Source organism: Telmatospirillum siberiense, assembly GCF_002845745.1.
Classification (GTDB): domain Bacteria; phylum Pseudomonadota; class Alphaproteobacteria; order Rhodospirillales; family Magnetospirillaceae; genus Telmatospirillum; species Telmatospirillum siberiense.
In genome coordinates this window covers 1-55977 of record NZ_PIUM01000001.1, presented here as the reverse complement: position 1 = coordinate 55977, position 55977 = coordinate 1, and the positions used below count along the sequence as shown (strand labels likewise).

Genomic DNA, 55977 nt, shown 5'->3' with positions numbered 1-55977 from the left:
CCTTTGGTGGCTTCGCGGAGACAAGCGTGCAAATCAGGAGACATCGGAATGCAACACTACAGCCAGAATAATTCAACCATAGAGTTATGACAGAGGGCCTTTGAGGTTTCTATCAAAACTGCATGACGGGACGGCACAATGACCCGGCATTTCCCTGGAGGGCGGACTTGCCCTGCGGGGTGAGCAGGACGGCGATCATTGCCAGATCCTGAGCGTTCTCGTGCGACGTCGGGATAGCGGCCTTGTTACAAAGGCGAAACCATCAGGTCACAAACCGGAAGCAGCCCTGCGTTATCATGGCCGCCAAATTCTCATTCGGCCGTGGACGACCGGAAAGGACTGTGGCATGCGCAATAAATTCAGACTCGTAATGATGTCGACGGCGTTGTCCATGGCATTGGCAGCCGCAACCCTGCCATCCGTGGCCGAGGCTCACGGTCCGGGTGGCCCTCACGGCGGGGGCTGGGGCGGCGGTGACTGGGGATGGGGGCTGGGCGCCGGTCTGGCGACGGGACTGGCGATCGACGCCGCCCTCGGCTGGCCGGGATATTACTATCCCGCCCCCTATTATTACGCGCAGCCGGTAACGGTGGTCCAACCGGCGCCGGTCGTGATCGAACAGCCGGCGGCAAGCGCGGCGGCCTATTATTACTGCAGCAACCCCAGGGGCTATTATCCCTATGTGCAGTCCTGCGGCACCACCTGGCAGATGGTGCCGGCAACGCCCTCCGCGCCGCGAAAATAGCCCTGCGGCACTCCGCGTATCCCCGGGTCAAGCCCGGGGATACCGATAAGATTACGCCGCCACGTCCCGCACGACCTCGCCGTTGACGATCAGCCCGCCGGCATCGGCGGAGACCGCCACCGTTTGACCGTCCTGGATCTTCCCTTCGAGAAGCTGGGTGGCCAGGGGATTCTGCAAGGCGCGCTGGATCACCCGCTTCAGCGGACGCGCGCCATAAGCCGGATCGTAACCGGCATCGGCCAGCCATTGGCGGGCCGCGTCGTCCAGCGCGATGCTGATATTGCGGTCGACCAGCAGCTTCGACAGACGCCCCAGCTGGATATCGACGATCGCGTCCATCTGCGAGCGATTCAGCCGATGGAACAGCAGGATCTCATCCAGGCGGTTCAGGAACTCGGGCCGGAAGGCCGCCCGCACATATTCCATCACCTGGGCGCGCACCGCCCCCGAATCCTCGCCTTCGCTCTGATTGGCCAGCACATCGGCGCCGAGGTTGGAGGTCAGCACGATCACCACATTGCGGAAATCGACGGTCCGCCCCTGGCCGTCGGTCAAGCGGCCGTCGTCCAGGACCTGGAGGAGGACGTTGAAGACGTCGGGATGGGCCTTCTCGACCTCGTCGAACAGAATCACCTGATAGGGCCGACGCCGCACCGCTTCGGTCAGCGCCCCGCCTTCCTCATAGCCGACATAGCCGGGAGGCGCGCCGATCAGGCGGGCCACCGAATGCTTCTCCATATATTCCGACATGTCGACGCGGATCATCGCCCCTTCGTCGTCGAAGAGAAATTCGGCCAAGGCCTTGGTCAGTTCCGTCTTGCCGACGCCGGTCGGCCCGAGGAACAGGAAGCTGCCGATGGGCCGATGGGGATCTTGCAATCCGGCGCGAGCCCGGCGCACCGCGTTGGAGACGGCGATCACCGCCTCCTCCTGGCCGATGACGCGGCGACGCAAGCCCTCTTCCATATGCAGAAGCTTGGCCCGCTCGCCTTCCAGCATCTTGTCGACGGGAATACCCGTCCAGCGGGAGACCACGCCGGCGATATGTTCCGCGGTCACCGCCTCGGTCATCAGATGGTTGGAACTGTCGTCGGCCTGGGCGAGCTTGCGCTCCAGCTCGGGGATCACTCCATAGAGCAATTCGCCGGCGCGCTCGTAACGCCCCATCCGCTGGGCGATCTCCACCTCGGAACGGGCTTGGTCCAGGCGTTCCTTGATCTTGGTCGATTCGGCCAATTCCGCCTTTTCGGCCCGCCATTTCGCCGTCATCTCGGCGGATTGCCCCTCCAGCTCGGCCAGTTCGATTTCCAGACGGCCCAGCCTGTCCTTCGAGGCGGGATCGAGCTCCTTCTTCAGGGCCTCGCGCTCGATCTTCAATTGAACGACGCGGCGATCCAACTCGTCCAGTTCCTCGGGCTTGGAATCGATCTCCATGCGCAGGCGGCTGGCCGCCTCGTCAACCAGATCGATGGCCTTGTCGGGCAGGAAACGGTCGGTAATGTAGCGGTTGGACAAGGTGGCCGCCGCCACCAGCGCGGCATCACCGATGCGCACGCCGTGATGCAGTTCGTATTTCTCCTTGATGCCGCGCAGAATCGAGATGGTGTCCTCGACCGTCGGCTCGTTGACGAAGACCGGCTGGAACCGGCGGGCCAGAGCCGCGTCCTTTTCCACATGCTTGCGGTATTCGTTGAGCGTCGTCGCGCCCACGCAATGCAATTCGCCACGGGCCAGGGCGGGCTTCAAGAGGTTGGAGGCATCCATCGAGCCTTCCGCCGCGCCGGCGCCGACCAATGTGTGCATCTCATCGATGAAAAGGATCACCTCGCCGGCGGCGGCGATAACCTCATTCAGAACGGCCTTCAGCCGCTCCTCGAACTCGCCGCGGAACTTCGCTCCGGCCACCAGGGCGCCCAGATCGAGGCTGAGAAGCTTCTTGTCCTTCAGGGATTCCGGCACATCGCCATTGACGATACGCAAGGCCAGGCCTTCGACGATGGCCGTCTTGCCGACACCCGGCTCGCCGATCAGCACCGGATTGTTCTTGGTCCGACGCGACAGCACCTGGATGGTGCGGCGAATCTCCTCGTCACGACCAATCACCGGGTCGAGCTTGCCGTCGCGCGCCACCTGGGTCAGGTCGCGGGCGTACTTCTTCAAGGCGTCGTAACTGTCCTCGGCGCTGGCGCTATTGGCCTTGCGCCCCTTGCGAATGTCCTCGATGGCCCGGTTGAGCCCTTGCGCCGTGACACCGGCGCCACTCAGAATCTTGGCCGCCGGCGTTCCCGCCGACAAGGCCAGCGCCAGCAACAGGCGCTCGGCGGTGACGAAGGAATCACCGGCCTTCTCGGCAATCTGCTGGGCTTGCTCGAAAAGCCGGGCCGTCGCCGGATCCATATAGACTTGTCCGGCGCCGCCCCCCTCGATGCGGGGGATCTTGGCCAGTTCGACCTCGGTGGCCTGCAGCGCCTTCGCCGGATCGCCGCCGGCCTCGCGGATCAGATTGGCCGCCAAGCCTTCCTTGTCATCGAGCAGAACCTTCAGCAGGTGCTCCGGCGTCAGGCGCTGATGATTGCTGCGCAAGGCCAGGGATTGAGCTGCCTGGACGAATCCCTTGGAGCGCTCGGTGAACTTTTCGAAATCCATGATCGTCGTGCCTCCTTAAGCGACGAGGTCCTCACGGCTCCTCATCGAGGCCGCCGAAAGACCCCTCTCGGATAATCCCTAATATGGATCAAACCGGCTTGTTCGCAAGCGACGCGATCGCGCCATCCTCGGGGATGCGCGGTCACGGACGGAGGCCCTCGCGGGAGAGGGCGGCGAGCAGACCGCCCGCCACCTTCACCGTCACGAAAACAGCCGTCACGCCAAAAACCGAACGGAATTCGGCCTTCAGTCCCCACCTGACCTCAAGAGTCGTGCGGTCGTGAAGAATGTCGATGTTCATCTATCACGGCGGTCATGACGGAGTCTTCCTCGTCATTTACCCGCCACGGCAAGGGATGGATTTTCCCTTGCCGTACGAAACCGCCAACTTTAAGCGCTGGCCGTTTCGACTTGTCCTTCTTCGCCGCCCTCGGATTCTTCCTCCTCGGAAACAGCCTCGCGCTCCTCGGCCTCGTTCTCGCCGGAAAGCATGTCCTGGTCCTGGTCCTGATCCTGGTCGTCGGCAGGCGTCGGCATGGCGCGCAACGGCTGACGACCATTGGACTGGTTCTGGTTGTTGATCACGCGGAAATAGTGCTCCGCATGTTGATAAAAGTTTTCGGCGGACACCCGATCACCCTGGGATGAGGCATCACGCGCCATCGCAAGGTATTTCTCGAGAACCTGATGGGCATTGCCACGAATACGAATATCCGGCCCATTGCTGTCATAAGTTTGATTACGTGGAGGAAGATGTTTCTTTCCCCCGCCATTAATGCTCCGGCCACGCGAACGTTGTTTACCGTTCTGACCGCTCTGTCCTGGTTTCATGGTACCTACATGCATCGAGTTGATAGAATCGACCCTTTATATGCTGGGCTTGCCGACCAATTTCCGCAGGCGCTGAAGTGGCGACAAAGTGGGATAACGGCGAACTAGGAGGGGCGGAGTTCAAGAGACTCGACGCAGCCTCGTTCGTTTGTCGCGCGGACCCAAAAGTAGTCGGGAAGATCCGATATTCCAACACTTTTTTTGAGTTTCCCGACATTTCATTTTATCTATGCCATCTGTCGCTTGACCATGACGCATCTTTCAACGCCGGCCAGGTCCCGCCGCACGGCGAAAAACCCCAATCCGCGATCCAATAAAATGCGGCCGACCGCTTCGGCCTGACCTTTTCCCACCTCAAGCGCCGCCAGCCCCCCGGGCTTCAAAAGGCGGGCGATGTCGGGCGCCAAGGCGCGATAACAACCAAGACCGTCGATTCCTCCCGCCAGGGCGCCACGAGGTTCGTAGAGAGCCACCTCGTCCTCCAGGGCGTCGATCTCCCCGTCGGGAATATAGGGCGGATTGGCCACGATCACATCGTAAGCCGGCTCAACCCCCTGCCCCCAATGCCCCAGAACGAATCCGGCGCGGAACTGCAGCCCCAGCGCCTTCGCGTTTTCCCTGGCCACCGACAAGGCGGCCGGGCTGATGTCGATACCGATGCCCGTCGCCTCGGGCAATTCCCTCAACAACGAAAGAAGAATGCAACCGCTTCCGGTCCCGAAGTCCAGGAGGCGAAGGGGCGCCCGGCGATCGGGCAGCGCCGCCAGTACCGCCTCGACGACCGTTTCGGTATCCGGCCGGGGATCGAGCGTATCGGCCGTGACCTTGAACGAAAGACTCCAGAATTCGCGATGGCCGACAATATGGGACATCGGCTCGCGCTGAAGTCGGCGTTCGGCGACCTGCCGTACCCGGGCCTCCTCCTCGTCGGATATGGGCTTTTCGGGATGGCTGAAAATCGCGGTAACCGGTATTTCCAGAACATGGGCGAGCAGCATCCGCGCGTCAAGTCTGGCCGAGGGGATGCCCGCCTTTTGTAATCGTCCTGTCACTTCGGCCAGGACTGCGCCGACCGTGGTCATTCCATTTCCGCCAGGCGGGCGGCCTGGTCGGCGGCCACCAACGCCTCGACGAGTTCATCCAAGGCCTCGCCCTCCATGACCTTGTCGATCTTGTAGAGGGTCAGATTGATCCGATGGTCGGTGACCCGGCCTTGCGGAAAATTATAGGTCCGGATGCGTTCCGAACGATCGCCCGATCCGACCTGTCCCTTGCGGTTGGCCGACCGTTCGGCATCCTTCGCGGCGCGTTCGGCCTCGTAGAGGCGGGAGCGCAGCACCTTCATGGCCTGCGCCTTGTTCTTGTGCTGGGATTTCTCATCCTGGCACTGGACCACCGTATTGGTCGGCAAATGCGTGATGCGCACCGCCGAATCCGTGGTGTTGACGCTCTGACCCCCTGAGCCTTGCGAACGGAAGACGTCGATGCGCAGATCCTTATCGTCGATCTGGATGTCCACCTCTTCCGCCTCGGGAAGAACGGCAACGGTGGCCGCGGAGGTATGGATCCGTCCCCCCGCCTCGGTCTGCGGCACCCGCTGCACCCGATGCACGCCGGATTCGAATTTCAGACGGGCGAACACGTCGCGACCGGTAATGCCGGCCGTCGCCTCCTTGATGCCGCCGAGGCCGGTGTCATTGCCCCCCAGCACCTCGAAACGCCAGCCCCGCAAGGCGGCGTAACGTTCGTACATGCGGAACAGTTCGGCGGCGAACAGCGCCGCCTCCTCGCCGCCGGTCCCGGCCCGGACTTCCAGGATGGCGTTCTTCTCATCCGCCTCGTCCTTCGGCAGCAAGGCCAACTGGACCTCGCGCTCAAGCTGCGGAAGACGCTCCTTGAGCGCGTAGAACTCCTCCTCGGCCAGGCCGCGCATTTCGGCGTCGGCGGCCGGATCGGTCATCATCTGCGCCGCGTCGGCCATCTCGCTTTGCAATTGGCGAAGCGCCCTGATGCCGGCGACCACCGGATCCAGTTCGGCCATCTCCTTCGACATCTTGACGAAGCTGTGCGCATCGGTCGTCCCCGCCTCGCCGGTCAGCATGGCGGACAGCTCGGCGTGCCGGGAGAGCACCTTGTCGAAAGTCTGATCGAGATTCATCGGCTCACTCCAGCCGGAACAGCCGCCGAAGCAACTGCTCGGCGGCGTCCCATTCGGCCTTCGTCCCATCGCCTCCGGCGGCGATTTCGCGCATCGCTTCGCTGGGCTCATGCAACAGGCGGCTGACCAGCAGATGGGTCGCCTTCTCGGCGTCGCCGCCCGCCTCGGCGAGCGCCTGGTCTCGCACCGCCTCGAAACGGGACCTGAGGGCGACGATCGACGGCACGGCCACCCGCGCCGCCCGGCCACGGGAAAAACTGGTCAGTTCGGCATCGACGATGGTCCATGCCTCGCGCGCCGCCACCTCGCGGGTCGCCCGGCCTTCCATGGCAAGCCGTTCGAGATCGGTCAAATCGTAAAGGAACGCCCCGTCAACCCGGTTGACGGCCGGGTCGATGTCGCCGGGAATGCCGACGTCGACCAAAAAGACCGGCTTGCGGCGCCGTTTGCGAAGGGCCGCCTGGATATGTTCGGCGCCGATCAGATGATGCCGCCCGCTGACGGCGGTCAGCACGATGTCGGCGTCGGGCATGAGTTCCGACAGATTTTCGAATGCCCCAAGGTGGCAGTTCAGACTTTCGGCCAAGGATTCGGCCTGGCTTTGCCTGGGCGCCGCCACCACCAGGCGATGAACGCCGGCCGCCAGCATGCTTTCGGCCACCAGCCCGCCCATTTCGCCGGCCCCCAGCAGCAGCGCCTGGCAGTCGCTCAATTCGCCATGCAAGTCGCGGGCGAACTGCACTGCGGCGGAGGCGATGGACACCGGCCGCTCGGCCACGGCGGTTTCCGAACGCACCCGCTTGGCCACCGCATAGGCGGCGGCCAGCAGGGTTTCCATTTCGGGGCCGCAGAGTCCGGCCTCCCGCGAGATCCGATGACACGCCTTGACCTGGCCCAGCACGTAAGGCTCACCGATGATCAGACTGTCGAGCGAGGCGGTCACGGCGAAGCAATGCTTGACCGCGGCCTCGTCGGCCAGCGTATAGAGCTGTCCGGCCAAGCCGTCTGTGGTCACATGGCCGCGCATGGCGAAAGCCTGGGCGATGATCGCCTCGGCGACGGCGGCGTCGTGATGCATGGTCAGCACCTCGACCCGATCGCAGGTGGACAAGACCACCGCCTGCGCCAGGCCGGCCTGCCTCAGCGCGGCGAGAAAAAAGGGTTGTGCCGCGTCATCGACGAACAGGGCATCGCGGAGCGCCAGGGAACTGGAGCGATGATTGGCGCCAACGATGATCGGTCGCAGAATGAAACGGTTGTCGTTCATGGCTCAGCGAAACCGGGACAGGCGGTCCTCCAGCGCAGCCAGCGGAACCTCCTCCTGCTCGCCCGAGTCGAGGTCGCGCACCGCCACCGCCTGCCGGGCCCATTCCTCCTCGCCGAGGATGATGGCGGCGCGGGCGTTGACTTTGTTGGCCCGGGCCAGACGCTTCTTCATATTCCCCGAATAGCCCGTCTCGACGGTGAAGCCGGCGTGACGCAGCCGTTGGGCCAAGCCGACGGCCGCATCGGCCGTGCCCATGGGAATCAGAACCAGGGGACGGACCACCGGAGCCTCGCCGGCGAACAGCATGGACAGACGCTCGATTCCCGCCGCCCAGCCGATGCCGGGGGTCGCCGGACCGCCCATCTGGCCGATCAATCCGTCGTAACGCCCGCCGGCCAGAACCGTGCCCTGGGCGCCGAGCGCCGTCGTGGTGAATTCGAAGGCCGTGTGGCAATAGTAATCGAGGCCGCGCACCAGCCGGCTGTTGAGAGTGACCGGAACGCCGGCGGCGGCGAGGCCGTTTTGCACCTCGTCGAAGAAACGGCGCGACTCGTCGTTCAAATAATCCTGCATCAGCGGAGCGTCGGCCACCACCTGCCTGTCGCTCTCGTCCTTCGAATCGAGAACGCGCAAGGGGTTGCGCTCCATGCGCTCCAGGCTGTCCTTCGAAAGCTGGTCCTTGCGGCCCGACAGATAGGCGACCAGCGCATCGCGGTAGTTCGCCCGCGATGCCGCGTCGCCCAGGCTGTTCAGTTCCAGGCGGACATTGTCCTTGAGCCCCAGCGCTTCCAGGATATGGGCGGCCAGCGCGATCACCTCGACATCGGCCTGCGATCCCTCGACTCCCAGCAACTCGACGCCCAGTTGGTGGAACTGGCGCAACCGTCCCTTTTGCGGCCGCTCATAGCGGAACATCGGCCCGCGATAGAACAGCTTCAGAGGCAGATGCTGGGATAACCCGCCGGAAATGAAGGCCCGCGCCACGCCCGCCGTACCTTCGGGGCGAAGGGTAAGCCCCTCGCCCGAACGATCGGTGAAGCTGTACATCTCCTTCGAAACCACATCCGTGGTCTCGCCCAGATTGCGCGAGAAGACTTCGGTGAATTCGAAGATCGGGGTGATGATCTCGCCAAAGCCGTAACGCCTGGCGACGTCGAAGGCGATCTCCTCGACCAGACGGTGGCGGCGAGCCTCATCGGGCAACAAATCATGGGTGCCGCGCACCGGCTGTAGGACTGACACGAAAGGAAGACTCACTCAGCTGATAGTTTGACCTTGTCGGCTTCGATCGCCGCGGCCTTCTTCTCCACGAGGGAGACGATGTGTTCGATCATGTCGGCGCTGTCGATCTTATGATCAGGGCTGCCCCCCACATAGACCATATGGCTGCCGCCGCCGCCGCCGGTCACCCCCAGATCGGTTTCCCGCGCTTCGCCGGGACCATTGACCACGCAGCCGATGATGGACAGGGTGAGCGGCGTGGTGATGTGGGCCAGCCGCTCTTCCAGCGTCGCCACAGTGCTGACCACGTCGTAGCCCTGACGGGCACAGGAGGGACAGGAGACGATGCGGACGCCGCGGTTGCGCAGCCCGAGAGACTTCAGCATCTCGTAGCCGACCTTGATCTCCTCGACCGGATCGGCCGACAGAGAAACACGGATGGTATCGCCGATTCCGGCCCACAGCAGGGCACCCATGCCGATCGACGACTTCACCGTTCCGCCACGCAGGCCTCCCGCCTCGGTGATCCCGAGATGCAGCGGATAATCGCAAGCCTCGGCCAGGGCCTGATAGGCCGCCACGGCCAGAAACACGTCGGATGCCTTGACGCTGATCTTGAAGTTGAAGAAGTCGTTGTCTTCCAGAATGCGGGCGTGGTTCAGCCCGCTTTCGACCATCGCTTCGGGACAGGGCTCGCCATAACGTTCGAGCAGTTCCTTCTCAAGGCTGCCGGCGTTGACGCCGATACGCATCGAGCAGCCGTGATCCTTGGCCGCCTGCACCACTTCGCGCACGCGCTCGGCCGATCCGATATTGCCGGGATTGATCCGCAGGCAGGCGGCGCCCGATTCGGCGGCCTCGATGGCGCGACGATAGTGGAAATGGATGTCGGCGACGATCGGGACATGGACCTGACGCACGATGTCCTTGAGCGCAAAGGCCGATTCCTGATCGGGACAGGACACGCGGACGATGTCGGCGCCGGCCTCTTCCAAACGATGGATCTGAGCCACCGTCGCATTGACGTCGGTGGTCAGGGTATTGGTCATCGATTGCACGGCGATGGGCGCATCGCCGCCCACCGGCACGTTGCCGACGAAAATCTGCCGACTGACGCGGCGGTGGATATCACGGTAGGGCCTTACACTCATGGCCGTCTCGCCTGTAAGAAATGGGGGATGGGGTTATAGCGCAAAATCGTATCCGGACAAAGCGGCGTCAAGCCACCTGCCGCACTTCGTGGAACGCAAGTCTCCAGACTTTCCGCCGGTGGCGTTCTTATTCGCCACCAGTGGCCGTCCCGGCCGGCGCTTCCGCCGGTGGGCCGGCCGGTGCGACCGGCTCCGGTGCCGGCTCCAGGCCGTTCTTCAGACGCTCGGGGTCCAGCGGCACATCATGGCGCACCATGCCGGCACGGCCCAGCCCCGAGGTTTCCTTGCCATCGACCTCGACGGCCAGGGCGCCGGCATTGCCGACGGTCATCCGCATCCCGGCGCGGGTGGGCGCGGAATAGCTCTCGCCTTTCCGCAGCAGACGCTTTTGCACAATCTTGCCATTGCGGTCGCGGATTTCAATCCAGCAGTCCTCGGTCGCCTTCAAAACGACCCGCGAGGACGGCGCGGCGGGGATGACGGGTTTGGCCCCCTCGCCGGACGGCGTTTCCGCAGGAACGCCCTCGCCGGTGACCGCCGTGGAGACGGCGTCGGTCTTGGCGCGGGCCTTGTTCCTGGCATCGCGGGCGGGCTTGGCGGCATCGGCCGCCGGGGACGCGGACTCGGTCGCGGCACCAGTCTGCGAACCGTCCGGATAAGCGGAACTCACCGCGGCGTCGGCCGGCGGCTCGGCGGGCTTGGCCGGTTCCGGCGGACGAACGGTCTTGTTCCGGGCATCCCGTCCCGGCTTTCCATCCTGCGAACGCGAAACGGCGGCGTCGCCGACAGGCGCTGCCGCCGGAGCCGGCGCGGGAGAGGCGGAAGGCGCGAGAGGCGCGGGAGCCGAAGACGGCGTCACCGCCGGCACCGGCGTGACCGGCACGCCGGGCGCCGCCTGGGACGACGACGCGCCATCATCCTCGGCCGGGGGAATGACATCCTCGTGCGGGGAGGACGTCGGCACGGAACCCTGCGACGGCGTCACCGTGGGCACAGCCGCCGGAGCGGCTGCGGCCGGCGGCGGCTGCGGCACCTCATTGACCTTGTTGCCGTCGACGGGAACCAGTTCCGAACCGCTTCCCACCGGCTGATGAATCAGGGCGGCCAGCCGCTCGGGCAGCGCCGGCACGGCCGTGGCGACCGACGGATCACGCGATTGATACCAATACCAGGCGCCATAAGCCGCCGCCGCGGCCAGAACGGCGAAGCCGAGCAAGGCTCCTGTCGGGATGCTTCCCTCGGAGACGGCGGACGGAAAGACCAATTCGGCGCGATTGTTGAACTCGCCGTTTTCCTGGCGGAACCGGCGGACGATCTCTTTGCTGTCGAGTCCCAGATATTCGGCGTAGCCCCGCACGAAACCGACCGCATAGGTCGATCCGGGAAGATCGTCCGAACGCCCCGCCTCAATCGCGCGTAGGTAGGGTTGACGGATCCTCAACGCATTGGCAACGAACCCAAGATCCTCGCCGCGTCGCTCCCGGGCCTCGCGCAGGAGGGAACCGACGCTGCCGGTCGCTTCGGCCGGAGCGGTTACGCCCATGTCTTGGTTTTCTGCTGCCACGGTACGACGATCCTTGATTTTCGCTTGTTGTTCCACCAACCGCCGTCAGGAGCTCTTCTTAGCAAAAAAGGCATTCGAAATGCAATGGCGGCCCATCGAAACATGCCGATGACGGCGATGGGGAAGAAAACTTAAAGTTGAACACCGTGATCCAATGCAAAATTACGCAACTTATCACGGACCGAATGGTCCGGAAGATCATAGAGGGTCGACATGTAGTCTTCCAGTCTGGAAAGGGAAAGACTGCGCACCATCGCCTTGACCGGGCCGATGGACGGTGCCGACATCGACAAATTACGGATGCCCAACCCCAGCAGAACCATGGCGTCAAGCGGCCGTCCGGCCATTTCCCCGCACAGGGAAAGCTGCACGCCGGCATCGAGGCAACGGTCGGTGATCGACCGCAGATAGCTCAACATGGGCGGCGAGAGGACGTCGTAACGTTCCGATATCCGCATGTTTCCGCGATCGGCGGCGAACAGGAACTGCGTCAGGTCGTTACTGCCGATGGAAATGAAATCGACATGCTTCAGCAAGGCGGGAAGCTGCCAGGCCAGGGACGGCACCTCGAGCATGGTGCCGACACGCAATTGGGCCGGGGGCTTGCCGCCTTCGGCGCGATGCCGCTCCAATTCCATGTCCAACAGGGCGCGGGCCTTGATGAGTTCGGCGGCCTCGGCGACCATCGGAAACATGATATAGAGATCCCGCTCGGCCCCGGCGCGGACCAGGGCGCGCAACTGATGGCGCAGCACCGCCGGACGATCAAGCGTGATGCGGATCGAACGCCAGCCCATGGCGGGATTGTCCTCGCCGGCGCTGTCCCAATAAGGCAGCAGCTTGTCCGAGCCGACGTCGAGGGTGCGAAACACCACCGGCTTGCCCTGGGCGGCGTCGAGAATTTTCGAATAAAGGCTCGTCTGGGCCCAGACGTCGGGCAATTGCGGACGGGCCATGAAGGGCATTTCGGTGCGGTAAAGACCGATGCCGTGGGCTCCCGTCGCCTCCAACTGCGGCACGTCGGCCAGCAATCCCGCGTTCAGCAGCAGACGCACCGGCTGGTCGCATTGAGTGACGGCCGGCAGGTCGCGCATGGCCGCATAGGTCGCCAACTTGACCGCGCGGGTCTCCAGATTGGCGGCGAAAGCGTCGAGAATATCGTCGGAGGGCCGGACGAATACCTGTCCATTATCGCCATCGACCACCACCGGATCCATGGTATCGATGCGCACAAGGGCGTCCTTCACCCGGCCGACCACGGGAATGTCGAGGGCGCGGGCCAGAATCGCCACATGCATGGTGGGCGAGCCGTCCTCCAGCACCAGACCGCGCAGACGGCGCCGGTCGTAATCCAGGAGCTCGGTCGGCCCCATCGTCCGGCAGACCAGGATGGTATTCTCGGGCAGTTCGGTTCCCGCCGCCGTGCCCCCGCTGCCGCCCGCGCGCACCAGATGCTGCAGCAGGCGGTTGGCGATATCCTCGAGATCGTGCAGACGTTCGCGCAAGTAGGGATCGCTCACCTGGCTCATGCGGATGCGGGTATCCTCATGCACCTTCTGCACGGCGGCCTCTGCGGTCAGGCCCGATTGGATCGCTTCGCTGATGCGCGCGCGCCAGCCGGCGTCCTCGGCGAACATGCGATAGGTCTCCAGAACCTCGCGATGCTCCCCGCCGAACGCCAGATCCTGGGCCTCGAACATTTCGTCGAGGGAATTGCGCATCCGGTTGAGGGCGTCGCGCAGACGGGCCAGCTCCACCTGCGGGTCCTCGGCGACCAGCTTCTGGACGATGATCTTGGGCTCGTGCATGACGGCGACGCCGATGCCGATACCCGCGGTCAGGCGCACCCCCTCCATCCGCACCGGCAGCACGGCATTGCCGTCGATGGGGGCCAGTTCGTCGCGATTGATCAGTTCGCCGGAAGAAACCAGTTCGGCCAGAACCATGGCCACGGTTTCGAGGGTCTCGACTTCCTCTTCCGTATATTGGCGCTGGCTTTTGTTCTGCACCACCAGGACGCCGATGACCCGGCCCCCGCGGATGATCGGCACGCCGACCAGCGAATGGAAGATTTCCTCACCGGTTTCCGGACGATAGGCGAAACGGGGATGGCTCTGCGCGTCGGCCAGCGCCAATGGCCGGGCATGGGCGGCGATGTCGCCGACCAGTCCCTCACCCACCCGCAGGCGCGTTTCATGAACGGCGCTTTTCAGCAAGCCCTCGGTGGCGAACAGCTCAAGCACCTCGCCCGCCCGCATCACATAGCAGGAGCAGACTTCCGCCACCATGTCGGCGGCGATCAGAGTCACCACCTTGTCAAGACGGTCCTGGGCGGACCCCCCGCCCGCCATGACGTCACGCAGTCGGCCCAGCAGTCGTCGCGAGATCGTGCTGGCGCTCGGCAGCATCAGAAGGTCGCCTCCAATGTCTCCCGGGAATCGAGAGCCCTCACCGCCTGATCGACGAGATCGGCGATGATTTCCACCGTCGGCTGTTCGCGGCTGACCATGCCGACGCTCTGGCCCGCCATCAGCGAGCCGTTCTCGATGTCGCCGTCGATCACCGCCTTCCTGAGCGCGCCCGCCCAGTAATGCTCGATTTCGAGCTGGGCCGACTTCTGATCGATCTCGCCCTTGCGGAACCGGCCGATCACGTCGTGCTGAAAGGTGATGAAGCGCTGCGAAGCGGGATTGGTGAGCGCGCGGACGGGAATGACCGGGAAATTGGGGTCGACCTGGGCCGAGGGCACCGCATCGCGCGCGTTGGCCCGAATGAAGGCCTGCTTGAAATTGGGATGCGCGACGCATTCCGTGGCGCAAACGAAACGGGTGCCGAGCTGCACGCCGGCCGCCCCCATTTCGAGATAGGAGACGATCACCTCTCCACGCCCGATGCCACCGGCGACGAAGACCGGCACGTCGCGGACCACGGGCAGGATCTCCTGGGCGAGGACGCTGGTCGAAACCGGCCCGATATGGCCGCCCGCCTCGGTTCCCTCGATGATCAGAGCATCGGCGCCGAGACGAACCAGCTTCTTGCCGAAAAGAGCCGTCGGCGCGAAGCACATCACCTTGGCGCCCAGTTCCTTGGCCCGCGTGATCGAAGAGGCCTGGGGCAGACCGCCGGCCAGCACCACATGCCCGACCCGCAAGCGGCCGCAAACCTCGATCAGTTCGGCCAGCTGCGGATGCATGGTGATCAGATTGACGCCGAACGGCCTGTCGGTCAGCGCCTGGGTCCCCTCGATTTCGGCCGCCAGAAGGGCGGGAGGCATGGACCCGCAGGCCAGCACCCCGAAACCGCCGGCGTTGGAGATCGCCGCCACCAGGTGCCGTTCCGACACCCAGGACATCGCCCCACCCATGATCGCCACTTCCGTGCCGAGAAAGTCCCGGCCACGCCGCCACAACCGATCCAAATGCGTCCGGGCCAAGGACATTCGCGTCTTACTCCTCTCGCGCCTTCGACCATAAAATCGAACCGGAAACCACCTTTGCAATTTCCGGACTAAAAATTCAGTGCGTATCCAGACCGTAGGCCGTATGCAAGGCACGCAGGGCCAGTTCGGTGTATTCCTCGGCGATGAGCACGCTCACCTTGATTTCCGAGGTGGAAATCACCTGGATGTTGATGGATTTTTCGGCCAGGGTCTTGAACATTTTTTGAGCAACGCCCGCATGGCTGCGCATGCCCATGCCGATGACCGAGATCTTCACGACATTGCTGTCCGGCACCAGACGCTCGTAATGCAGCTCGTCCTTTTTCTCGTTCAGCACCTTGATGGCGCGATCGAGATCGGATTTGGCCAGCGTGAAGGTCATATCGGTATGCTTGCCGTCTTCCGACACGTTCTGCACGATCATGTCGACATTGACATTGGCGTCCGTCAACGGGCCGAAAATAGAGGCGGCGACGCCGGGGCGATCGGCCACCCTGACCAAGGTGATCTTGGCCTCGTCGCGGCTATAGGCGATGCCGCTCACCAGTTCCTTTTCCACGATTTCATCCTCATCACAAACCAAAGTTCCGGGAGCATCGACGAAGCTCGACAGCACCTGCACCCGCACACGGTACTTCATCGCCATTTCGACCGAACGGGTCTGCAGCACCTTGGCGCCGAGCGATGCCAGCTCAAGCATTTCCTCGTAAGTGATCTTATCGAGCTTCTTGGCCTTGGCAACGATGCGCGGGTCGGTGGTGTAGACGCCGTCCACATCGGTATAGATGTCGCAACGGTCGGCCTTGACGGCGGCGGCGATCGCCACCGCGCTGGTATCCGACCCGCCACGGCCCAGGGTCGCCACCCGGTTGCCCGGACCGACGCCCTGGAAACCGGCGACCACGGCCACCTCGCCCTCGGCCATGCGCCGTTCCAGCTCGGTGGTGTCGATCGATTCGATGCGCGCCTTGCCATGCGCCCCATCGGTCCGGATCGGAATCTGCCAGCCCATCCAGGACCGCGCCGTCACGCCGATTTCCTGCAGCGCCATGGCAAGAAGGCCGATGGTCACCTGCTCTCCGGTGGCGACCACCGTGTCATATTCCCGGGCGTCATGCAGGGGGGCGATCTGCTTGCAGTAGTCGACGAGTTGATTGGTCACGCCGGACATGGCGGAAACCACGACGGCGACCTCATTTCCCCGATCGACCTCGGCTTTCACCCGGCGAGCCACATTTTTAATGCGTTCGCAATCGCCGACCGATGTGCCGCCGAATTTCATAACGATGCGCGCCATCGTTTTATTTCCTTGAAAGAATCTATAGATAGCCAGGTTGCCGCTTAAGCGAAGGCGCGTATACATACTCTAAGATCGTCAGCCGACGCAAGACCACCCTCCCCTCAAGCCGCGACCTGCAGTAAGGAGCATTCCATGGCGTCCACCACCACCCCCACCACGGCCTCTCCCGAAGAGATCGCCCGTTTCCAGGCGATGGCGGACGCCTGGTGGGATGCCGAAGGCGATTTCAAACCGCTGCACCAGCTCAATCCGCCGAGGTTGGCCTTTTTGCGCGACCATCTAGCGGAACATTTTTCACGCGATGCCACCGCGCCTCGCCCTTTCGAGGGATTGAGCCTGCTCGACGTCGGCTGCGGCGGCGGTCTTCTATCCGAACCGATGGCGCGCCTGGGCTTCGCCGTCACGGCCATCGACGCGGGGGAAAAGAACATCGGCGTGGCGCGCCTGCATGCCGAGCAGGGCGGCCTCGACATCGATTACCGCTGCGCCACGCCGGAAACCCTGGACCGGCAATTCGACGTGGTGATGACGATGGAGGTCATCGAGCATGTGCCGGACGCCGATGCGTTTCTCTCCGCCGTCGGCGACCGCCTGAAGCCGGGCGGCGCCTTTTTCGGGGCAACGCTGAACCGCACCCCGCAATCCTTCGCCCTGGCCATCGTCGGGGCCGAATATATTCTGCGCTGGCTGCCGCGCGGCACCCACGATTGGCGGAAATTCGTCCGTCCCTCCGAATTCGCCGCGGCTCTGCGCCGGGTCGGCATCGCTCCGAAAAGCTTCGAAGGCGTGCGCTACGCGCCCTTGCGCGAGCGCTGGGAGCGTTGCGCCTCGCTCGAGGTCAATTATGCCGTCTATGGCGTTCGCGCCGGCTGATCCGGGAAAGACAAAGGACCCGTTAAACGATAAGTGATCGTCTAACGGGTCCTTAAGAATCATCAGTGTTGAGTTTCCGCATCCGCGGAAACCCTGGCTCGGACGCCGCTCGGGCTTGGGGCCTCCCTCTTTCGAGGCGGCCGGTCGGCTCATCCCTGCAGCCAATAACGCAACAGCGCGCTGACCGCGTGAGGCTGCTCCAAGGGCGCCAGATGTCCGGCATCCTCGATGATGACCAGCCTGGCCCCGGGGATGCCGTCGGAAATCTCCTGCAAGATGACGGGCGGCGTGATGGTGTCCTGGCGCCCGCCGGCGACCAGGGTCGGCACGGAGATGGCGGAGAGGCCGGGAAGACTGTCGGGTCGACCGAGAATGGCCGTCTGCTGGCGGATGAAGGCGTCCGCGCCGATCCGCTCGGCCATCGCCAGCACGGTGCGGGCGATTTCGGGATCCTTCGCATGATCGGGATGCAACTGACCGGCCAGCATCTGGGGGGGAAGCTTCGAAAAGCCGCCCCGCCTGGCGATATCGATCAGTTCACGGCGGCGGATGCGCGAGTCTTCGGGATCGAGCCGGGCCCGGGTATCGAACAAGGCCAGGCGGCTGACGCGCTCCGGCGCCCGGCGCATGATTTCGAAGGAGACATAGCCGCCCATCGACAAGCCGGCCAGGGCGAAGCGCGGCGGCGCCCGGTCGAGAATGGCGCAGGCCAGACCGGCGACACTGTCGGCCACCGTCAGATCGGCCACCGCGATGTCGGCGACATCGGCGAGCGTCTCGCATTGATGTCGCCACAAGGCGGCGTCGTTCAATAATCCCGGGCAGAGGAGAAGCTGTGTCTTCGTCATCTTCCACGCCCGCCCTATTTAACCAGGCCGACCAATTCCTTGAAGGCCGGGGTCCCGGCCGCGCGCAGCCATTCGAACAGGACCATTTCGACGGTCACCGTGGGAATACCCGCCTGACGCAGGCGTTCCCATGCCGCCGTCTCATTCTCCGGGCGGCGCGAGGCGCTGGCGTCGGTGACGACGAAGGGATCGAACCCTTTCTCTTTCAGCCCGAGCGCCGATTGCAGCACGCAGATATGCGCTTCGATTCCGGCCAGGACCACCTGCCGGCGACGGCCGGCGGTCAGACGATCAAGCAGGGCGGGTTCGTCGGCGCAGGAAAAGTGCAGCTTGGCCACGGCTCCTTCCGGCGGCAACCATTCGCGCAAATCGAAGATCGTCGGCCCGATGCCTTGCGGATATTGCTCGCTGGCGATCACCGGCACCTCCAGGCGTTGGGCCGCCCGCATCAGCAGACCGCAGCCGCGGATGACCCGACGGGGATCAGACATCACGGGAGCAAGCCGCTCCTGCACATCGATGATGAGAAGATTGGATTGCTCGGCACGCATCAGCATTTTTCGGCCCTCGAACGATCATTGGCGCCGAAACCCTAACCCAATGGCCCTCTCGAACCAAGCGACAGGCTGTCCATCCGGCCCCCGCGGAGGCAAAAATGGGGCGACGGGAGCAATGATTCCGGAGACCGGAGACAAAATATCGAAGCAGATGTTTGACAGCACCGCGTGAGTCACTATTATCCCGCTGCACATCATTACGATGTCATTTTTAATTTCCGTGGACGCCACGGTTCCATTCCGGACATAGAAGACCCATGACGTTTGCCGATCTAGGCCTAGGCCCCGAAATCCTCAAGGCCGTGGAAGAGGCTGGATACGTAGACCCCACGCCGATTCAAGAACAGGCCATCCCCGTAATTCTGATGGGGCGTGATGTCCTCGGCGTGGCTCAAACCGGAACCGGAAAAACGGCCGGCTTCACCCTCCCGATGATCGAAATCCTGGCCGGCAGCCGGGCCAAGGCGCGCATGCCTCGCTCGCTGATCCTGGCGCCGACGCGGGAATTGGCCGCGCAGGTGGCCGAGAATTTCGAGAAGTATGGGAAATACCACCGCCTGACCATGGCGCGTCTGATCGGCGGGGAAAGCTTCGTTGATCAGGAAAAACTTCTCGATCGCGGCGTCGACGTCCTGATCGCCACCCCCGGGCGGCTGATGGATCTTTTCGATCGCGGGCGCATCTTGCTGAACGACGTCAAGATTTTGGTCATCGACGAAGCCGACCGCATGTTGGACATGGGATTCATCCCGGATGTCGAACGCATCGTTTCGCTGTTGCCGAAAATTCGCCAGACGCTTTTCTTCTCGGCGACCATGGCGCCGGAAATCCGCCGGCTGGCCGACGCCTTCCTGATGAATCCGAAGGAGGTCACGGTCGATGCGCAGGCGTCGACGGCGACCACCGTCGAACAGTTCATGGTGATTTGCGATGATCAGGATAAGCGCGAAGCGCTGCGCCGCCTGATCCGCTCGGAAGACGTCAAGAACGCGCTGATCTTCTGCAACCGCAAGCGCGACGTCGACATTCTCTATAAATCGCTGACCAGGCACGGCTTCGACGCGGCGCAGTTGCACGGCGACATGGCCCAGTCCGCGCGCACCGAAACGCTGGAGCGTTTCAAGAGCGGAACCGTCCGCTTGCTGGTCTGCTCGGACGTGGCGGCGCGCGGCATCGACATTTCCGACCTGTCCCACGTCTTCAACTTCGACGTCCCCAATCACGCCGAGGATTACGTCCACCGCATCGGTCGTACCGGACGTGCCGGCAAATTGGGCCGGTCCTTCACCATCGCGGGCCCGGATGATGGAAAATTCGTCGCCGCCATCCGTCAGCTGATCGGCAAGGAAATCCCGCAGGTCTCCATTGAAGGCGTCGCGGAGGCCTCGCTCGACATGCAAAGCTCCGGTCGCCGACGCGGCAACGGACGCAAGCCGGGTGACCGGAGCAAGGATCGCGACCGCACGCCGCGCCGCGCCTCGTCCGGGACGACTCCGGCCGAGACCGCCAGCCCCATTGCTCCGCCGGTACAGGAAGAACCCCAACAGGCCGATCGGGGCCAACGCGCCCCGCGCGCCGACCGCGACTGGTCGGGACGGTCGCGCAATGAGCGGCCCCGGTCCGGAGATGCGGATCGCAATCGGGGACGGAGTCACGGTGATCGTGACCGCCGGTATCGCGACGATCATGGAATCGGCGAGATGACCCATCCGGACAATGTGATTGGATTTGGCGACGCCTTGCCCGATTTCCTGGCTCGCCCCGTCCCGCTGCCCAAGATCGTGGACAAAAAGAGCGAGCAGGAGGAGGAAACCGCCCCCATCGTAATGATGGAGGAGGCTCCCGCCAAAAAGAAGGCCTCTCCCAGGAAGGCGCCCGCCAAGAAGGCGGCGGCTCCCAGGAAGGCTGCAGCGCCTGCGAAGAGCAAGGTCGAGAAAGACACCGTCGAAGTCGCCGCGCCGATCGAACCGGCCGAACCTCCGGCGGCCATCGAAGCCTCCCCTCTTCCGGAAACGGCGGCTCCGGCCGAGACGGCCGAAAAGAAAAAAAGGCCGGCTCGCAAGCGGGCTCCGGCCAAGACCGCCACTCCCAGAAAACGGGCGCCCGCGGCGAAAAAGGCCGCTCCGGTCGGGGAAGATGCTTAACCCGGCAGCGCCGGTTCCGCCGACACGGATTTTTGTTCGGTTTGCCGGGCGGCGCCCGTTATTCTGAAAAGCGCCGGACGTCAAACCGGCCTTGACCGGATGCCGCGCTGGGAGGGGTATCGCCATGCAGACCATTTTCGTCTTCGTCAAAGCCGAATTGGGCCGAGCCTACGAAGTGGCAGACCGGGCCGTCGAAACCGAACGCGTCTCGGAGGCGCATTCGGTTTCCGGCCAGTATGACTTGCTGCTGAAGTGCTATCTCGACGACGGCCTGGACATCGGTCATTTCGTCACCGAGTCCATCCAGACGCTTCCCGGCGTCAAGGACACCTTCACCTTGATCGCCTTCAAGGCCTTTTCCTGAAAATCCGCGACGACTGCCTCGACATAGAGGATTTGACAGGGTGATCGCGGTTGATTTCCCATCACTGCCTCGCTGGGGCCGTGCGGACAATCGGCAAGATTCTCTCCGTCCTCTTATGGTCCCGGTGCGCTCCGCCTTTTGATGAACCACCAAGGCGCCAAGGTGGCGGATGGACCACCGGCATTTTCCCGTCCGGTCATCGGCTGTCGGCCGAATGCCTGCGGCGCGGATTGGCCGCCGCCGACTGATCCGAAAGACGCCTTGGTGCCTTGGTGGTTCAAAATATCCGGGTTTCCTTTCATGCCATTGGTGTCGCCCCGCCCGTTCATCGCTGGATTTGTCTTTGCCGGCCGAACATGTAATTCTGAAATCATTCAAGAAAGTTCACCGGCAACCGCCGGCCTCATGCCGGACAGTGAAACCACGGCGAGCTTCGCCGATATCGAGAGGAAATTCGCATCATGAACGATGTGGAGATGTTTCTGGCGCACGCCATCGCCCTGGAAGCCGAAGCCGCCGAACGCTACGAGGAGCTGGCCGACGCCATGGAGGTCCACAACAATCCGGATGTCGCCGAGATGTTCCGCAAGCAGGCCCACTTCTCCCGGCTGCATTGGGCCGACGTCAAGGAAACCGCCAAGGGGCACGATCTGCCGAAACTCAAGCCCTGGGAATATCAATGGCAGTCGACGGAAGGTCCGGAATCAGCGGCCATCGAACGAACCCATTACCTGATGACACCCTATCACTGTATCCATTTGGCGCTGCAAAACGAACGGCGCGGGCATCAATATTATGCCGACATCGCCTACAAGACCGGCAATCCCGAAGTCCGGAAGCTGGCCATGCAATTCGCCGAGGAAGAGGCGCAGCATGTGATCATGCTGGAAAAATGGGCCACCAACGTCGCTGAGCCGGAGCCCGACTGGGATCTCGATCTGGATCCGCCCGTGGTATCGGATTGACCGCAGGGGCCGGTGGATGGCCGGTTCTCCGACCATCCACCCATCGGTTTACGAACCGATACCGATCAATTTTCTAAGGGCACCGAGGTTCCACCCGCGTGCCGCCTCCAGCAAGACGTCGTCCTTGGTGATCTCATTGCCTTCTATCTGCAGAAGGGCGCGGTCCCCAATGACCATCACCACCTCGCCGGCCCGCGTCTGCGGATCGAAGCGCAGCACGGCGTCGTCGGTTCCCAACTTGACCTTCGACCAGCCGGGCCGGAGGGACTGCCGCGACGCCTCCTGAACCATCGCCATGGACGAGGCCACCGCGGGATTGTCGATGATCAGCGAGACGTTCAGCGTCGCCTCGCCCTTGCTGTAGGCCTCGGTGACCTCCAACCCGCCTCCCGCCCCGTCCAAAGCCTGCAGTTCCGGAGCCGAGCTCACCCAGCCGCGCGGCGCCACCGGCAACAACTTGCCGAATTGCCCGACCAGATTCTGGTTGAGTTGGAGAGTGGCCGCTTGCAACGCGGCGAGAGCGTGCAACGGGTCCCCCTTGCCGTAAGCGGCACGGGCGGCCTCGATCTGGACCGCGACGTCATCGGCCCGGGCCGGAGAGATCATCCCCAGGATCAGGAACGAGGCTAAACAGAAAAGTGAAGGAAAGCGCATGAACGACCCGTCCCGATAGGATATCTCCGACGACGTCTTAGAGTCTAACAGAGGCAGAGAACTTCACACAACCCAACCGCAGAATGAAAGCGGAGCGGCTTATTGCCACGCCGGTGAGACTGTCATGGAAAGTTGTGTCGCCTCGACGTCAAAGATGTCACAAAATAAGTCTCAAAGGAGTGCTGGCCGCTGGTCGCGAGACAGCCAATATCCATTGACTGACAGCACGAAAGATTCGTTCGACGGCAGAAAGGCTGGGAACTCCATGAAAAGAAGTCGAAACGCCAAAATCCTCGCCACCCTGGGGCCTGCAAGCTCCTCCCCCGAAATGATCGAAGCCCTGTTCAAGGCCGGGGCCGACGCCTTCCGTCTGAATTTCAGCCACGGCACGCATGCCGAGCAGCAACAGCGTTACGACATCATCCGGCAGGTCGAGAAAACCCAAGGCCGCCCCATCGGCATCGTCGCCGATCTGCAAGGACCGAAACTGAGAGTCGGAAACTTCACCGCCGGCAAGGTGCATCTGCCGAGTGGGCAGCATTTCCGCCTGGACCTTGATGACGCTCTGGGAGACGAGCATCGGGTCAGTCTCCCCCATCCCGAGGTCTTCGCCGCCCTGCGCGCCGGCACCGAGCTCCTGCTCGATGACGGACGCATGCGGCTGCGCGTCGAACAGCATGGGGCCGATTTCGCCGAAACCGTGGTCATCACCGGAGGGGATCTCTCCAATCACAAAGGGGTGAACGTTCCCAACGTGGTGCTCCCCCTTTCCCCCCTGACCGACAAGGACAAGGTGGACCTGGCCTACGCCCTCGAAATGGGTGTCGACTGGCTGGCCCTGTCCTTCGTCCAACGGCCGGAAGACGTCCAGGAGATCAAACGCCTGGTCGGAGACCGTGTCCGCATCATCAGCAAGCTGGAAAAACCCGCCGCCATTGATCATCTGGCCGCGATCATCGAATTATCCGACGGCATCATGGTGGCCCGTGGCGACCTGGGCGTCGAATGTCCCCCCGAAACGGTGCCGATCCTCCAGAAGCGGATTATCCGGGCGGCCCGCGAAGCCGGAAAGCCGGTGGTGGTCGCCACGCAGATGCTGGATTCCATGATCCATGCCCCGGCGCCCACCCGGGCGGAAGCCTCCGACGTGGCCACCGCCGTCTATGACGGCGCGGACGCCGTGATGCTGTCGGCGGAAACCGCCGCCGGTGATTATCCGCTGGATGCGGTGACCATCATGGACCGCATCATCGATCGCGTCGAAGGCGACGAGCAATACAAGATCATCCGCGACGCTTCGCGGCCGACGCCGACCGGCACCACCCGCGACGCCATCAGCGCCGCCGCCCGCCAGGTCGCCCATACTCTGGCGGTGGGCGCCGTGGTAACCTATACCTCATCCGGCTCGACGACGCTCCGCGCCGCCCGCGAGCGCCCCGACGTCCCCATCCTCTGCCTGACGACCAATGTCACGGTGGCCCGCCAGATGGCCATCGTCTGGGGCAGCTACGGCGTCGTCGCCCCCGACATCCACAGTTTTGGGGAAATGGTCGCCCTCGCCATCCGTGTCGCCCAGGAGCAGGATTTCGCCCAATGGAAGGAGCAGATCGTTATCACAGCGGGGGTCCCCTTCGGCACGCCGGGGACCACCAACATCCTTCGCGTGGCCGTGGTCGAAGAGCAATGACTCTTCCCCGGGGCAATCGGTGCATCCGATTGCCCCGACGGCTCCACTGGCCTTGGCGAACGCGAAAAAGCGAAGGGCCGCACTGCCATGCGGCCCTTCGCTTATAAAGTCTAACCTAAGACGATTCTGACCGCGCCTTTCGGCGCGAGCCTCGAATCAGCCCTGGCGGGCCTTGAAGCGCGGGTTCGTCTTGTTGATCACATAGACGCGGCCCTTCCGACGGACCACCCGGCAGTTCTTGTCGCGCAGCTTGGCCGACTTCAGGGAGTTGCGAACTTTCATAGCCCTCGTTCCTTAAAGACTCTGGGGGAAGACCACAGCGACTGGGAATAAACCCACACCGCGCCTTCCGGAGGCGGCGAACATACGCAACACCCCGGGTCCTGTCAACGGCCCAATCGCCCGTTTCGCCGATGAATTTTTCACACCGAAGAGGCCGTTCAGCCCGAGCGTCTCCCGAGCCCGCCAATTCGATAATCGCCCGACAGCCCCTTATTTATCACCAGACCCGGGACGGACCTCGGCCGATATTTGGAGATCGAAGTCGACGAAACGGCCCGCGTCGCCGTAATGGCCGGGAAAAGGCCGATTACCGATCCGCGTCATCACGCCATAGGTCATGGAGGACTCGATGTTGAAACGGGTGTCCGGGGAGGCGTCGTCACGGCTCACCGGCTCCTTCGCGCGATCATTCCGGGTGGTTCCCGTCTCGGCCTTGACCGCGCCCTCATCCGGGATCGCGTCGAACAGGTCCGCAGCTCTCGCCGTCACCACGCCAAGAAGGGAAAAAAGGATCAGGCCATAGCCCACGGTCAGCATGACGCGTTTCATGCGAACACCTCCAGCGAGGGAAGGCTACACCCCCACCGCCCGCCGGACAATGCCGGTTAAGCTCCCCTCCCCTCCCCTCTCCCGGCGGCGAGCCCGCTCACTTTTTCCGCCAATGAGGACTCTCGGAGTGACACCCCGTCGCGCCCCGTCATCCGCTTTATCGCCTTGCCGATGGCTTGCCGCACCGGCCCTGTCGCCGCGCGCGCCAAGTGCGACGCCCCCCTGGCTGGATAGGCCAGGGGAATCTGGACCACTTGCCACCCCAGGCGCACCGTTTTCACCGCGACCGTTACGCCACCCCCCGCCATTTCGGCAAGGGCCGCCGTGGCCCCGGTGAAATTTCCGGCCGAAACCCCGCATAACGCCGAGGCCATATCCGCGGCGGCGCGAATCATGAAAAGCGCCATGACTCCCATTCCCAACATCGTCCAATAGGACCGCTGGGCCAGACTTAGTTGCAGACGGCCCGCCTCCAGCGCGGCGATCAATTCCGGCCAACCGGCGGGGGGCACCCCGTCGGAGGTGGGAAGAGTGGCATAGATGCCGGCAAGCCCCTGGACCGCCAATCCGGTGGCCACCGCGGAAAAAACCATGGTCAGCGCCACCTGGATCAAGCCCCACAACGCCTTCTCGGTCATTTTTCGCGTCGGAGAAAACAGCGAAAAGGCCGCGGCGAAGGGCGCCAGGATGGTGATGATCGCGGCCCGTAGCACCGCATCCAGAAAAAAAAGGGGAAACATCAGAAAGCCGAAGGCATAAACCAACGCCATCAGCACGCCGGAGAGCATCTGCAGAATCTGGGCCGGCCACGACCAGAACTTCAAGAAGTCGAGCCAGCTATGCCAGGCCGCCCCCATGATCATGGCGACGCCGGTCAACATTCCCCGGGTGAAAACGTCCTGGATCAGCGAAAGCGGACAGCGCATCCCGTCGAGGGCCGCTTCCGCCCCGGCAATGCCGGGCGCGATGGAGACCACGGGGCATGACTGCCCCGTGGACAGGGAAAGCAGCAAAACCGCCAGGGAGGTTCCGGTCGAAAAAACCGGCATGAACAAATAGTCCCAGAGCAGTTGACTGCTTTGCAGGAAGCCGAGGACCAGGGCCAATGCCGCCAGCTTGCGGGCTCCGCGGTTTCCCAGGGCGGCGGGAGCCTCCCCGGGTCCGAAAGGCAGGAAAATCCGCCCGGCCAGAAAAAGCAGCCAAAGCGCCATCAGCATTCCCAGCAAGGAGGCGAGTTGTCCGGCGACGGCATCGAAGGTCTGCTGCGCGAGGTCGAGGCCAATCGTTCCCGACTGTAAAAGCACGTCGCAGGCCCAGCATCCCCCAGCCAGACGACCGTAAAGATCCTCCACATCGCTCGCCATGGCCGGCGCGGACCACGACAGCACGGCGATCAGCCAACCGACGCTCCGCACCGACGGCCCCGTCATTCAGGCGCCTCCCGCCGTCCCGCCGTCCCCGCTTCCCGACACCTTTCCCGCCATCGTACCGCCGGAAACCCGGCCGCCGCCGCCGAGCCGCATCACCTGCCTGACGGAACTTCCGCCCAGTTGCGCCGCGCCATTGATGCCCTGCGCCACACCGGCGAGCGTTCCGGAAAAATCAGACCCGCCGGCGCCGGTGAATTCCGCCGCCATCCTGTTGGCCTGACGCAACATGAAGATGAGAATGACGCCCACCCCCAGCAATTGGTAGAAGGCCATGGTCCGCAGATCGATGTAGAAGTCGGCGCCCTCCGGGGTTTTCTGATTTTCCAATATTTGAATGAGCGTACTCCAGTCGCGGGCCCCCGCGGCGGCGCCATCGACTTTCAAATTGCTGAAGACGTAAGCCAGCGTCGCCTTGCCGATTCCACCGACGATCGAGGTAAAGACCAAAGTCAGGGCGGCATGCGCGACCTGCCATACGACCTTCTGCGCGAAGGAGCGGGTCGGTTCGAACAGCGAGGCCGCGAGGGCGAGCGGAGCGATGGTGGTCATGATGGTGACCCGCATCAGCACGTCGATCAAAAAAATGGGAAACATGAGAAGACCGTAGAAATAGACCCCGATCAGCAGCAATCCCCCGATGATCGAGGAAAGGGCGGTCAGATAGTGTTCCTGTTTGATCGCGCCGACGACCTGGGCGATGCCGATCAGCATCCCCTTGCCGAACTGGCTTTGAATGGTCGCCAACGGACAGTTCATTTGGGCCATGACGGCAAGGGCCCCGTCGACCCCCTCGCCGCCGCCGGAGCCGTTATCCGAGCAATAGGCTTGAGCCGCCGAAGCGTTCGTGCCGGATGGTCCGGTTTCCGAGGTCCCGCTGGCGACCTCGAAGGCATCGCTCAAGGTCACGATGGTTTTCGAAAAAGCCATGCCCGACGACATCACGGGCAGAAATAAATAACTCCAGAAAGCCTGGCTTCCCTGAAGGAAGGCGAGCACCACGGCGAATTGCAGAAGCTTTTTCGCGCCCTTGTTCCAAAGAGCGCCCGCCCCCCCTTCGATACCGAAGGGCATGAACATCCGGCCGGCGAAGAACAGAAGCCAGATCGCCATCAGAATGCCCAGCAAATTGACCGTCTGGCCGGCCAAGGCGGTGAAGGCCTGTTCCGAAAAGCCCAGGCCGACCTTGACGATCTGCCCGAGACTGTCGCAAGACCAGCAACTCGACATGATGTTGGTGGCCCAGTCGAGGACGTCCCCGGCCCGGGCCGGGGAGGCCGTCGCGACGAGCGGGACGCCGAGCGCCAGGCTGCGGATAGTCGCCCCGCGTCTCCCCATCAACGGCTCCTCCGCCAGTAAGCATAGCCGCCCACGGAAAATCCCACCGCGACCAAGACCCAAAGGAACAGGTGCCAGAACCGGCTGCCGAACAGCAGGCCGTGCCAGAACAATCCGTCGCTGGCGACCAGGATGACCGAGCCGGCAAGGAGGGGCCACCGCCACCTGGAGGCAACGAGGAAGGGCGGGATATCTGCGAAATCCTCGGCGTTTTTGGCGTCCATGGCTCAGGCGCCCAGGATCCGCTCGGCGAACAGCCGCAGCGACTGCTGGGTGACCAGCACATCGCATCGACCGCGCAGCACGGCAACCACCTCGAACTCCCCATGTTCGGACAAATCCGCCGTATGGCGAAGCGCCGCCACATGGGGATCCCCGCTGGCGGCGTCATAGGGGAGCACCGCGATGGTGGTCTCCCCCGTGTCATCGTAGCGCCCGATGATCGTGTAGCAGTCGGAAGCCGTCATATCGTCCCTGTCAGCCAAAACCTCGACCCGACGATATTACCGCGATCCCCATTTTGACGCTAGACCGATTTCTCCATTTTGGATACATTTGTCACATGAACGCCGCAAGCCTCATGCGACAAGCGCCCAACCAGGACGGCCGGACAGGTTCGCCGAAACACGCCACCGGACGGTGGCGTCACGCCCTCTCCGCGGCGCTCCTGATGGCGGCCGCCTGCGCGGCGGGCCTCCCGGCGCGGGCCGCCGTGGTCGGTTGGGAGGAGGGCTGCCTTCCCTTCATTCCGCCGGCTGAACGGTATTACCATCTCCCACCCGGCCTGCTTCAGGCGATCGCCCTCACCGAAAGCGGGCAGGAGGGAGCACCTTATCCGTGGGCTCTCAACATCGCCGGCCAACCGGTCATCGCCCCATCCTACCAGGCGGCGGCCGGCCATCTGCGCGACGCGGAAGGACGGCCGCGACGCGATATCGCCGTCGGCTGCATGCAGATCCACATGCAATATCACCTGGATCGCTTCATCGAGCCCGAATGGGCGCTGCACCCACGTTACAACGTGTGGTACGCGGCCCTTTACCTCGATACGCTGCGTCGCCAATATGGAGACATGGCATCGGCCATCGCCCATTATCACGGGTCCGATCCGATCGCCCAGCGGGACTATTTATGCCGTGTCTCGGCCCATCTTGCCAATACCGCGCCGGCAACCCGAGAATCCCTCGGACTGGCCATCTGCGAGCGGGTGGCCATCCACGAGAGAACCGGAACCAACGGCCTGGCGGTTGCGACGTCCGTCCGCCGGCGCGTGACGGCGGACATGATGGCGGCGCGGCGCGTCGGTCGCATCATTGTACTGGGAAGCGACCGCCCCTGATCCCTTACGGGCACCTTCGGCTCCGGCAGCGTGACCGTCGCCGGAGGACGAGGTCAGCCGTCGACTTCCTCCGGAACCTCTCCCACATAGATCCCAAGACCACGGGCGGTATGAACCACCGGACCGGTGGGATCGACGCTGCGGGCGCTGCCGACCACCTTGGAGATCGGTACGTCGATGACCCCGCGATCCTGCCAGGCGACCATTCTGTTGAACTTGCCCTTGGCCACCAGATCGACGGCGTGCACGCCGAACGTCGAAGCCAGCAGACGATCCTGCATGGAAGGCTGTCCGCCCCGCTGCACATGGCCCAGCACGGTGACCCGCACCTCCGCCTTGACCCGTTCGGCGATACGGCCGGACAGGTAATGGCCGATGCCGCCATAACGGGCCTGATTGCCGCTCCACGCCACGGTGAGCGGCGCCCCGTCCTCCGTCTTGCAGCCTTCGGCGATGACGACCAGCACATGACTGCGCCCCTCGCGGCTGACCGCTTCGATCCGCTTCACGATGCCGTCCATACTGTAAGGAATTTCCGGAATGAGAATGACGTCGGCGCCACCGGCAATTCCTCCGGACAGGGCGATATGACCGGCATCCCGTCCCATCACCTCGAGAATCATCACCCGGTGATGGCTGGCCGCAGTCGGCTGCAACCGATCGAGGGCGTCGACGACGACATTGACCGCCGTCGAGAAGCCGATGGCGAATTCCGTCTGATGAACGTCGTTGTCGATGGTCTTGGGGATACCCACCATGGGCACCCCGCCCTGCTTGCACAGTTTGTCGAGAATCTTCAAGGATCCGTCGCCACCGATGACGATCAGGGCATCGAGACCCAGCATGTGAAATCCCTCGACGAAATCGCCGGAGCGATCCTTGAGCGAACCATCGGGCATCGGAAAGGCGAAGGGATCACCTTTATTCGTGGTACCCAACATGGTTCCACCCATCCGCAGCAGATCGCCCTTGAACAGGTCGGGGGACAATTCCTGGCATTCGATCGGACGGTTCATCAGACCCAGCGTACCGTCCTTGATTCCGTGCACCGTCCAGCCGTAACTATAGACCGCGCGATGAGCAACCGCGCGGATCGCCGCGTTCAACCCGGCGCAATCGCCGCCGCTGGTCAGGATTCCGAGCCGATGAACTTTTGACATGGACAATATCCTATCGGTTTCGTCTGGGCGCCCAAACATGGCATACCGTTTTCCCCGACGTTCTGCTAGTGTCAATCCGGTGTGCGACGGGCAGCGGAAATGATCGACGATAACACGGACGAATTAAGACGCCGATTAGAGGATCTGCGAACCGAGCATCGCGACCTCGATGAGGTCATACAGCGGCTTTCCGCCGGCATGACGGTCAACCAACTGCAGGTCGGGCGGTTGAAGAAGCGGAAACTTCTGCTCAAAGACCAGATCACCCGGCTGGAAAACGCCCTGGTTCCTGACATCATCGCCTGAACGACGCAATTCGGTTCAGATGTTTTCTCCCTCGGCCTCGGTGTCGATGGGCGCTCCATCCGGCTGGGCGACACCCCGCCGGACCGCGTCCGCCAGGTTCAGCGTCTCCTCGGCCGAGCGTTCCGAATGAAAATGGGCCAACCCAAAGGCAACCGGGAAAGAAAACGGCTCGCCCTCCCATTGCACCGGCAGGGCGGCCAGCAAGTCGGCCAGGGCGCGCGCCTTGTCGGCGGCCGCCTGCGGAGCGGCCAGCGCCAGGGCGACGGCAAAATCGCCACCGTCCAAATAGGCCAGGAGATCCGTCTGACGAAGCTCCCCCCGCATGACCTGCGCCACCTGCAGGAGAGCCGCGTCGCTGGCGGCCAGACCATGCCTATCGCGTAATTTCTCGATTCCCCCGACATGGATGTAAAGCAGGGATCCGGAAATTTCCGCCTGTTCGGTGGCGACCAGCATGGGCCCAAGGGCGCGCAGCAACGCGCGACGGTTCAAGACCGGCAGAACCGGATGGCGATCAGCCTCTTCCCCCAAAAAAATCTCATAATGGCGCGCCAGATCCACTTCGTGGCGCAACCGCTCCACTTCGTCGACGAGAGCGGCGATGGACTGTTCGGCCGATTGGGGAAACATTCCATTCGGCGCCCCCAGGACGTCATCCTCCGTACTTCGACGAACCGGCGCCGCCGGCGGTGACCGCCGCCCCGCCGGATAACCGGTCTGGCGGCCGCCGGAATTGCTCCGATCCGCCGGAATGCGTGCCGCTGACCCGATATCATCCATCCGCGCACCTAAACCCGGACAACGAGATTAGCGCGTGAACTTTATCACGCCGAAAGCGATTTTTCCATGAAACGCGCGCCCGACCAGGCTCATCAGAGCTTCACTTGCGTTCGACCGGCCGGCTCCTATAATGCCGCCTTTCCCGCGCACGCTCATGGTTTCTTGAGGACGGATGGAAATGGCAGAGGCTCTTGTCGGCATCATCATGGGCAGCCAGTCGGACTGGCCGACGATGCGGCATGCCGCCGAAACACTCGAGGCCCTGGGCGTCACCTTCGAAACTCGTATCGTTTCAGCCCACCGCACCCCCGACCGCCTTTGCGACTACGCGAAGAGCGCGCGTGATCGCGGCATCAAGGTGATCATCGCCGGAGCCGGCGGCGCCGCCCATCTCCCCGGCATGACCGCCGCCATGACGCCGCTTCCGGTCTTCGGCGTCCCGATCGAGAGCAAGGCGTTGAAGGGAATGGACAGCCTGCTGTCGATCGCCCAGATGCCGGGCGGCATCCCGGTCGGCACGCTGGCCATCGGCAAATCCGGAGCCATCAACGGCGGATTGTTGGCCGCCGCGGTCTTGGCCCTGACCGACCCCGCTCTCGCGCGGCGCCTGGATGCCTGGCGGTCCCGTCAGACAGCGTCGGTGGCCGAAATCCCCAGTGACGACGAGACCCATGTCGGTTGATCGGCCAAGCGTGATCCCCCCGGGAGCGACCATCGGCATCATCGGCGGTGGTCAGCTTGGGCGCATGACGGCCCTGGCCGCCGCCCGCCTGGGCTATCGCTGCCACGTTTTCTGCCCCGAGGCCGACTGCCCGGCATCCCATGTGGCTACGGCCACCGTCGCGGCCTACGAGGACCGCGAGGCATTGGCGCGTTTTGCCGAGCTTGTCGATGTGGTGACTTTCGAATTCGAGAACATTCCGGCGGAAAGCGTGCGCGTGCTTTCACAGAGGGTGACGGTCCGCCCGGGATGGCGCGTGCTGGAAACGGCGCAGGACCGCGTCGTCGAGAAATCGTTCTTCAACGCCATCGGTGTCGAGACGGCCGGCTGGCGCCCGGTCGCCGACCGGACGGATCTTGAGCGTGCCGTCGCGGAGTTGGGACGGCCTTCCGTGCTGAAAACCGCGCGTTTCGGATATGACGGAAAAGGCCAGGTCAAAATCGACGCCACCACGTCGCTCGACGAGGCCTGGGCCGAGATGAAAGGCGTCCCGGCCATCCTGGAAAGTTTCGTCGGTTTCGAACGGGAGGCTTCGGTCATCGTCGCCCGTGGCGCCGATGGAACCGCACGCTGTTTCGACGTCGTCGAAAATCGTCACCGCAATCATATCCTCGATCAGACGATCGCGCCGGCTCCGGTAACGCCCGCCCTCGCCCTCCGGGCCGAGGAGATCGCATTGCGGACAGCCGAGAAATTGGAACTGGTCGGACTGCTCGCCGTCGAACTCTTCGTCACGCCCGATGGGCGGCTGCTGGCCAACGAGATGGCGCCGCGCCCACACAACTCGGGGCATTGGACGATGGACGCCTGCGCCACCGATCAGTTTGAACAACTTGTGCGTGCGGTCTGCGGATTGCCGCTCGGCAGTACGGAGCGCCATTTGGATGCAGTCATGACAAATTTGATTGGAGACGATATCAATCAATGGTTGTCAATTCTAAGTGAACCCGACGCGCATCTGCATCTGTACGGCAAGCGGGAAGCAAGAACCGGCCGAAAAATGGGCCATGTGACACGGGTATTTTCCCGTAACGACGAAGCGGGTGGGAAAAACTGAAAGTTTCGCGCCAAAACCGTCCTCGCTACAAATCTTTCATTGACGCCTGCCTGGGTTTGCGGGGATTTTGTGCCCCACGCTCTTCCGCAGGCTCCAAACTGGGTCATGTCATTGGAACAATGGATCGTTGATTTCGCCAATAATTATGGCCCGCTGATCTACCTTGTGATCCTGGTCTGGACCTTTCTCGAGGGGGAAACGGTCGTTCTGGTCACCGGCGCGCTCATCTCGGGCGGCGCCGTGCATCTGAATGTCTGGCTTTTGGCCCTATTCGCTTTCCTGGGCAGCTTCGGGGGCGATCAGGCGTGGTTCTATATCGGCCGCACCTACGGCACCCCCCTGCTCAAGCGATGGCCGAACATGGCCCGCAAGGTGGAATTCGCCTTCACCCTGCTGCGCCGCCAGGAAAATCTCTTCATTTTGTCTTTCCGGTTCATATACGGCTTGCGCAATATCAGCCCCTTCATCATCGGCATGACCGGGGTGTCCCGGGCGAAATTCTTCACCCTCAATTTGATTGCCGCCGTGGTCTGGGCCAATGCCTTCGCCTGGGGCGGCTATACCCTGGGCAAGGTCCTGGAGACCTATCTCGGAGAATCCTCGCAGGCGGCCCTCGCCGTGCTGGTGGCCGTCATCTTGTGCGTCACCGTGATCAACTGGCTGCGCCAACGGCGCAAGAACAGGGCCCGGGACGCCGCAGCAGACGCGGCCGCCAAAGTCGCCGAGCAGGAAACCGCCGACGGAAAGTGATTTCCGGAAGCCTCAGACCTGACGAATCCCGAAACGGCGTTTTTCACCGGCCCTGGTCAGAAACAGGCGCACCGGATTAGGCAATTGGCCAAGCCGCTTTTCCACCGTCGTCCGTAAACGGGTCACTTTCAGGGCGTCCGCCAGACGACGGTCGAGGAAAGCCCAACTGTCGGCGAAATCCTCGGAATCGTCCTGCAACCAGTAAAGAAGGGTCCCCGTATAGACGGCGGCGACCGTCGCCCGCTTGGTGTAGTAGCTGAAATCGGTCGCGGCATCGCCGGAGGCGTACCAGATCGTATCGGCGGTACGCCAACTCGAACGCGCCGCGATATGCCCGTGCGTCGGCAAGGTCAGGAAGGTCACGGCGCGCCGCACGGATTCGCGATGCCCGGCCCAGGCCTCGATCCTTTGACGGATCAGCCAACGGATCCGTTCGGAACGACGCATTCCCGCCAAGTCGTTCGCGGCCGCAACCTCCAACAATCGGCGATCGGCCAAATCGGTGAAGTGATCGATGGCCTCGAGCGCGCCCCCCGGAAACAACCGCTCGGCGATCGTCGGGTCGAGGGCCAGATCTTTCGCAGCCTCCTGCAAGGCCCGCGGGCTCCAGCCCTCGAAGGGGACTTGGTCCAAAGTCGCCAACACCAGCTGATCCCGAAGATCACGCCACTTTTCCGCGTTGCTCATGCATCCTCTCCCATGGCGCTCGGCGCCGTCTCCGGCTGCTCCACTTCCCGTGCCGCCTCAATCTGCCGCCGCAATTCGTCCGCAAAGGCCAGGCTGCTCATATCGCGCATGCGCGATAGATAAAGCCGCCCCCACAGATGATCGCATTCATGTTGAATGACACGGGCATGAAATCCCGAAACCTCGCGCTCGATCGGTTTTCCGTCGTTCCCCAGGCCACGATAACCGATGGTCCGCCAGCGCGGCACCCGGCCGGTCAAACCCGGCACCGACAAACATCCCTCGTAAGCCTCGTCCGTCGCATCGCCCAATGGCTCGATCTGCGGATTGATGAGAACTGTCGGCGGAAAACCAATTCCATCCGCCGTCCGCTCGGCGGGAACCGAAAAGATGACCAACTGCAAGGACCGCCCCACCTGCGGCGCGGCCAGCCCGACACCGTTGGCGGCGGTCATGGTCTCCAACATATCCGCGACGAGGGCGGCAATGGCAGGATCGCCCGGATCCTCCACCGGAGACGCCAACCTGGCCAGCACGGGGTTTCCCATCAGGGCGATATCGAGTGTAGGCATAAGCGTCAATATGGGCGGAGGCGCTTGCCGGGTAAAGTCCCGCGTAGAAAGCCACCGACGGCAATTTGAAGGGCGGCGCCCGCAGGAACATCGGAAAGCACAAAGAATCACGAGTTCGCGCTTTCCAAGCCAAGTGGCTTATGTTATGTAACCTCCCTTCGCGCGACAAGCTCGTCGTTCGAACCGAATTTTGCCCGGGACGGCTTTCTGCCGTCCCTCGCATTTTAGATCAAAGCTTAGAGGAGCGGTGGCGCAACGTGCAGGTTCTCGTTCGTGACAATAACGTCGATCAAGCCCTGAAGGCCCTCAAGAAGAAGATGCAGCGTGAGGGGGTCTTCCGCGAAATGAAATTGCGGCGCAACTACGAGAAGCCCTCGGAGAAGCGTGCGCGCGAGAAGGCCGAGGCTGTTCGGCGTGCCCGCAAACTGGAGCGCAAGCGTCTGGAGCGTGAAGGCTTCTAAAGCCTCCTCTTCAGAGGAATCGCAAAAAGCGCCGCGCCTTTCTTTCAGGTGCCGGCGCTTTTGGCGTTTATGATTCCTCCCCACTCCCGTTCAAAGACACCAAGGCCCGCCGGGCAAATCGCCCCGGAGTCCCTAGAGCAGTTCGCGCTTCGCTCGAACTGCTCTAGGTTTGCGTGACGCTGAAAAAACTCCGTTTTTTAAATTGCTCAAACGCCGCTCGGGCTAACGAGCGCGCGTCAATCTAAACACAACGCGCTCTGAAGGCCGATTGCGCCGCACCTTCGACTGCCCTATGTCTTTGATCTAAGGAGGTGGACATGACCCTTTCGATTCCGCGCTCCATTTCGCCAGCACCACCGGCATATCGGGCAAAAAGCGTCGTCATCGCCCTGGCGCTAGCCGTCTCCGCCCTTCTCTCCACGCCCGCCCTCGCCCAACATCACGACGGCGGAAGGCATCATGGCGGCGGATGGAACTGGCGGCTGGATTTTGGCCCGTCCTACTGGGGTGGATCGCCCTACTGGGGGCAGCCATACGGATGGGGCGCTCCCTACACCATCTATGAAGCCCCGCCGCCGGTCACTTATGTCTATCCGACGCCACCCGTCGTCGTCGTCCAACCACCCCCGGCACCGGTCGGTTATTGGTATTATTGCGACAATCCGCGCGGCTATTATCCATACGTCCAAAGCTGCGGCGGCACATGGCGACCGGTTCCGATCACGCCTGCGGTCAGATAGGGACCTGGGAATCGGCATCAACCGAGCAGCCACCCGGCCAACCCGAAACGCCAGGCGGCCAAAGCCGCCAGAAGCACGCCCAGCAGGGTGATATAGAGCCCCCAGGGCCTGCGTTTTTCGGCATAGGGGTCGGCCAAAGACCGCTCGGCTCCCTCCGGCAGGCGGGCCATCGAGGTCAGTGATCCGCCGAAGGGAATATTGATGCGCACGCGCGCGTTCACCGCCCATCCGGTGGCGTCGAGGATGGGGGCCAGACTCCGCTGGCGCAATTTCATATAGGCAATGATGACGGAAGGCCCGGAGATCACCAGCAGCAGGCCGGCGGTGGCCAGCGGCATTTGCCACCAGGACATCCGCAGGAAACCGGTGACGACCGTCGCCACGGCGGTACCGATGGCTCCCAGAGCCAAACCGATGGCGGCGAAAATTCCGGCGAAGCGGGCGACGTCGAAAGCCGGCGGTGCCGATGCGGCGGGCGGGGCGACTGAAACCGGCGCCTTGGATGGCGTCGCCGCGGGTGCCGCCGGCGCGGCGGGGGTGACGGCCAACTGCACCACCTGTACGGGGTTCTGAGCCGCGGCGGCGACCTTTCCGATCTGTTCGTTGATCAGCCTCGCCATCTGCTTGTAAGGCGACCAGAAGGCCTGGCGGACGCTGATGGGATGATCGATCAGCTTGACGATGGTGGCATCCCAGTCGCCTCCATCACGGTCATAAAAGACCCCGTTGCGCCCCACCATCAATTGATCGGCGTCGCCGGCGGTGAATGCGGCGGCGATGGATATTTTCTCCCCACCGCCTTTGCGGGTGCAGTCGCAATAAACGAGATAGATCCGCGACAGGCCCGCCAGGACGGCATGACGGCCGGGGTCCTGAACACGAATGCACAAATCGGCGCTGCGCCCGTCGAGGTAAAGCGTGCCCGCCAGAAACACCGCTCCTTTGCGGCGTGTGTAAAAATCCCGGAAGGAAACGAAATTATTGACCAGCCGGTAGAATCCCATCCGCAGCCGGATCAGACGCTCGACCGCATCGATGGCCGCGGCCTCGCCCTCCAAGGCTTCGTCTTCGCCGATCAGCGCGTCGAGAACGGGTTTGGCGCCGGCCGCGCGAATCTCGAGAATGCGGGCGTCACCAAGCACGGCGACCGGTGTCTCCGGTTTTTCCGCCATCCATTCCAACCGCCCGGCATAACGGGAAAGGATGACCTCCCACTCCCCGGCACTCAACCGGTCCCTCTCGCCCAGAAGAGGAAGTACCGCCTCGCGCCGGAAGGCCGATAAAGCATCCGCCCAGGCCGGGTTGACGCCATCTTGCAAAGGCAACATGCCGTCGGCGCTCACCGCCGCCAGCGGCAGCGGTCTCAACATCGCCAAACTGTCGGCCACGCCCTTGTCGGCCAGGGAGGAAAAAGCCTCCGCTCCGGGATTGATCATTACCGCCGCGTCGATGCTGTAGGCGGCCAGGCGGCACCGCAGGAAAAAACCATCAATCTTGTCGCGCACGACCAGCACGGTCTCCGCGGCCGCAGCCGTGCCGTCCAGATCCTTTTCCCGGTCGAGCCAGACCGCATGGCGGACGATGCCGTCATAAAAAACGTCGATTTTCTGCTGATTGATGCCGGGCGCGCCGGAACGGTCGGTTTCCGCCCCCAGACAGACGATGATATCCTTGATCACCGCGCGTGTTCCCGCATCCTCTGCCGTCGCCGCCGGAATCACCCCATCGCCGTTGAACCGGGTGGAAGCAAAAATCCGTTCGGTATCCAAAGTATCGGCGAGAGCGACGGTTTGCGCATCGGGGCGGCCGAGATTGGCCAGGATGCACCGGGCCGAGGCAAGCACACGGGCCCCCTCCGGCGAGGTTCCATCGATGGCCGACAGTCTCAAATCCTCGCCGTCCCGGACCAATTCCTCCGGATCCCCGAGAACGCTCTTCAGCCAGCGAACTTCGGTCAGCAGGTCGGAAGCCCTGACCCGCCCATCATTGTCGCGGTCGAGCATCCGCAAAATCTCGGCATCGAAATAAAGCCCCTCCACCGGACAGGCCAGCGCCACCCAGAGCTTCTGGTCCAGGTCTTCGAGGGCCAGGATGTCGGCCCCGCTTTCGATCCGGGCCTGGTCGAAGCCCCCGGCCCGGAAAAAGCGCCAATGATGCGTGTTCTTGGTCATGTCTCGGCCGGGTCTCCTTCAGCGGTCGAACAATCGACGGAGGACGGGGAAAGGGAAAACCGCGGTCCGCCGAAACGGAACGGGACGGACAATAACAAATCCCGGTGATCGGTTCCGATCACCGAGCCCTCAATCGCCGGGCGGGTTTCTCCGAAACCCTTGGCTTCGCGCCAACGATGGCGCGGGCCCTCAATGGGCCAGACCAAGTCTCGATGAGCATCTCATCGAGACTTGATACAAGTCCGTCCCACCGTCACATGGCGCCACCGCCCCGTCAGCCGAGGGCGCTGACGATCTCCTCGGTGACCTTCTTGGCGTCTCCGAACAACATCATGGTGTTCGGCCGGAAGAACAGCTCGTTGTCGACGCCAGCGTAGCCGGACGCCATCGAGCGCTTGATGAACAATACGGTCTTGGCCTTCTCGACTTCGAGAATCGGCATGCCGTAGATCGGGCTGGTGGGATCGGTCTTGGCGGCCGGATTGGTCACGTCGTTGGCCCCGATAACGAAGGCGACGTCCGCGGTGCCGAATTCGTGATTGATCTCCTCCAGTTCGAAGACTTCGTCATAGGGAACGTTGGCCTCCGCCAGGAGAACGTTCATATGACCCGGCATGCGGCCGGCCACCGGATGGATGGCGTAACGCACGTCGACGCCCTCGGCCTTCAGGAGATCCGCCATTTCACGCAAGGCGTGCTGAGCCTGCGCCACCGCCATGCCATATCCGGGCACGATGATGACCTTGGACGAATTCTTCATGATGAAGGCCGCATCGTCGGCGCTGCCGGCCTTGACCGCACCGCGATCCTGCGCGGCGCCCCCCCCGCCGGCCACGCTCTCTCCACCGAAACCGCCGAGGATGACATTAAAGATCGAGCGGTTCATGCCCTTGCACATGATGTAGGACAGAATGGCGCCCGACGATCCCACCAACGCACCGGTAACGATCAGCAGCGGATTTTGCAGCGTGAAGCCGATACCCGCCGCCGCCCACCCGGAGTAGCTGTTGAGCATCGAAACCACCACCGGCATATCGGCGCCGCCGATCGGCAGAATCAGCAGAAAGCCCAAGGCCAGGGCGATAGCGGTGATCAGAATGAAAACGGTCGAGGATTCGGAGGCGACGAAGACACCGACCAGGGCGACCAGGGCGATCCCCAGGGCCGCGTTCAACGGATGCTGAAGCGGAAAGACCAGGGGATTTCCGGAAACCAGACCCTGCAGCTTGGCAAAAGCCACCAGGGAACCGGTGAAGGTGATGGCGCCGATGGCCAGACCGATGCTCATCTCGACCAGCGACCCGCCATGAATATGACCGGGTATGCCGATGTGATAGGCTTCCGGATTGCCGAAAGCGGCAGCCGCAACGAAGACCGCGGCCAGACCGACCAGGCTGTGAAAGGCCGCCACCAGCTGCGGCAGAGCGGTCATCTGAATGCGCCGGGCCACCACCGTTCCGATGGAACCGCCGATCAGCACACCCAGGATGATCATCGAATAGCTGACGACGCCCGGGGTCAGAAGAGTGGTGACGATCGCCAGCGCCATGCCGGCGATGCCCCACATATTGCCCTGCCGCGACGTTTCCGGCGAGGACAGGCCGCGCAAGGCCATGATGAAGCAGACCGAGGCGACGAGATAGGCAAATGCCGTTAGATTTTCAGTCACAGCGGTCCCCTTATTTCTGCTTCTTCTTGAACATCGACAGCATTCTCTGGGTGACGATGAAGCCGCCGAAGATGTTCACCGAGGCCAGGACGACGGCAAGAAAGCCGAAGATCTTGGACAGGGAGAAGCCGGCCGGACCGGCGGCCAGCAGGGCGCCCACGATGATCACCGAGGAAATGGCGTTGGTCACCGCCATCAACGGCGAATGCAACGCCGGCGTGACCCGCCAGACCACGTAATATCCGACGAAACAGGCCAGGACGAAAACGGTGAGGAATGACATGAAGGTACCGTGCCCGACATCGGCCTGCTGGGCGGCCAGCTGCGCGATCTGCGCCGCGTAGTCCTGGGCATTTTGCGCCAGCGTCTGGGCTTGACCGGCCAGACGGTTGGCGCCGTCGATGACTTGTTGATCCATGAGACTTTTCTCCTTAACCGGCCAACGCCGGATGGACCACCTGGCCATCGCGGGTCAGCGCGGTGCCCTTGATGATCTCGTCATCCCAATTGATGGTCAGTCCCTTGCTTTCCTTGTCGTAGGAAAGGCTCAGGAAGTTCAGCAGATTCTTGGCGAACAGCAGGCTGGTATCGGCGGCCAGGCGAGCCGGGACATTGGCGTGACCGACCAGGATGACGCCATGCTTGACCACCACCTTGCCATATTCGGACAGGGGACAGTTGCCACCGGCCTCGACCGCGAGATCGACGATCACCGAGCCTTTGCGCATGCCCTTGACCATCTCTTCGGTGATAAGGATGGGCGCCGGTTTTCCGGGAATCAGTGCCGTGGAGATGGCGATATCGGTCTTTTTCAGCGTCTCGGCGATTTTGTCCGCCTGTTTGCGCTTGTAATCCTCGTCCATTTCCTTGGCGTAGCCGCCCTTCGTCTCGGCGTCGCGGGCGGCGCTGGCGTCGACTTCAACGAACTTGCCGCCCAACGACTCGACCTGCTCCTTGACCGCGGGACGAACGTCGAAGGCATAGACGACCGCCCCCATGCGCTTGGCCGTGGCGATGGCCTGCAGCCCGGCCACCCCGGCGCCCAGCACCAGGATGCGGGCCGGCGGGACGGTTCCGGCGGCGGTCATCATCATCGGAAAGGCCCGGCCATATTCGGCGGCCGCGTCGAGCACGGACTTGTAACCGGCCAGATTGCTTTGCGACGACAGAATATCCATGTTCTGGGCGCGGCTGATCCGCGGCAACAGTTCGAGGGCGAAGGCGGTCACGCCGGCCTTGGCGTAGGCCTCGGCCTGCGGCTTGTTCTGCAACGCCGCGAGATGGCCGATCAACACGGCCCCCTTCTTGAACAGCGCCAACTCGTCCAGACCTTCCTCCGCCGTCAGCGGGCGCTGGATCTTCAGCACGATATCGGCATCCTTGAGCGCCGCCGCCTCGTCGGCGGCGATGGAGGCCCCCGCCGCAACAAAAGAATCGTCCGCCAGCGATGCTCCTTCGCCGGCCCCGGTCTCGACAACAACGTCAAAACCCATTCCCACAAATTTTTTAATAGTATCCGGTGAGGCTGCCACTCGCGCTTCATTGGCGCGACGCTCCTTCGGGATGGCGATTTTCATCAAGTTGGTCCTCTTCTTGACGTCCTTATTAAGGCACGCCCCAGAATACCTCTTGACGCCATTTTGCCAAGCGCTTTGGCGACTGCCTTATTTCCTTTGAGGAGCTCTCCATTTCCGGAGAGGAAGGAGAACTGTTATTTGACCTTTTGCGAAATCACCGGGACGCCGGCCGGCACGCCGAAGACGATGGCGACGGGAATTCGTCCGGATCGGGCGGACCGGACGGCGACCGTCCCGCCCGCCGTCGACAAACCCGCCGATGGTCCGCCGGCCGTCAAATCGCCCAGGCTGCGGGCAATGGCCAGGGCATCGACTCTGAGACCGGTGGCATAGGTCGTAACAAGTCCCCCCTGCGCCACGCTCTGTACCCAGGCGGCCGCCCCGTAACCCGGCGGCAAGGTCAACCCGGAAGAGGGCACGGCCCCGTCCGGACACGCCGTCCGCAGGCACCAGTCCACGGCGGCCCGCTGATGAGCGAGAAGAACTGCCGCCGCGCCCGCCGCCGCGGGCTCGTCCCGCGCCTGGCCGGTCGCCGGCGGTAAAAGAAACAGATAGTAACCCAGCACCATCAGCATGGTGCCCACCATCATCAGGACGGCCATCCTCGCCCCACTCCATTGAGAATGCGATTAAGCTGGGATTCGATTTCGGTTCCCAGTTGTTCGATACGCCCCGCGCGAATGATCGCCCGCGCCGGATCGGCCAGGCTGGGCCGCGGAAACAGAAACTTCATTTCCAGGCGCCGCGCGCCACCGTCACCCTGCAGCCTTTGATGGATGACGCCGCTCAATCCGGCGGCAAGCGTCGCCTGGACCGCCGCCCGCCCGTCGCCATCAGCGGCCAGATCCAGCAGGCGCTGCACCGCCTCCTCGATACTGCCCGCATGCAACGTCGTCACCACCAGATGACCGTTGATACTCGCCCGCAAGGCTTCCCTCGCCGCCGCTTCCGAGCGGATCTCCCCCAGCAGAATGAAACGCGGCGCATAACGCATGGTGGCTCCGAGGGCCTCCCCGAAGCCACTCTCCTGCACGTCGCGCTGAAAACAGTAGCCTTCTCCGGAGCGTTTCACGCCATGCAGAGGGAATTCCGGCGGATCCTCGATAGTCACCGCGACGCCGCCGAAATATTCCAGCCAAGCCGCCAGCAGGGCGCAGGCCGTCGTCGTCTTTCCATCCCCGGTCTTGCCGGCGACGATGACCATCCCATGATTGTTGGCCCGCCCCAATTCGATCAATTCGGCAGCGACGCGAGGATGAATGCCGAGTTCGCGAATCATCGGCACATGGGCTGGTCCCCGGCGCAGAACGAACCACAGGCCGTCGATGGCGTCGAGCAGGGCGACACGATAGGTCGCCCCGTCATGGGAAATTGAAAACTCCCGGCGATCCGGCCTGGCCGCGGCCCTCTGGGTCAGGCTGCGCACCAGCCCGAGAAGAGCCTCGTTCAGCGACGGAGGCACCACCGACAAAGTGGTCGAGGCGCCGTTTCGGAGATAACCCGATCCCGCGGCATTCACATAAAGATCGGCGAAATCCAGTGTCGCCAGGGTGGGGCGCCCCTGCGAACCCGCCGGATTAAAGCCACTTTCCGATCGCACGTCCATAATCCCCAGGTCCTGATCATCTCTCCATCGCAATCGTCGCAAGGGGCGTCGCGTCACCCGGTGTGGAGGCTCTCCGCACGGACGGTCTCCATTTGCCTCAGCCAGCCCGGGAGATCGGGCAGCGAAGATGACGGCTGGTCCAACCAGGCCACGTCGACACCCGTCCGGCGGCGATCCCGATCGATGACGGCGGCGGCGGCGGCCTCATCGGCAAACCGGCCGCCGCGCAGAATCAACAGACCGGCGCTGGGCCGCCCCTCCCGCCCCGAAGAGCGCAGCAACGCCAGGCGTTGCCACAAGGCGCGGCATGGCGAAGGAACAGCTTGGCCCGACCGGCCTTGCCACGGAGCCAGACTGCCATCGTCCAACCGCCAGTCGTCGCCGGCAAGTTCCGCCACCCGGAGCAACAGGGAAAAGCCGTCTCTTTGCGCCAGATAGTCGCCTTTGTCCCCGGAAGCGCCCCCATTCGCCAAAGGAAGCCGTCGCACCACATATCCAGCCGCTCGCAAGATCTCCTCGACCGGCGGCCCGCCGCCATCCCAGTCGACGGGCCTGGCATGGTCCTCCCCCGCCACGTCGTCCTCATGCGGTGGATCAGATTCCGCGGCGACGCCGGCCGCGAGCGGCTCGCCCTCGTCGGATGGAGGGGGGGCAGCTTTCGCAACGGAACATCCTTCGCCCTCGGGAGCCGGCAGGGCGCGCAACTCCTCACGAAGCCGATCCGTCTGAATGCGTATCCGTCCGGCCCGGTCGGGAAATTGGTCGATGCTCCGCCAATCCTCGTCGGTCATCGCCCGCATGGCGATCTTCAGCCGCTCGCCGGTTTCACGGTAGATCGCCCCCCAGCGATCCTCGAACGAGGGCGACCCACCGGCATCGCCCGCCGCCCGGATCTCTTCCAGCATGACGAAGTTATCAACCATTTCGCCAAGCCAGGCGGCGCTCATGCTCAGACGGGCGCCCCCGGGGGACGGACGGACCTCCGATTCCGCACCGGGTTCCCCGTCCGTGTCATCGGACGAGGCCGCGGTAGCCAACGAGAGAACCCGGTATTCATCCAGCCGGGCGTCGAGCGCCGCGCGGCAGGTCGGATCTTGAGGCAGCACACCGGCCGCCGCCACGGCATCGAGACTCGCCAGCGCCGGTTCGCCGAAATCGGAGAAAAGAGACCAACCCGCCTCGGAAAGGGAATCGAACTCCTCCCGCAGGGCATCCCGCATCCAGTCGGGGGCGGGATCCGCCCAGACCTCGAACAGTGCCATGATCCGCTCGAAGACGACGAGATCCCCGTCGGAGCGGCCCTCCTTATCGGTACTGACGGCGGCCTCGCCATCGGTCGGCAGCGAAATCGAAGCGGGAGGCTCGACGGTCGGCGAAACATCGGGCGGTGCATCGGCGGCGACCTCCGCCGCCGGAGTTTGGATCACCGCGCAGGCCCCCTCGTCGGCACCCTGTGAAGGCTCGGTCATCGCGGCGGCGGCTGGCGTCTGCGTCCGCGTCCGCGTCCGGGCCAATGCCCGTCCCCAGCGGGCCAAGGTCAAGACCAATGGCAGAAGGATCCGGATCGACAATTCCCGGGAAGCGGGCGCGGCCCGCGCTCCGGTCGAACGGAATCGCGCTTTCCCTTGCGGCCGAAGGCGGAACCGAGACGGCACTGGAAGCATCCAGCCGATGTCCGGCCACAAGCCGAGGAGAAAGCCGTGCAGGCGATCGAACCTCACCGTCAGGAGAACACCGCCGGAAAACGCCAGACAAGCCAAGCCCAATGCCGTGGCGACAAAATTGAACGGAATGACCGCGCCATGCAGGTAACGTTGCCGGATTTCGATCCAGTTCAGCCAATCGGCGGCGTCGAAATCATAGACCTTCCAATAGATGGCCCATCCGCCGGCTGCGACGACAATCAGCCAGAGCATCCAGAGAAGCGTCAGGAAGGCGCCGCGCCTCAGCCACTGCATCAAGATCCCCAGCCGCATCAGCGAACCCTTTTGGCCGGACCGGCCCCGGAACAATTTTCGGCCGGCACGTCAGCGCGACGTCTGCACATGAAGGCGGGCGCCGGCATAAACGGTCTGTGGCCCATCCGGTGCCTTGGGGCGGGTCGACACCTCGGGAGCGGGAAGATTGGCATGCTGGACGATACGCCCAGACCCATCCAGCCGGTCATAGACGAAGACCGCCGGCGGCGCCCGGTTGTTCCGCCCCTGCCCGCGCGGCGCGCGCGGCAATTGCTTCACCACCGCCTCGCTCTCCCGGGCACCGATACGGGAAACCTCCTCGACGCCGACGACCGAGGCGCCCGAGGCGCCGATATGCACCACCGCCCCGTTACGCTCCAGCATCAGGGAAGGGATCCCCAGCGATCGGGCCAGGCGCCCATTGGCTTCGACCTGCTTGCCATCGCCATGGATCGGCGCGACGATTTTCCGGGGCTTCAACAGCGTGTAAAGCAGTTTGGCATCCCGTTCGACGGCATGCCCGGATTGATGAATTGGCCCATAGCCGAGCTCCGGCGCGCGCTCCGCGGTGACGACCTTGGCGCCCCGCTCCTCCAGTTTGGCAACCATCGACGCATGCGCCGTCTTAACGGAGGGAATCGCCCTTTGCGGGATGACCACCGTCGTGTTTTCATCGATCGGCAGGGCTCCCGGTTGACGATGGGCCGAGCGCATCAGACCGGCGTTGGACTGGGCGAATGCCCCCGTCGTGACCATCAGCACCGTTTCGGGGGGAAGATCACGGGCTTCCCGCGACGTCAGTATCCGGGTGCCCGCCGCGCCTTCGATGTCGAGGCCGGCCGCCTGCGCCGCCGCGACATTATCGGCCAGACTGCGCCCGCAGACCGCCAGAACCCGTCCGTTGGCATGGGCGGCACGCCCCAGGGACACCAACCGGTCCAGCTGCGAACCGAGAATGCCGGCGACGACGGCCCGCCCCCGGCTGTCGCCGACGATGCGCGTCAAGTTCCGGCAGATCTCGGCTTCGCTGGCCGGGGCACCGTTTGTCGCCACCGACGTCGAATCCGAAACCACCATATCCACCCCTTCGGCCCCGATGGCCCGCAGACGGTGTGGATCGGCGCGCTCTCCCAGCGCCAGCGTTTCGTCGAATTTGTAATCCCCGGTATGGAAGACCGAGGCCTCCTTGGTCCGGATGCGGAGCGCGGTGGCCCCCGGCATATGATCCATGGGAACGAACTCGACCTTGGCCGATCCGATCTCGGCGACGTCTCCGCCGCGGACGATATGGATTTCGGGCCATAGATCGCGGGCGATGCCGGCCTTCACCAGGGAATTATTCAGCATCGCGGCGGTGAAGGCCGTGGCATAGACGGGCGGGCAGGAATATCCCATGTCGATCGCGTGGCGGACAGCCCCCAGATGATCTTCGTGCGCATGGGTAAGCAACAGCGCCTCGGGCGGGCCCCCCCCGCCATCCGGGGCAGACTCGCCACGGCGGACGAAGACGCCTTCCGGCGACGGAAACTCGCAGGAATAGCCACGCCCCCCGCCAAGCTTCAATCCATAGTCGACGAGAAAATGCCGACTGCTGATGGAACCGTCGGCCTCCTCCGCCACCACGTCGTAACGATGCGCGTTGCCGCCAATGCCGTCGGCATTGTTTCCCATGCGGGATTGCCAATAGAGTCCCGCCTCACGCCGGTCGACGTGCGTCATCTCACCCCCCATTCTGGGCTGATTGGAATGCTATTGATCTTAGGGAGGTCCCCTCGGACCTCAGGCCGAGCCGTCGTAAGGACTGCCGTCGTCATCGCCTTCGGCGGCAGCCACCCAGGCAAACCGAACGGCTGTCAGCGACGTCGCGTCCGGACGAATCCGAGCGTCGGCGAACCCGGGCAATGCGCTCACCAGACGCACCAGATCCGCATCGGCGACCGTCAGATGGTTGACATCGGGGTTGGCCTCGTGAAGTGCACGCCCCAATCCTTCATAATCATCCCAGTTCATCCGCGACCACCTTTTTTCAGACCTCGTCGCGACGATCGGCACCGGCGCAACGACGAATCTTGTTTATCCAATTTTTTCCATATTGGCAACAGCATTCTTCCTGTGCTCTCCTGTCGCCCGACTGATCTCCGGCGGATGTCTATTCCTTGCGGGAAGCCCACCATCGCGACCGCGTCATGAAGTACTCCCGCCAGTCAATACCCACACTACGCGTGGTTAGAATGATAATTTTATTCAAAAAAAATATGTCCTGACAAAAAACATCATCGATTATAAATAAATTCCCACCTCAAAACCCGTCAAAACGGTTTTCCGGAATTGCCAGAAATATGAATAAAACAGAAAAAATGGCATCAGCCCAAAAACTTCTCATGATCTCCGACACCGTATTCCTCGATCACCGGCAAGCCCAGCGGGCGGCTTATCTCGGCATGATCGATTACATCGCCGAGCAAAGCGGCTCCGCTCCGGCGCTGATCGCACAAGCGCTGCAACATTCCTCTTCCGCGACGGCGTTAACAAACGCCGGGCCGCAAGAACCGGATGGCGCCGAAGCCGGATCGTTTTATGAGACGGCCAAATCCGCCGTGGCCGCCTATGTCGCGAAGCGTTCGGAAACCACCCGGCCGCCGGAGGGGTTGGCGGAAGCCCTGGCCACGATGCGGCGAAATCTGAAAATGCGGGGGGATGGCAGCGGGGACATCATGGTCGGCGTTTCCGCCTTGCCTCCCGCCGCGCTGGAAAAGTTCGCCGGAAACAGTGAGCTCAGGCAAGGCCTAGACCATGTCTATAGCCTGGGACGATCCCCCGTTGAGGAAAATAACCCGGCCGAGCCGAATGGCGACGGTTGGATCCGGCGGATGCCGGAAGGACCGAAATGGCCGTCACCGGCCGTCATGAAGGCGATCTGCGCCGCGCATCGCGTCCAGCCGAAGGATGCCGTCCTTATCGGCGGCAACCTGGCGGGAGAGGTCGGTCCGGCTTTGGATCTGGGCATGAAGGCGGTTTATGTGCGCCTGGGCATCCTCGACACCGCGCCCCCGGAAAAGGAGAGCATGGCGGCACCCAACGATCGCCGCCCCGACGGCATCGTCACCCGCATCCAGGACCTGCCGAAACTACCCATTTTCCGGCCTCCCGAAGAGCGTGGCGGAAGTACCCTCCGAATCCCCAGAATCGACGAAAGGGGGCGCTGAAAGGCCTGTCGTCAGTTACCGCTCTTCCGGTATCTAGGTTTCGCGATTCAATCAAAAGACGTCATGCCCGGCCTTGAGCCACGGCTGCCCGGCACAGTTTGTGCTTTGCTCGCATTTGAGTGATAGTCGCAACCAAAAACCGTCATTGCCGGACTTGATCCGGCAATCCATGATTGCATTGATCGACCGACGTCATTTGAAGCGGGCACGTGGATGCCCGTGTCAAGCACGGGCATGACGACCTTTGGTGGATAAACTGGGCGTAATTTTTCCTGAATATCGAGGGCAAGATCCGTGCCGGACAGCCGTGTGTCGAGCACGGCCACGACGGTTTCTGAGGCAATCAGCACGATAGCCCGGTAACTGACGACACACCCTAAGATTCCATATGACGCCTACGCTCCGCTTAAGGTGGGCTCAAGCGCCGCTCGGGCTTAAGGAACCGGGCTCAGGGTTTCCAATTCGTCGATGAAACGGATGACGACATCGAGGCCGCGGCGCCAGAAGGCCGGATCGCCGGCATCGAGACCGAAGGGCGCCAGCAGTTCCTTATGGCGCAAGGTTCCGCCAGCCTTCAGCATCTCGATATATTTGGCCTCGAAATCCGCCGCCCCGCCCAGATAGACGTCGTAGAGGGAGTTGACCAGGCAATCTCCGAACGCATAGGCGTAGACATAAAACGGGGAATGGATGAAGTGCGGGATATAGGACCAGTAATACTGATACTCGTCCTCGTAACGCAGGGCGGGCCCCAGACTCTCCCGCTGGATATCCAACCAGATCTCACCGATCCGCTCGGAGGACAGTTCGCCCAGGCGCCGCTCGTCGTGAATGCGGCGTTCGAACTCGTAGAAGGCGATCTGGCGAACCACCGTGTTCAGCATGTCCTCGACCTTCGAGGCCAGCATGATGCGACGCCGCGCCGGAGAGGTTTCGGCGTCCAGCATGGCCCGGAACGTCATCATCTCGCCGAACACGGACGCCGTTTCGGCCAGCGTCAGCGGCGTGTCGGCCAGTAAAACGCCCTGCTTGGCCGCCAGAACCTGATGGACGCCGTGCCCCAGTTCGTGAGCGAGTGTCATCACGTCGCGGGTCTTGCCCTGGTAGTTCAACAGCAGATAAGGATGGGCCGAGGGCACCGTCGGATGGGCGAATGCCCCCGGCGATTTGCCGGGCCGGGCCGGGGCGTCGATCCACCCCCCTTCGAAGAAGCGCCCGCCGATGCGGGCCAGTTCGGGTGAGAAGGCGCCATAGGCGCCCAGCACGATTTCCTTGGCTTCGATCCAGGGGATCTTGCGGTCGTCGTCCTCGGGAAGCGGCGCATTGCGGTCCCAATAGTCGAGCCTGTCCGTGCCGAACCATTTGGCCTTCAGCGCGTAATAACGATGCGAGAGCCGTCCGTAGGACTCCTGGACGGCCGTCGCCAGCGCGTCGACGACGCTGTCCTCGACCTGATTGGACAGATTGCGGGCGGACGACGGCCGGGCGTAGTGCCGCCACTTGTCCTCGATCTCCTTGTCCTTGATCAGGGTGTTGGTGATCAGGGAGAACACCCGGACATTCTCGCCCAGCACAGTCCCGAAGGCTTTCGCCGCCGCCTTGCGGGTCGCCGGCGACGTGTCCGACATCAGATGCAGCGTCTCGGCGGAGGTCAGATTCCGGCCATCGACGGGAAAGCGCAGCTCCGCCATCGTTTCATCGAAAAGCCGCACCCAGGCCGACCGTCCGGCGACCTCCTGCTCGTGCAAAAGCCTCTCCATGTCGTCGGACAACTGATGCTCGCGGAACATCCGAAGATCACGCAGCCAGGGGGCATAGCGGGCCAATCCCGGATCGGCGAGTTTCTCGGCCAGCAGGGCCTCCTCGATCCGGTTGATCTCCAGCGTGAAAAACAGGGTTTGGGTCGAGATTTCCGTCGCCCGTTCCTGCATGCCCTGCTGAAAGCGACCGCGCTCCGGATCGGACAGATTTTGCGCATAGCGAAGCTGCGCATAACTGAGAACGCGATAAAGAATCTCGCTCAGGCGTTCATATTCGGCGACAGCCTCGCCCAACGCCTGGCCGCTCAACCCGGCGAGCTTGCCCTGATAACGCGCATGGAAGGCCCGTGCCGCCACGTCGGCCTTGCGCAGATCCGCTTCGAGTTCGGAACAGTCCGGACCACCATAAAGGGCCGACAGGTCCCATTCCGGCATCACCCCCAAGGCATCGGCCGTTTCGGAAACCGCGGCGGCGGGTGACTTAGACGAATTGCTCATGCGATTACTCCTTGCGCCGGACTGCCATATGGTTATGAAGAAAGCTATAACCATTCCCTCTCGCCTTGGTGGGCTGGGGCGGGAGAATAGCCGAAGGCCGGGCCGGCGTGGCCACAAAATTTAAGGGATGGACCAGGAATGGGCGCGATCGATTACGCTGCTGCGACCAATCTGCCGGCGATGTTTTTCGCCCAAGCGGCGCGCTTCGGCGAAAAACCCTTCCTTTGGCGGAAGAAAAACAAGACATGGATTCCGCTGAGCTGGGCGGAGACAGCCCAGCAGATCGATCTGTTGGCGCGCGGGTTCCTGGCCCTGGGCATGAAGGCGGGCGACCGCGTCCTCCTGATCGCCGAAAACAGACCCGAATGGTTGATCGCCGACATCGCCACCATGGCCGCCGGAGCCATCTGCGTACCGGGCTACACCACCAATACGGTGGCCGACAACCTGCACCTCCTGAACAATTCGCGGGCGCGTTTCGTCATCGTCTCGAACCGCGCCCTGGCGGACCGCGTGATCGCCGCGGCCCTTTCAGCCGACAACGCTCCGATGGTCATCGCCATGGAACAGCTCGGCCTCACCCAGAACCCCGGCATTGAATTCCGCGCCTGGGACGACGTCCTGGCCCTCGGCAGCGCCGCCCCCGATACCCTGGAACAGCAGATCGCGGCGGCCGGACGAGGTGATCCGGCCTGCATCATTTACACATCCGGCACGGGCGGAGCGCCGAAAGGCGTGGTTTTGAGCCATGGCGCCATCTTGTGCAACTGCATGGGCGCCTATCATCTGTTGACCGAGATCGGCCTCGACAACGACGTATTCCTGTCCTTCCTGCCGTTGTCGCATTCTTATGAACATACTGCGGGACAGTTTTTCCCCATCTCGATCGGTGCGCAGATCTATTACGCGGAAGGAATCGAACAACTGGCCGCCAACATGGCGGAGGTCAGCCCCACTTTGATGACGGCGGTTCCCCGCCTCTACGAACTGATGCGGGCCCGTATCCTGAAGGGCATGGCGCGCAGCGGCAAAGTCAAGGCATGGCTGTTCGACAAGACGGTGAGCCTGGGCAGCCGGCATTACGAGGCGCCGCGATCGCTGTCCTGGCTGGAGAGAATTCTCAATCTGCTCCTCGATATCCTGGTCCGCCGCAAGGTCGCCGCCCGTTTCGGCGGCCGGCTCAAGGCGCTGGTATCGGGGGGAGCGCCGCTCAATTACGAGGTTGGCCTGTTTTTCACAGCTCTCGGCGTGCGGATCCTCCAGGGATATGGACAAACCGAGGCGGCCCCGGTGGTCAGCTGCAATCCCCCGGGACGGGTCAAGCTGCATACGGTCGGACCGCCGATGCGGGGCGTCGAGGTGAAAATCGCCGAGGACGGAGAGATTCTCGTCCGCGGAGAACTGGTCATGACGGGCTATTGGGGCGACCCCGACACCACCCGGCAAACCATCCGGGACGGCTGGCTCCACACCGGCGATATCGGACGGATCGACGAGGACGGCTTCATTCAGATCACCGATCGCAAGAAGGATATCATCGTCAATTCAGGCGGCGACAACATCTCGCCGCAACGGGTCGAAGGACTGCTGACATTGCAGCCGGAAATCGCCCAGGCCATGGTTTACGGCGACCGCCGCCCCCATCTGGTCGCGCTGCTGATTCCCGACGCCGAGCAAGCCGTTAGCTGGGCGGCGCAGCATGGCCGGGAAACCGACCTGTCGCTGCTGATCCACGCCCCCGATTTCCGGCGCCATATGGCTGAAGCCGTCGACAGGGTCAATCGCAGCCTGTCGCCAATCGAAAAAATCCGTCGTTTCATCATGATGGACGAACCCTTCACCGTCGCCAACGAAATGAGTACGCCGACCCTGAAGATCAGGCGCCACGTCATTCTCGCCCGCCACGGCAAAGCGTTGGACGACCTCTACGAGGAACGCCGCCCCTAATTCAACGCCCCTCATCCGCCCGAAAAACCGCCAGGATCGGCGAGACACCGGACGATCGCCCCCCGGTTGCCGATATCAATTGCGCGGACAGCATGGCTGCCTTGGCAAATCGACGCGGGCGAAGCCGGGCGATTCGCGTTACCTCGTGAAGGCAGCCCATCGATGACAAAAGGGGCCGACGATGCCGCATCAGCCGGCGACAAACACACTCTACGAAAATCTGCCCCGACCGGGACAAGGGGTCGATAGTTGTACGCGCGAGGCGATTCGCCTATTACCGCCTTTGCGGACGCCACCGGCCATCATCGACCTCGGCTGCGGCCGGGGACACCAGACCGTTGCCCTGGCCAGCCATTTCAAGGCACCCGTCATCGCCGTCGATGACAATCAGACGGCCCTCGACGACCTGATCGACACGGCAAACGCCGCTGGCGTCGAGGCTTTGATCAAGCCTCGCCTGGGGTCACTCACCGACATTCCCGACGCGCCGGAAAGCTTCGATCTGGTGTGGAGCGAGAATGGGGTCCGCACCCTGGGCATGGAACGCGCCCTGGCCTGCTGGGCGCCCCTTTTACGCAAACGCGGCGTCCTGGTGGTCGGCGACTGCTGTTGGGTTCTGCCCAATCCGCCGGCGGAGGCCGTGACTTTCTGGCGGGATCGCTATTATCCGCAGATGACCGATGTCGCCAGCGTCCATGCCATCGCCAAACACGCGGGTCTGCGCGTCTACGACACCTACACCCTGCCCCGCTCGATCTGGCGCAGCGAATATTTCGAACCGCTCAGCCGGCGTATCGCCAAACGGCGCGGCGAAGCGGCCGGCGACCCGCGCCTCGACGCCGACATCCACCAGGCCGAAGCCGAAATCCAGATGTTCGAGCGCTGGGGTGACCGCTTCCAGTACATGTTCTATCTGATGCGTCCAATCTGAGGACGCGGAGCCCAAGCACGCGGATGCGTGCGCTAAAGCCAAGGGCTTGAAAAACAAGCCGGAGCGTGACGCCGATTTAAGGCATCACGCTCTCACCAAACCCCGGAAAGGCACGAAGCGGGGCCGGCGCCCTGACCGCGCCGGCTGTCGTCAGACTTTTCGCGCGGTCACTTCGATCTCGACCTTCATCCGAGGGTCGACCAGCCCGCAGATGACACTGGTATTGGCTGGACGAATGCCCTTGAAATGCTTTCCGCAGATCTTGGCCACCGGTTCGAAGTAAGCGGCATCGCTCAGATAGAGACGCACCCGCACGACGTCGGCCAGGGAGGCCCCCGCCTCGGCCAGGGCACCGGAGATCGTCGCGAAAGCCTGCTCCGCCTGGTCCTCGACCGTCTCGGCGATCTGGCCATTGGCGAAGCCGCTGGTGCCGGCAACGAACACCCAGGCTCCGTCGACGACGGCGCGGGAATAACCGGCGATCTCTTCAAAAGGCGAACCGGAGGAAATCAGGCGACGAGACATGGAGACTCCTTCGAGTTTTTTAGAAAAATCAAGGAGCGCAGAGTGCGGTCTCCTCCCCCTCGGAGCAAGCGTAAAGTATCCGTTCAGCCGGGCAATCGGGTGAACTCGCCTGCCCTGATTCGTTCATCCGGCAAACGCGTGCGGCCCCATGAAAAACTTCCCGTCCCGCTCGATCACCGGAGCCCCGCGCAATTCCGTTCCCGCCAGGGGCAACTCCCAACCATGGCTCGGACATTCGAGTATGCCCGCCGTCTCGTCCAAACGGCCAAGCAACAAAGCGACATCACGGTGCGGGCAACGGTTGCGCACCGCCAGCAGGCCCGATCGCAAGGCAAGGATCAGAATATCGATCGCATTGCCGCCGGGCGGGACGACCTGTCCGGTCCATCGCTGCTCGCCCCGCACAAGATGGCTCCGCACATGCTCGACGGCGAGCCAACCTTCCTCTTCCATAACGGTTCCCCAATATGATGGCGGAGGGGTTCATCCGCCGTCCTCCATATGGTCGGCCGGAGTACGGGAAGGAAGAATTCAGGCAAGAAAAAAGCCTCGCCCTGACAGGCGAGGCCTTTTTTTCGAGATATTGGTGCGGTCGAGAAGACTCGAACTTCCACGGGTTGCCCCACAGCGACCTCAACGCTGCGCGTCTACCAGTTCCGCCACGACCGCATTACCTTGTAGATACCCGGCCTGGTCGCCGGTAAGGTGCGCCTCAATACCAAAACCAGAGACAAGGTTCAAGGGCTGTGTTGGAAATCCCCCATCGAAATGAAGTCGAATGGCGAATCAGCGAAGCGCCGGTTGCATATCCCGATGCCGTTGCCACCATGGAAGAGCGTGTTTCCGCCATTCGCGCTGGTGACGCCCGGGAAATGGTCTGGCTGCTCGAACATCCGCCGCTTTACACGGCGGGCACCTCCGCCAAGCCCGAGGACCTGTTGACCCCGGAGCGATTTCCCGTCTTCCAAACCGGTCGAGGCGGCCAATATACCTATCACGGCCCGGGACAGAGGGTCGCCTATGTGATGCTCGATCTCAGCCGCCGGGGCGCCGATATCCGCCGCTACATCGCGCAATTGGAGGAATGGCTGATCCGCACGCTTTCCCATTTCGGTGTGGAAGGGGGGCTGCGGGAGGGACGCGTCGGCATCTGGGTCGACCGCGGCTCTGGCAGGGAAGACAAGATCGCCGCCATCGGAGTGCGTGTCCGCCGCTGGGTCTCATTCCACGGCATCGCTCTCAACGTTGATCCGGATCTCGGCCATTTCGACGGTATCGTCCCCTGCGGCATCAGGAGCCACGGCGTCACCTCGCTATGGGCGTTGGGGCACACCCCCACCATGGATGAAGTCGACATGGCGCTGCAGGCGGAATTTGAAACGACATTCGGAGGGACGGAAGCGTGTTGAACCGGGATGTCTGGCAGATCGATGGCCGTTCCCGTCAAGCCATCGTCATCCGGACATGGCGCACGATATGATCGGACAGGAGGCGGGCCGCCCCCCCCCCCCCCCCCCCGGCCTCCCCCCACCACTGGGGCCCGCCG

At 63.2% G+C, this 55977-nt stretch carries 57 protein-coding genes and 1 tRNA gene (1 of these 58 only partly in view); 18 read left to right on the top strand and 40 right to left on the bottom strand.

Translation table 11 applies throughout. The annotated features are described in order from the left end of the window. A protein-coding gene (locus CWS72_RS00285; RefSeq protein WP_101248562.1) for a biliverdin-producing heme oxygenase crosses the window boundary here: on the bottom strand, positions 1-44 show its 5' end (the start). Its footprint begins 541 nt before the window's first position; the window shows 44 of its 585 coding nt (coding positions 1-44); the start codon lies at positions 42-44; its stop codon lies off the left edge, out of view. A 302-nt stretch (positions 45-346) separates the two neighbouring features. Here CWS72_RS00285 and CWS72_RS00280 point away from each other — a divergent pair, with 302 nt between their 5' ends. Continuing rightward, positions 347-745 carry a hypothetical protein gene (locus CWS72_RS00280; RefSeq protein WP_199175484.1) on the top strand — a complete coding sequence of 133 codons (399 nt, stop codon included), beginning with the start codon at positions 347-349 and terminating at the stop codon, positions 743-745. 51 nt (positions 746-796) lie between these two features. On the opposite strand, the gene clpB is transcribed toward CWS72_RS00280, so the two are convergent. The 12 genes from clpB to CWS72_RS00225 all read right to left on the bottom strand — a co-directional run bounded on the left by clpB (position 797) and on the right by CWS72_RS00225 (position 16319). Next, a complete protein-coding gene (clpB, locus tag CWS72_RS00275; RefSeq protein ID WP_101248560.1) occupies positions 797-3391 on the bottom strand; it encodes an ATP-dependent chaperone ClpB in 2595 nt (864 codons plus the stop codon). Positions 3392-3533: 142 nt separating this feature from the next. Beyond that, positions 3534-3692, bottom strand: a complete 159-nt coding sequence (locus CWS72_RS27625; RefSeq protein WP_158240442.1) for a hypothetical protein — start codon at positions 3690-3692, stop codon at positions 3534-3536. Between the two features lie 89 nt (positions 3693-3781). Continuing rightward, positions 3782-4222 (bottom strand): DUF4167 domain-containing protein, encoded by a 441-nt coding sequence (locus tag CWS72_RS00270; RefSeq protein ID WP_101248559.1) that lies wholly within the window; start codon positions 4220-4222, stop codon positions 3782-3784. A 227-nt stretch (positions 4223-4449) separates the two neighbouring features. Further along, positions 4450-5304 (bottom strand): peptide chain release factor N(5)-glutamine methyltransferase, encoded by an 855-nt coding sequence (gene prmC, locus CWS72_RS00265; RefSeq protein ID WP_101248558.1) that lies wholly within the window; start codon positions 5302-5304, stop codon positions 4450-4452. Beyond that, the gene (gene prfA, locus CWS72_RS00260; protein ID WP_101248557.1) at positions 5301-6380 is read right to left on the bottom strand and encodes a peptide chain release factor 1; all 1080 of its coding nucleotides are present in this window, start codon (positions 6378-6380) and stop codon (positions 5301-5303) included. Before prfA ends, prmC begins: the two co-directional genes overlap by 4 nt. A 4-nt stretch (positions 6381-6384) precedes the next feature. Next, complete coding sequence (gene hemA / locus CWS72_RS00255; protein WP_101248556.1) at positions 6385-7647, bottom strand: glutamyl-tRNA reductase; 1263 nt, start codon at positions 7645-7647, stop codon at positions 6385-6387. A gap of 3 nt (positions 7648-7650) precedes the next feature. Then, a complete protein-coding gene (gene hisS / locus CWS72_RS00250; RefSeq protein ID WP_101248874.1) occupies positions 7651-8889 on the bottom strand; it encodes a histidine--tRNA ligase in 1239 nt (412 codons plus the stop codon). A gap of 11 nt (positions 8890-8900) precedes the next feature. Beyond that, positions 8901-10019 (bottom strand): flavodoxin-dependent (E)-4-hydroxy-3-methylbut-2-enyl-diphosphate synthase, encoded by a 1119-nt coding sequence (ispG, locus tag CWS72_RS00245; protein WP_101248555.1) that lies wholly within the window; start codon positions 10017-10019, stop codon positions 8901-8903. Positions 10020-10146: 127 nt separating this feature from the next. Then, the gene (locus CWS72_RS00240) at positions 10147-11583 is read right to left on the bottom strand and encodes a helix-turn-helix domain-containing protein (protein ID WP_146002572.1); all 1437 of its coding nucleotides are present in this window, start codon (positions 11581-11583) and stop codon (positions 10147-10149) included. 131 nt (positions 11584-11714) lie between these two features. Then, positions 11715-13991, bottom strand: a complete 2277-nt coding sequence (ptsP, locus tag CWS72_RS00235) for a phosphoenolpyruvate--protein phosphotransferase (protein WP_101248553.1) — start codon at positions 13989-13991, stop codon at positions 11715-11717. After that, positions 13991-15022, bottom strand: coding sequence for an NAD(P)H-dependent flavin oxidoreductase (locus tag CWS72_RS00230; RefSeq protein WP_101248552.1), 1032 nt, complete (start codon positions 15020-15022; stop codon positions 13991-13993). The genes ptsP and CWS72_RS00230 overlap by 1 nt, the downstream gene beginning before the upstream one ends. A gap of 76 nt (positions 15023-15098) precedes the next feature. Next, positions 15099-16319 (bottom strand): aspartate kinase, encoded by a 1221-nt coding sequence (locus CWS72_RS00225; protein ID WP_101248551.1) that lies wholly within the window; start codon positions 16317-16319, stop codon positions 15099-15101. A 135-nt stretch (positions 16320-16454) separates the two neighbouring features. Between CWS72_RS00225 and ubiG the strand changes: the two genes are divergently transcribed. After that, the gene (gene ubiG, locus CWS72_RS00220; protein ID WP_101248550.1) at positions 16455-17195 is read left to right on the top strand and encodes a bifunctional 2-polyprenyl-6-hydroxyphenol methylase/3-demethylubiquinol 3-O-methyltransferase UbiG; all 741 of its coding nucleotides are present in this window, start codon (positions 16455-16457) and stop codon (positions 17193-17195) included. A gap of 149 nt (positions 17196-17344) precedes the next feature. On the opposite strand, the gene CWS72_RS00215 is transcribed toward ubiG, so the two are convergent. Together CWS72_RS00215 and CWS72_RS00210 are read right to left on the bottom strand one after the other, a co-directional pair. After that, entirely contained in the window at positions 17345-18043 is a 699-nt protein-coding gene (locus tag CWS72_RS00215) for an alpha/beta fold hydrolase (RefSeq protein WP_101248549.1), read from the bottom strand. Positions 18044-18057: 14 nt separating this feature from the next. Continuing rightward, positions 18058-18600, bottom strand: a complete 543-nt coding sequence (locus tag CWS72_RS00210) for a hydrolase (RefSeq protein WP_101248548.1) — start codon at positions 18598-18600, stop codon at positions 18058-18060. Positions 18601-18857: 257 nt separating this feature from the next. Here CWS72_RS00210 and CWS72_RS00205 point away from each other — a divergent pair, with 257 nt between their 5' ends. The 4 genes from CWS72_RS00205 (at position 18858) to CWS72_RS00190 (ending at position 22073) form a co-directional block, all read left to right on the top strand. Then, positions 18858-20744, top strand: a complete 1887-nt coding sequence (locus tag CWS72_RS00205) for a DEAD/DEAH box helicase (RefSeq protein ID WP_101248547.1) — start codon at positions 18858-18860, stop codon at positions 20742-20744. Between the two features lie 124 nt (positions 20745-20868). Next, entirely contained in the window at positions 20869-21108 is a 240-nt protein-coding gene (locus tag CWS72_RS00200) for an Lrp/AsnC ligand binding domain-containing protein (protein ID WP_101248546.1), read from the top strand. Positions 21109-21249: 141 nt separating this feature from the next. After that, positions 21250-21573: a hypothetical protein gene (locus tag CWS72_RS27300; protein ID WP_146002571.1), complete on the top strand. Its 324-nt coding sequence runs from the start codon at positions 21250-21252 to the stop codon at positions 21571-21573. After that, complete coding sequence (locus CWS72_RS00190) at positions 21570-22073, top strand: ferritin-like domain-containing protein (RefSeq protein WP_101248544.1); 504 nt, start codon at positions 21570-21572, stop codon at positions 22071-22073. The genes CWS72_RS27300 and CWS72_RS00190 overlap by 4 nt, the downstream gene beginning before the upstream one ends. A 48-nt stretch (positions 22074-22121) precedes the next feature. Here the strand turns inward: CWS72_RS00190 and CWS72_RS00185 are convergent, their stop codons facing one another. Beyond that, entirely contained in the window at positions 22122-22727 is a 606-nt protein-coding gene (locus CWS72_RS00185) for a hypothetical protein (RefSeq protein ID WP_146002570.1), read from the bottom strand. A gap of 265 nt (positions 22728-22992) precedes the next feature. Between CWS72_RS00185 and pyk the strand changes: the two genes are divergently transcribed. Then, positions 22993-24414, top strand: coding sequence for a pyruvate kinase (gene pyk, locus CWS72_RS00180; protein WP_101248542.1), 1422 nt, complete (start codon positions 22993-22995; stop codon positions 24412-24414). A gap of 156 nt (positions 24415-24570) precedes the next feature. Here pyk and ykgO read toward each other — a convergent pair whose 3' ends face one another. The 6 genes from ykgO to CWS72_RS00150 form a co-directional block, all read right to left on the bottom strand. Next, the gene (gene ykgO / locus CWS72_RS00175; protein ID WP_101248541.1) at positions 24571-24696 is read right to left on the bottom strand and encodes a type B 50S ribosomal protein L36; all 126 of its coding nucleotides are present in this window, start codon (positions 24694-24696) and stop codon (positions 24571-24573) included. Positions 24697-24906: 210 nt separating this feature from the next. Next, positions 24907-25245: a hypothetical protein gene (locus CWS72_RS00170; RefSeq protein ID WP_101248540.1), complete on the bottom strand. Its 339-nt coding sequence runs from the start codon at positions 25243-25245 to the stop codon at positions 24907-24909. Between the two features lie 56 nt (positions 25246-25301). Then, positions 25302-26675, bottom strand: coding sequence for a TrbL/VirB6 family protein (locus CWS72_RS00165; protein ID WP_101248539.1), 1374 nt, complete (start codon positions 26673-26675; stop codon positions 25302-25304). Next, complete coding sequence (locus tag CWS72_RS00160) at positions 26676-28010, bottom strand: TrbL/VirB6 family protein (RefSeq protein WP_158240440.1); 1335 nt, start codon at positions 28008-28010, stop codon at positions 26676-26678. After that, positions 28010-28234, bottom strand: a complete 225-nt coding sequence (locus CWS72_RS27620) for a hypothetical protein (protein WP_101248537.1) — start codon at positions 28232-28234, stop codon at positions 28010-28012. Before CWS72_RS27620 ends, CWS72_RS00160 begins: the two co-directional genes overlap by 1 nt. 3 nt (positions 28235-28237) lie before the next feature. Next, entirely contained in the window at positions 28238-28477 is a 240-nt protein-coding gene (locus tag CWS72_RS00150; protein WP_101248536.1) for a hypothetical protein, read from the bottom strand. 95 nt (positions 28478-28572) lie between these two features. On the opposite strand from CWS72_RS00150, the gene CWS72_RS00145 reads away from it, so the two are divergent. Beyond that, the gene (locus CWS72_RS00145) at positions 28573-29349 is read left to right on the top strand and encodes a lysozyme family protein (protein WP_101248535.1); all 777 of its coding nucleotides are present in this window, start codon (positions 28573-28575) and stop codon (positions 29347-29349) included. Positions 29350-29402: 53 nt separating this feature from the next. Here CWS72_RS00145 and CWS72_RS00140 read toward each other — a convergent pair whose 3' ends face one another. Next, complete coding sequence (locus CWS72_RS00140) at positions 29403-30509, bottom strand: ATP-dependent 6-phosphofructokinase (protein WP_101248534.1); 1107 nt, start codon at positions 30507-30509, stop codon at positions 29403-29405. A 99-nt stretch (positions 30510-30608) separates the two neighbouring features. Here CWS72_RS00140 and CWS72_RS00135 point away from each other — a divergent pair, with 99 nt between their 5' ends. Beyond that, positions 30609-30815, top strand: coding sequence for a YdcH family protein (locus CWS72_RS00135; RefSeq protein ID WP_101248533.1), 207 nt, complete (start codon positions 30609-30611; stop codon positions 30813-30815). Between the two features lie 15 nt (positions 30816-30830). Here the strand turns inward: CWS72_RS00135 and CWS72_RS00130 are convergent, their stop codons facing one another. Next, positions 30831-31595, bottom strand: a complete 765-nt coding sequence (locus tag CWS72_RS00130) for a GGDEF domain-containing protein (protein ID WP_101248532.1) — start codon at positions 31593-31595, stop codon at positions 30831-30833. A gap of 178 nt (positions 31596-31773) precedes the next feature. On the opposite strand from CWS72_RS00130, the gene purE reads away from it, so the two are divergent. From purE to CWS72_RS00115, 3 genes are all read left to right on the top strand, one after another. Beyond that, positions 31774-32277 carry a 5-(carboxyamino)imidazole ribonucleotide mutase gene (gene purE, locus CWS72_RS00125; protein WP_101248873.1) on the top strand — a complete coding sequence of 168 codons (504 nt, stop codon included), beginning with the start codon at positions 31774-31776 and terminating at the stop codon, positions 32275-32277. Next, positions 32267-33373 carry a 5-(carboxyamino)imidazole ribonucleotide synthase gene (locus tag CWS72_RS00120; RefSeq protein ID WP_101248531.1) on the top strand — a complete coding sequence of 369 codons (1107 nt, stop codon included), beginning with the start codon at positions 32267-32269 and terminating at the stop codon, positions 33371-33373. The genes purE and CWS72_RS00120 overlap by 11 nt, the downstream gene beginning before the upstream one ends. 105 nt (positions 33374-33478) lie before the next feature. After that, positions 33479-34123 carry a DedA family protein gene (locus CWS72_RS00115; RefSeq protein WP_101248530.1) on the top strand — a complete coding sequence of 215 codons (645 nt, stop codon included), beginning with the start codon at positions 33479-33481 and terminating at the stop codon, positions 34121-34123. Positions 34124-34135: 12 nt separating this feature from the next. On the opposite strand, the gene CWS72_RS00110 is transcribed toward CWS72_RS00115, so the two are convergent. Continuing rightward, positions 34136-34810, bottom strand: coding sequence for a COQ9 family protein (locus CWS72_RS00110; RefSeq protein ID WP_101248529.1), 675 nt, complete (start codon positions 34808-34810; stop codon positions 34136-34138). Then, positions 34807-35382, bottom strand: a complete 576-nt coding sequence (gene def / locus CWS72_RS00105) for a peptide deformylase (RefSeq protein ID WP_101248528.1) — start codon at positions 35380-35382, stop codon at positions 34807-34809. The genes CWS72_RS00110 and def overlap by 4 nt, the downstream gene beginning before the upstream one ends. Positions 35383-35639: 257 nt before the next feature. On the opposite strand from def, the gene rpsU reads away from it, so the two are divergent. Both rpsU and CWS72_RS00095 read left to right on the top strand, forming a co-directional pair. Next, entirely contained in the window at positions 35640-35843 is a 204-nt protein-coding gene (rpsU, locus tag CWS72_RS00100) for a 30S ribosomal protein S21 (protein WP_024079771.1), read from the top strand. Positions 35844-36160: 317 nt separating this feature from the next. Then, positions 36161-36583, top strand: a complete 423-nt coding sequence (locus tag CWS72_RS00095; protein WP_101248527.1) for a hypothetical protein — start codon at positions 36161-36163, stop codon at positions 36581-36583. A gap of 17 nt (positions 36584-36600) precedes the next feature. Here the strand turns inward: CWS72_RS00095 and CWS72_RS00090 are convergent, their stop codons facing one another. The 9 genes from CWS72_RS00090 to CWS72_RS00045 form a co-directional block, all read right to left on the bottom strand. Further along, positions 36601-38754, bottom strand: a complete 2154-nt coding sequence (locus CWS72_RS00090) for a hypothetical protein (protein ID WP_101248526.1) — start codon at positions 38752-38754, stop codon at positions 36601-36603. A gap of 274 nt (positions 38755-39028) precedes the next feature. Next, positions 39029-40423 (bottom strand): NAD(P)(+) transhydrogenase (Re/Si-specific) subunit beta, encoded by a 1395-nt coding sequence (locus CWS72_RS00080; protein ID WP_101248524.1) that lies wholly within the window; start codon positions 40421-40423, stop codon positions 39029-39031. A gap of 10 nt (positions 40424-40433) precedes the next feature. Next, positions 40434-40841, bottom strand: a complete 408-nt coding sequence (locus CWS72_RS00075; RefSeq protein WP_101248523.1) for an NAD(P) transhydrogenase subunit alpha part 2 — start codon at positions 40839-40841, stop codon at positions 40434-40436. 13 nt (positions 40842-40854) lie between these two features. After that, on the bottom strand, positions 40855-42000 hold the full coding sequence (locus CWS72_RS00070; protein ID WP_101248522.1) for a Re/Si-specific NAD(P)(+) transhydrogenase subunit alpha: 1146 nt from the start codon (positions 41998-42000) through the stop codon (positions 40855-40857). Between the two features lie 134 nt (positions 42001-42134). Then, positions 42135-42602 (bottom strand): hypothetical protein, encoded by a 468-nt coding sequence (locus tag CWS72_RS00065; protein ID WP_101248521.1) that lies wholly within the window; start codon positions 42600-42602, stop codon positions 42135-42137. Further along, positions 42590-43600: an ATPase, T2SS/T4P/T4SS family gene (locus CWS72_RS00060; protein WP_158240439.1), complete on the bottom strand. Its 1011-nt coding sequence runs from the start codon at positions 43598-43600 to the stop codon at positions 42590-42592. The genes CWS72_RS00065 and CWS72_RS00060 overlap by 13 nt, the downstream gene beginning before the upstream one ends. A 59-nt stretch (positions 43601-43659) precedes the next feature. Further along, entirely contained in the window at positions 43660-45582 is a 1923-nt protein-coding gene (locus tag CWS72_RS00055; RefSeq protein WP_101248519.1) for a hypothetical protein, read from the bottom strand. Between the two features lie 51 nt (positions 45583-45633). Then, on the bottom strand, positions 45634-47283 hold the full coding sequence (locus CWS72_RS00050) for an MBL fold metallo-hydrolase (RefSeq protein ID WP_158240438.1): 1650 nt from the start codon (positions 47281-47283) through the stop codon (positions 45634-45636). Positions 47284-47343: 60 nt separating this feature from the next. Then, positions 47344-47574 carry a Fe-S cluster assembly protein IscX gene (locus tag CWS72_RS00045; RefSeq protein WP_101248517.1) on the bottom strand — a complete coding sequence of 77 codons (231 nt, stop codon included), beginning with the start codon at positions 47572-47574 and terminating at the stop codon, positions 47344-47346. Between the two features lie 347 nt (positions 47575-47921). Here CWS72_RS00045 and CWS72_RS00040 point away from each other — a divergent pair, with 347 nt between their 5' ends. Next, positions 47922-48770, top strand: a complete 849-nt coding sequence (locus CWS72_RS00040; RefSeq protein ID WP_146002568.1) for an HAD family hydrolase — start codon at positions 47922-47924, stop codon at positions 48768-48770. Between the two features lie 47 nt (positions 48771-48817). On the opposite strand, the gene CWS72_RS27295 is transcribed toward CWS72_RS00040, so the two are convergent. Continuing rightward, on the bottom strand, positions 48818-49120 hold the full coding sequence (locus tag CWS72_RS27295) for a hypothetical protein (RefSeq protein WP_146002567.1): 303 nt from the start codon (positions 49118-49120) through the stop codon (positions 48818-48820). Between the two features lie 84 nt (positions 49121-49204). Then, a complete protein-coding gene (locus CWS72_RS00035; protein WP_101248515.1) occupies positions 49205-51028 on the bottom strand; it encodes a M3 family oligoendopeptidase in 1824 nt (607 codons plus the stop codon). Between the two features lie 138 nt (positions 51029-51166). Between CWS72_RS00035 and CWS72_RS00030 the strand changes: the two genes are divergently transcribed. Together CWS72_RS00030 and CWS72_RS00025 are read left to right on the top strand one after the other, a co-directional pair. Further along, positions 51167-52975, top strand: a complete 1809-nt coding sequence (locus CWS72_RS00030) for an AMP-dependent synthetase/ligase (protein WP_101248514.1) — start codon at positions 51167-51169, stop codon at positions 52973-52975. Between the two features lie 181 nt (positions 52976-53156). Further along, complete coding sequence (locus CWS72_RS00025) at positions 53157-53906, top strand: SAM-dependent methyltransferase (RefSeq protein ID WP_101248513.1); 750 nt, start codon at positions 53157-53159, stop codon at positions 53904-53906. Between the two features lie 150 nt (positions 53907-54056). On the opposite strand, the gene CWS72_RS00020 is transcribed toward CWS72_RS00025, so the two are convergent. The 3 genes from CWS72_RS00020 to CWS72_RS00010 form a co-directional block, all read right to left on the bottom strand. After that, complete coding sequence (locus tag CWS72_RS00020; RefSeq protein WP_101248512.1) at positions 54057-54431, bottom strand: RidA family protein; 375 nt, start codon at positions 54429-54431, stop codon at positions 54057-54059. Positions 54432-54554: 123 nt separating this feature from the next. Beyond that, positions 54555-54884, bottom strand: a complete 330-nt coding sequence (locus CWS72_RS00015) for a Rieske 2Fe-2S domain-containing protein (protein ID WP_101248511.1) — start codon at positions 54882-54884, stop codon at positions 54555-54557. A gap of 131 nt (positions 54885-55015) precedes the next feature. Continuing rightward, a tRNA-Leu gene (locus CWS72_RS00010) sits at positions 55016-55100 on the bottom strand. Positions 55101-55186: 86 nt separating this feature from the next. Here CWS72_RS00010 and lipB point away from each other — a divergent pair. Further along, complete coding sequence (lipB, locus tag CWS72_RS00005; RefSeq protein ID WP_199175504.1) at positions 55187-55840, top strand: lipoyl(octanoyl) transferase LipB; 654 nt, start codon at positions 55187-55189, stop codon at positions 55838-55840. Positions 55841-55977: the final 137 nt, after the last annotated feature.

What these genes read in the sequence shown, in the direction of transcription:
- CWS72_RS00280 (WP_199175484.1), top strand. Translation starts at nt 347, where the DNA reads ATGCGCAATAAATTCAGACTCGTAATGATGTCGACGGCGTTGTCCATG.
- clpB (WP_101248560.1), bottom strand. Translation starts at nt 3,391, where the DNA reads ATGGATTTCGAAAAGTTCACCGAGCGCTCCAAGGGATTCGTCCAGGCA.
- CWS72_RS27625 (WP_158240442.1), bottom strand. Translation starts at nt 3,692, where the DNA reads ATGAACATCGACATTCTTCACGACCGCACGACTCTTGAGGTCAGGTGG.
- CWS72_RS00270 (WP_101248559.1), bottom strand. Translation starts at nt 4,222, where the DNA reads ATGAAACCAGGACAGAGCGGTCAGAACGGTAAACAACGTTCGCGTGGC.
- prmC (WP_101248558.1), bottom strand. Translation starts at nt 5,304, where the DNA reads ATGACCACGGTCGGCGCAGTCCTGGCCGAAGTGACAGGACGATTACAA.
- prfA (WP_101248557.1), bottom strand. Translation starts at nt 6,380, where the DNA reads ATGAATCTCGATCAGACTTTCGACAAGGTGCTCTCCCGGCACGCCGAG.
- hemA (WP_101248556.1), bottom strand. Translation starts at nt 7,647, where the DNA reads ATGAACGACAACCGTTTCATTCTGCGACCGATCATCGTTGGCGCCAAT.
- ispG (WP_101248555.1), bottom strand. Translation starts at nt 10,019, where the DNA reads ATGAGTGTAAGGCCCTACCGTGATATCCACCGCCGCGTCAGTCGGCAG.
- ptsP (WP_101248553.1), bottom strand. Translation starts at nt 13,991, where the DNA reads ATGCTGCCGAGCGCCAGCACGATCTCGCGACGACTGCTGGGCCGACTG.
- CWS72_RS00230 (WP_101248552.1), bottom strand. Translation starts at nt 15,022, where the DNA reads ATGTCCTTGGCCCGGACGCATTTGGATCGGTTGTGGCGGCGTGGCCGG.
- CWS72_RS00225 (WP_101248551.1), bottom strand. Translation starts at nt 16,319, where the DNA reads ATGGCGCGCATCGTTATGAAATTCGGCGGCACATCGGTCGGCGATTGC.
- ubiG (WP_101248550.1), top strand. Translation starts at nt 16,455, where the DNA reads ATGGCGTCCACCACCACCCCCACCACGGCCTCTCCCGAAGAGATCGCC.
- CWS72_RS00215 (WP_101248549.1), bottom strand. Translation starts at nt 18,043, where the DNA reads ATGACGAAGACACAGCTTCTCCTCTGCCCGGGATTATTGAACGACGCC.
- CWS72_RS00210 (WP_101248548.1), bottom strand. Translation starts at nt 18,600, where the DNA reads ATGCTGATGCGTGCCGAGCAATCCAATCTTCTCATCATCGATGTGCAG.
- CWS72_RS00205 (WP_101248547.1), top strand. Translation starts at nt 18,858, where the DNA reads ATGACGTTTGCCGATCTAGGCCTAGGCCCCGAAATCCTCAAGGCCGTG.
- CWS72_RS00200 (WP_101248546.1), top strand. Translation starts at nt 20,869, where the DNA reads ATGCAGACCATTTTCGTCTTCGTCAAAGCCGAATTGGGCCGAGCCTAC.
- CWS72_RS27300 (WP_146002571.1), top strand. Translation starts at nt 21,250, where the DNA reads ATGAACCACCAAGGCGCCAAGGTGGCGGATGGACCACCGGCATTTTCC.
- CWS72_RS00190 (WP_101248544.1), top strand. Translation starts at nt 21,570, where the DNA reads ATGAACGATGTGGAGATGTTTCTGGCGCACGCCATCGCCCTGGAAGCC.
- CWS72_RS00185 (WP_146002570.1), bottom strand. Translation starts at nt 22,727, where the DNA reads ATGCGCTTTCCTTCACTTTTCTGTTTAGCCTCGTTCCTGATCCTGGGG.
- pyk (WP_101248542.1), top strand. Translation starts at nt 22,993, where the DNA reads ATGAAAAGAAGTCGAAACGCCAAAATCCTCGCCACCCTGGGGCCTGCA.
- ykgO (WP_101248541.1), bottom strand. Translation starts at nt 24,696, where the DNA reads ATGAAAGTTCGCAACTCCCTGAAGTCGGCCAAGCTGCGCGACAAGAAC.
- CWS72_RS00170 (WP_101248540.1), bottom strand. Translation starts at nt 25,245, where the DNA reads ATGAAACGCGTCATGCTGACCGTGGGCTATGGCCTGATCCTTTTTTCC.
- CWS72_RS00165 (WP_101248539.1), bottom strand. Translation starts at nt 26,675, where the DNA reads ATGACGGGGCCGTCGGTGCGGAGCGTCGGTTGGCTGATCGCCGTGCTG.
- CWS72_RS00160 (WP_158240440.1), bottom strand. Translation starts at nt 28,010, where the DNA reads ATGGGGAGACGCGGGGCGACTATCCGCAGCCTGGCGCTCGGCGTCCCG.
- CWS72_RS27620 (WP_101248537.1), bottom strand. Translation starts at nt 28,234, where the DNA reads ATGGACGCCAAAAACGCCGAGGATTTCGCAGATATCCCGCCCTTCCTC.
- CWS72_RS00150 (WP_101248536.1), bottom strand. Translation starts at nt 28,477, where the DNA reads ATGACGGCTTCCGACTGCTACACGATCATCGGGCGCTACGATGACACG.
- CWS72_RS00145 (WP_101248535.1), top strand. Translation starts at nt 28,573, where the DNA reads ATGAACGCCGCAAGCCTCATGCGACAAGCGCCCAACCAGGACGGCCGG.
- CWS72_RS00140 (WP_101248534.1), bottom strand. Translation starts at nt 30,509, where the DNA reads ATGTCAAAAGTTCATCGGCTCGGAATCCTGACCAGCGGCGGCGATTGC.
- CWS72_RS00135 (WP_101248533.1), top strand. Translation starts at nt 30,609, where the DNA reads ATGATCGACGATAACACGGACGAATTAAGACGCCGATTAGAGGATCTG.
- CWS72_RS00130 (WP_101248532.1), bottom strand. Translation starts at nt 31,595, where the DNA reads ATGGATGATATCGGGTCAGCGGCACGCATTCCGGCGGATCGGAGCAAT.
- purE (WP_101248873.1), top strand. Translation starts at nt 31,774, where the DNA reads ATGGCAGAGGCTCTTGTCGGCATCATCATGGGCAGCCAGTCGGACTGG.
- CWS72_RS00120 (WP_101248531.1), top strand. Translation starts at nt 32,267, where the DNA reads ATGTCGGTTGATCGGCCAAGCGTGATCCCCCCGGGAGCGACCATCGGC.
- CWS72_RS00115 (WP_101248530.1), top strand. Translation starts at nt 33,479, where the DNA reads ATGTCATTGGAACAATGGATCGTTGATTTCGCCAATAATTATGGCCCG.
- CWS72_RS00110 (WP_101248529.1), bottom strand. Translation starts at nt 34,810, where the DNA reads ATGAGCAACGCGGAAAAGTGGCGTGATCTTCGGGATCAGCTGGTGTTG.
- def (WP_101248528.1), bottom strand. Translation starts at nt 35,382, where the DNA reads ATGCCTACACTCGATATCGCCCTGATGGGAAACCCCGTGCTGGCCAGG.
- CWS72_RS00095 (WP_101248527.1), top strand. Translation starts at nt 36,161, where the DNA reads ATGACCCTTTCGATTCCGCGCTCCATTTCGCCAGCACCACCGGCATAT.
- CWS72_RS00090 (WP_101248526.1), bottom strand. Translation starts at nt 38,754, where the DNA reads ATGACCAAGAACACGCATCATTGGCGCTTTTTCCGGGCCGGGGGCTTC.
- CWS72_RS00075 (WP_101248523.1), bottom strand. Translation starts at nt 40,841, where the DNA reads ATGGATCAACAAGTCATCGACGGCGCCAACCGTCTGGCCGGTCAAGCC.
- CWS72_RS00070 (WP_101248522.1), bottom strand. Translation starts at nt 42,000, where the DNA reads ATGAAAATCGCCATCCCGAAGGAGCGTCGCGCCAATGAAGCGCGAGTG.
- CWS72_RS00065 (WP_101248521.1), bottom strand. Translation starts at nt 42,602, where the DNA reads ATGGCCGTCCTGATGATGGTGGGCACCATGCTGATGGTGCTGGGTTAC.
- CWS72_RS00055 (WP_101248519.1), bottom strand. Translation starts at nt 45,582, where the DNA reads ATGCGGCTGGGGATCTTGATGCAGTGGCTGAGGCGCGGCGCCTTCCTG.
- CWS72_RS00050 (WP_158240438.1), bottom strand. Translation starts at nt 47,283, where the DNA reads ATGACGCACGTCGACCGGCGTGAGGCGGGACTCTATTGGCAATCCCGC.
- CWS72_RS00045 (WP_101248517.1), bottom strand. Translation starts at nt 47,574, where the DNA reads ATGAACTGGGATGATTATGAAGGATTGGGGCGTGCACTTCACGAGGCC.
- CWS72_RS00040 (WP_146002568.1), top strand. Translation starts at nt 47,922, where the DNA reads ATGGCATCAGCCCAAAAACTTCTCATGATCTCCGACACCGTATTCCTC.
- CWS72_RS00035 (WP_101248515.1), bottom strand. Translation starts at nt 51,028, where the DNA reads ATGAGCAATTCGTCTAAGTCACCCGCCGCCGCGGTTTCCGAAACGGCC.
- CWS72_RS00030 (WP_101248514.1), top strand. Translation starts at nt 51,167, where the DNA reads ATGGGCGCGATCGATTACGCTGCTGCGACCAATCTGCCGGCGATGTTT.
- CWS72_RS00025 (WP_101248513.1), top strand. Translation starts at nt 53,157, where the DNA reads ATGCCGCATCAGCCGGCGACAAACACACTCTACGAAAATCTGCCCCGA.
- CWS72_RS00020 (WP_101248512.1), bottom strand. Translation starts at nt 54,431, where the DNA reads ATGTCTCGTCGCCTGATTTCCTCCGGTTCGCCTTTTGAAGAGATCGCC.
- CWS72_RS00015 (WP_101248511.1), bottom strand. Translation starts at nt 54,884, where the DNA reads ATGGAAGAGGAAGGTTGGCTCGCCGTCGAGCATGTGCGGAGCCATCTT.